48 protein-coding genes and 2 pseudogenes (2 of these 50 only partly in view) are annotated in these 57671 nt (G+C 71.1%); 24 read left to right on the top strand and 26 right to left on the bottom strand.

Annotation, left to right across the window (positions count from 1 at the left end):
* Positions 1-152: the 5' portion of an L-glyceraldehyde 3-phosphate reductase gene (mgrA, locus tag ACIQ9E_RS05755; protein ID WP_403702437.1), read on the bottom strand. 892 nt of this gene lie to the left of the window's left edge; only the first 152 of its 1044 coding nucleotides appear in the window; it begins with the start codon at positions 150-152; its stop codon lies off the left edge, out of view.
* Between the two features lie 245 nt (positions 153-397).
* On the opposite strand from mgrA, the gene ACIQ9E_RS05750 reads away from it, so the two are divergent.
* The 5 genes from ACIQ9E_RS05750 (at position 398) to ACIQ9E_RS05730 (ending at position 6539) form a co-directional block, all read left to right on the top strand.
* Positions 398-1159 carry an isoprenyl transferase gene (locus tag ACIQ9E_RS05750; RefSeq protein ID WP_403702434.1) on the top strand — a complete coding sequence of 254 codons (762 nt, stop codon included), beginning with the start codon at positions 398-400 and terminating at the stop codon, positions 1157-1159.
* 368 nt (positions 1160-1527) lie between these two features.
* Positions 1528-2853, top strand: coding sequence for a PhoH family protein (locus ACIQ9E_RS05745; protein WP_403702431.1), 1326 nt, complete (start codon positions 1528-1530; stop codon positions 2851-2853).
* 546 nt (positions 2854-3399) lie between these two features.
* Positions 3400-4092 (top strand): transglycosylase SLT domain-containing protein, encoded by a 693-nt coding sequence (locus ACIQ9E_RS05740; protein ID WP_403702428.1) that lies wholly within the window; start codon positions 3400-3402, stop codon positions 4090-4092.
* 144 nt (positions 4093-4236) lie between these two features.
* A complete protein-coding gene (locus ACIQ9E_RS05735; RefSeq protein ID WP_403702425.1) occupies positions 4237-5730 on the top strand; it encodes an AI-2E family transporter in 1494 nt (497 codons plus the stop codon).
* Positions 5727-6539 (top strand): hypothetical protein, encoded by an 813-nt coding sequence (locus tag ACIQ9E_RS05730; RefSeq protein WP_403702422.1) that lies wholly within the window; start codon positions 5727-5729, stop codon positions 6537-6539. Before ACIQ9E_RS05735 ends, ACIQ9E_RS05730 begins: the two co-directional genes overlap by 4 nt.
* A gap of 85 nt (positions 6540-6624) precedes the next feature.
* Here ACIQ9E_RS05730 and ACIQ9E_RS05725 read toward each other — a convergent pair whose 3' ends face one another.
* Together ACIQ9E_RS05725 and ACIQ9E_RS05720 are read right to left on the bottom strand one after the other, a co-directional pair.
* Positions 6625-7161, bottom strand: coding sequence for an alkyl hydroperoxide reductase (locus ACIQ9E_RS05725; protein WP_366254926.1), 537 nt, complete (start codon positions 7159-7161; stop codon positions 6625-6627).
* Between the two features lie 3 nt (positions 7162-7164).
* A complete protein-coding gene (locus tag ACIQ9E_RS05720) occupies positions 7165-7719 on the bottom strand; it encodes a peroxiredoxin (RefSeq protein WP_006346875.1) in 555 nt (184 codons plus the stop codon).
* A 266-nt stretch (positions 7720-7985) separates the two neighbouring features.
* Here ACIQ9E_RS05720 and ACIQ9E_RS05715 point away from each other — a divergent pair, with 266 nt between their 5' ends.
* Genes ACIQ9E_RS05715 through ACIQ9E_RS05705 form a run of 3 tightly spaced genes read left to right on the top strand, consistent with a single transcriptional unit; the run spans position 7986 to position 11550 of the window.
* Entirely contained in the window at positions 7986-8510 is a 525-nt protein-coding gene (locus ACIQ9E_RS05715; RefSeq protein ID WP_403702418.1) for a PadR family transcriptional regulator, read from the top strand.
* Positions 8507-9190, top strand: coding sequence for an ABC transporter ATP-binding protein (locus ACIQ9E_RS05710; RefSeq protein WP_403702415.1), 684 nt, complete (start codon positions 8507-8509; stop codon positions 9188-9190). The genes ACIQ9E_RS05715 and ACIQ9E_RS05710 overlap by 4 nt, the downstream gene beginning before the upstream one ends.
* A complete protein-coding gene (locus tag ACIQ9E_RS05705) occupies positions 9187-11550 on the top strand; it encodes an FtsX-like permease family protein (protein ID WP_403702412.1) in 2364 nt (787 codons plus the stop codon). The genes ACIQ9E_RS05710 and ACIQ9E_RS05705 overlap by 4 nt, the downstream gene beginning before the upstream one ends.
* An 18-nt stretch (positions 11551-11568) precedes the next feature.
* Here ACIQ9E_RS05705 and ACIQ9E_RS05700 read toward each other — a convergent pair whose 3' ends face one another.
* From ACIQ9E_RS05700 to ACIQ9E_RS05690, 3 genes are all read right to left on the bottom strand, one after another.
* Entirely contained in the window at positions 11569-12558 is a 990-nt protein-coding gene (locus tag ACIQ9E_RS05700; protein WP_403702409.1) for a LysR substrate-binding domain-containing protein, read from the bottom strand.
* 222 nt (positions 12559-12780) lie between these two features.
* Complete coding sequence (locus ACIQ9E_RS05695; RefSeq protein ID WP_403702406.1) at positions 12781-13050, bottom strand: hypothetical protein; 270 nt, start codon at positions 13048-13050, stop codon at positions 12781-12783.
* Positions 13047-13976: an SPFH domain-containing protein gene (locus ACIQ9E_RS05690; RefSeq protein WP_403702404.1), complete on the bottom strand. Its 930-nt coding sequence runs from the start codon at positions 13974-13976 to the stop codon at positions 13047-13049. The genes ACIQ9E_RS05695 and ACIQ9E_RS05690 overlap by 4 nt, the downstream gene beginning before the upstream one ends.
* 305 nt (positions 13977-14281) lie before the next feature.
* On the opposite strand from ACIQ9E_RS05690, the gene ACIQ9E_RS05685 reads away from it, so the two are divergent.
* Entirely contained in the window at positions 14282-16561 is a 2280-nt protein-coding gene (locus ACIQ9E_RS05685; RefSeq protein ID WP_403702401.1) for a transglycosylase domain-containing protein, read from the top strand.
* Between the two features lie 114 nt (positions 16562-16675).
* Here the strand turns inward: ACIQ9E_RS05685 and ACIQ9E_RS05680 are convergent, their stop codons facing one another.
* The 4 genes from ACIQ9E_RS05680 to ACIQ9E_RS05665 form a co-directional block, all read right to left on the bottom strand.
* Positions 16676-18151 carry a catalase gene (locus ACIQ9E_RS05680; protein WP_403702398.1) on the bottom strand — a complete coding sequence of 492 codons (1476 nt, stop codon included), beginning with the start codon at positions 18149-18151 and terminating at the stop codon, positions 16676-16678.
* A 414-nt stretch (positions 18152-18565) separates the two neighbouring features.
* On the bottom strand, positions 18566-20521 hold the full coding sequence (locus ACIQ9E_RS05675; protein WP_403702396.1) for a SpoIIE family protein phosphatase: 1956 nt from the start codon (positions 20519-20521) through the stop codon (positions 18566-18568).
* A gap of 587 nt (positions 20522-21108) precedes the next feature.
* Positions 21109-21834, bottom strand: a complete 726-nt coding sequence (locus tag ACIQ9E_RS05670) for a DUF402 domain-containing protein (protein ID WP_403702393.1) — start codon at positions 21832-21834, stop codon at positions 21109-21111.
* A gap of 277 nt (positions 21835-22111) precedes the next feature.
* The gene (locus ACIQ9E_RS05665) at positions 22112-23572 is read right to left on the bottom strand and encodes a class II fumarate hydratase (RefSeq protein WP_403702390.1); all 1461 of its coding nucleotides are present in this window, start codon (positions 23570-23572) and stop codon (positions 22112-22114) included.
* 127 nt (positions 23573-23699) lie between these two features.
* Between ACIQ9E_RS05665 and ACIQ9E_RS05660 the strand changes: the two genes are divergently transcribed.
* Complete coding sequence (locus tag ACIQ9E_RS05660) at positions 23700-25244, top strand: ricin-type beta-trefoil lectin domain protein (protein ID WP_403702389.1); 1545 nt, start codon at positions 23700-23702, stop codon at positions 25242-25244.
* A gap of 110 nt (positions 25245-25354) precedes the next feature.
* Here the strand turns inward: ACIQ9E_RS05660 and ACIQ9E_RS05655 are convergent, their stop codons facing one another.
* The gene (locus tag ACIQ9E_RS05655) at positions 25355-27022 is read right to left on the bottom strand and encodes a fumarate hydratase (RefSeq protein ID WP_403702386.1); all 1668 of its coding nucleotides are present in this window, start codon (positions 27020-27022) and stop codon (positions 25355-25357) included.
* Between the two features lie 433 nt (positions 27023-27455).
* On the opposite strand from ACIQ9E_RS05655, the gene ACIQ9E_RS05650 reads away from it, so the two are divergent.
* Both ACIQ9E_RS05650 and ACIQ9E_RS05645 read left to right on the top strand, forming a co-directional pair.
* The gene (locus tag ACIQ9E_RS05650) at positions 27456-28154 is read left to right on the top strand and encodes a DUF1707 domain-containing protein (protein WP_403702383.1); all 699 of its coding nucleotides are present in this window, start codon (positions 27456-27458) and stop codon (positions 28152-28154) included.
* Between the two features lie 166 nt (positions 28155-28320).
* Entirely contained in the window at positions 28321-28671 is a 351-nt protein-coding gene (locus ACIQ9E_RS05645; protein ID WP_006346859.1) for a WhiB family transcriptional regulator, read from the top strand.
* Positions 28672-28786: 115 nt separating this feature from the next.
* On the opposite strand, the gene glpX is transcribed toward ACIQ9E_RS05645, so the two are convergent.
* Positions 28787-29818: a class II fructose-bisphosphatase gene (gene glpX, locus ACIQ9E_RS05640; RefSeq protein ID WP_403702380.1), complete on the bottom strand. Its 1032-nt coding sequence runs from the start codon at positions 29816-29818 to the stop codon at positions 28787-28789.
* 115 nt (positions 29819-29933) lie between these two features.
* On the opposite strand from glpX, the gene ACIQ9E_RS05635 reads away from it, so the two are divergent.
* Positions 29934-30518, top strand: a complete 585-nt coding sequence (locus ACIQ9E_RS05635; protein WP_403702377.1) for a DUF4245 domain-containing protein — start codon at positions 29934-29936, stop codon at positions 30516-30518.
* A 98-nt stretch (positions 30519-30616) separates the two neighbouring features.
* Here ACIQ9E_RS05635 and ACIQ9E_RS05630 read toward each other — a convergent pair whose 3' ends face one another.
* The 4 genes from ACIQ9E_RS05630 to ACIQ9E_RS05615 form a co-directional block, all read right to left on the bottom strand.
* A complete protein-coding gene (locus ACIQ9E_RS05630; protein ID WP_403702374.1) occupies positions 30617-31207 on the bottom strand; it encodes a malonic semialdehyde reductase in 591 nt (196 codons plus the stop codon).
* A 193-nt stretch (positions 31208-31400) separates the two neighbouring features.
* A complete protein-coding gene (locus tag ACIQ9E_RS05625) occupies positions 31401-31700 on the bottom strand; it encodes an exodeoxyribonuclease VII small subunit (RefSeq protein WP_403702372.1) in 300 nt (99 codons plus the stop codon).
* Positions 31701-31809: 109 nt separating this feature from the next.
* Positions 31810-33015 (bottom strand): exodeoxyribonuclease VII large subunit, encoded by a 1206-nt coding sequence (gene xseA, locus ACIQ9E_RS05620; RefSeq protein ID WP_403702369.1) that lies wholly within the window; start codon positions 33013-33015, stop codon positions 31810-31812.
* A gap of 304 nt (positions 33016-33319) precedes the next feature.
* Positions 33320-34696, bottom strand: coding sequence for an APC family permease (locus ACIQ9E_RS05615; protein ID WP_403702366.1), 1377 nt, complete (start codon positions 34694-34696; stop codon positions 33320-33322).
* Between the two features lie 122 nt (positions 34697-34818).
* On the opposite strand from ACIQ9E_RS05615, the gene ACIQ9E_RS05610 reads away from it, so the two are divergent.
* Both ACIQ9E_RS05610 and ppgK read left to right on the top strand, forming a co-directional pair.
* On the top strand, positions 34819-35820 hold the full coding sequence (locus ACIQ9E_RS05610) for a 4-hydroxy-3-methylbut-2-enyl diphosphate reductase (protein ID WP_403702363.1): 1002 nt from the start codon (positions 34819-34821) through the stop codon (positions 35818-35820).
* A 30-nt stretch (positions 35821-35850) separates the two neighbouring features.
* Positions 35851-36606, top strand: coding sequence for a polyphosphate--glucose phosphotransferase (ppgK, locus tag ACIQ9E_RS05605; RefSeq protein WP_403702361.1), 756 nt, complete (start codon positions 35851-35853; stop codon positions 36604-36606).
* 64 nt (positions 36607-36670) lie between these two features.
* Here ppgK and ACIQ9E_RS05600 read toward each other — a convergent pair whose 3' ends face one another.
* The gene (locus ACIQ9E_RS05600) at positions 36671-37270 is read right to left on the bottom strand and encodes a DUF6542 domain-containing protein (RefSeq protein WP_403702358.1); all 600 of its coding nucleotides are present in this window, start codon (positions 37268-37270) and stop codon (positions 36671-36673) included.
* A 181-nt stretch (positions 37271-37451) separates the two neighbouring features.
* Between ACIQ9E_RS05600 and ACIQ9E_RS05595 the strand changes: the two genes are divergently transcribed.
* Both ACIQ9E_RS05595 and ychF read left to right on the top strand, forming a co-directional pair.
* Complete coding sequence (locus ACIQ9E_RS05595; RefSeq protein ID WP_403702355.1) at positions 37452-38111, top strand: hypothetical protein; 660 nt, start codon at positions 37452-37454, stop codon at positions 38109-38111.
* Positions 38112-38449: 338 nt separating this feature from the next.
* Positions 38450-39538 (top strand): redox-regulated ATPase YchF, encoded by a 1089-nt coding sequence (ychF, locus tag ACIQ9E_RS05590; protein WP_403702353.1) that lies wholly within the window; start codon positions 38450-38452, stop codon positions 39536-39538.
* Positions 39539-39677: 139 nt separating this feature from the next.
* Here the strand turns inward: ychF and ACIQ9E_RS05585 are convergent.
* Both ACIQ9E_RS05585 and ACIQ9E_RS05580 read right to left on the bottom strand, forming a co-directional pair.
* Positions 39678-39935: pseudogene (locus ACIQ9E_RS05585) on the bottom strand (type II toxin-antitoxin system RelE/ParE family toxin); the annotation flags it as partial.
* Between the two features lie 113 nt (positions 39936-40048).
* Positions 40049-40399, bottom strand: coding sequence for a DUF4326 domain-containing protein (locus tag ACIQ9E_RS05580; protein WP_403702350.1), 351 nt, complete (start codon positions 40397-40399; stop codon positions 40049-40051).
* Between the two features lie 277 nt (positions 40400-40676).
* Here ACIQ9E_RS05580 and ACIQ9E_RS05575 point away from each other — a divergent pair, with 277 nt between their 5' ends.
* Positions 40677-42077, top strand: a complete 1401-nt coding sequence (locus ACIQ9E_RS05575) for a DUF4190 domain-containing protein (protein WP_403702347.1) — start codon at positions 40677-40679, stop codon at positions 42075-42077.
* Positions 42078-42457: 380 nt separating this feature from the next.
* Here the strand turns inward: ACIQ9E_RS05575 and ACIQ9E_RS05570 are convergent, their stop codons facing one another.
* Positions 42458-43801: a glycoside hydrolase family 18 protein gene (locus ACIQ9E_RS05570; protein WP_403702344.1), complete on the bottom strand. Its 1344-nt coding sequence runs from the start codon at positions 43799-43801 to the stop codon at positions 42458-42460.
* Positions 43802-44095: 294 nt separating this feature from the next.
* Here ACIQ9E_RS05570 and ACIQ9E_RS05565 point away from each other — a divergent pair, with 294 nt between their 5' ends.
* The 5 genes from ACIQ9E_RS05565 to ACIQ9E_RS05545 all read left to right on the top strand — a co-directional run bounded on the left by ACIQ9E_RS05565 (position 44096) and on the right by ACIQ9E_RS05545 (position 49320).
* Entirely contained in the window at positions 44096-44848 is a 753-nt protein-coding gene (locus ACIQ9E_RS05565; RefSeq protein WP_403702342.1) for a GntR family transcriptional regulator, read from the top strand.
* A gap of 285 nt (positions 44849-45133) precedes the next feature.
* Positions 45134-45313, top strand: a complete 180-nt coding sequence (locus tag ACIQ9E_RS05560) for an SPOR domain-containing protein (protein ID WP_006346840.1) — start codon at positions 45134-45136, stop codon at positions 45311-45313.
* Between the two features lie 26 nt (positions 45314-45339).
* Positions 45340-45804, top strand: a complete 465-nt coding sequence (locus ACIQ9E_RS05555) for a (deoxy)nucleoside triphosphate pyrophosphohydrolase (RefSeq protein ID WP_403702337.1) — start codon at positions 45340-45342, stop codon at positions 45802-45804.
* Between the two features lie 135 nt (positions 45805-45939).
* Positions 45940-46356 (top strand): ATP-binding protein, encoded by a 417-nt coding sequence (locus ACIQ9E_RS05550; RefSeq protein WP_403702334.1) that lies wholly within the window; start codon positions 45940-45942, stop codon positions 46354-46356.
* Positions 46357-46503: 147 nt separating this feature from the next.
* Positions 46504-49320, top strand: coding sequence for a SpoIIE family protein phosphatase (locus tag ACIQ9E_RS05545; protein ID WP_403702332.1), 2817 nt, complete (start codon positions 46504-46506; stop codon positions 49318-49320).
* 111 nt (positions 49321-49431) lie between these two features.
* On the opposite strand, the pseudogene ACIQ9E_RS05540 reads toward ACIQ9E_RS05545, so the two are convergent.
* The 6 genes and pseudogenes from ACIQ9E_RS05540 to ACIQ9E_RS05515 form a co-directional block, all read right to left on the bottom strand.
* A pseudogene (locus ACIQ9E_RS05540) lies at positions 49432-49542 on the bottom strand (PspA/IM30 family protein); the annotation flags it as partial.
* A 120-nt stretch (positions 49543-49662) separates the two neighbouring features.
* Complete coding sequence (locus tag ACIQ9E_RS05535) at positions 49663-51933, bottom strand: TPM domain-containing protein (RefSeq protein ID WP_403702923.1); 2271 nt, start codon at positions 51931-51933, stop codon at positions 49663-49665.
* A 326-nt stretch (positions 51934-52259) separates the two neighbouring features.
* Positions 52260-53033 carry a succinate dehydrogenase/fumarate reductase iron-sulfur subunit gene (locus ACIQ9E_RS05530; protein WP_403702329.1) on the bottom strand — a complete coding sequence of 258 codons (774 nt, stop codon included), beginning with the start codon at positions 53031-53033 and terminating at the stop codon, positions 52260-52262.
* The gene (locus ACIQ9E_RS05525) at positions 53030-54994 is read right to left on the bottom strand and encodes a fumarate reductase/succinate dehydrogenase flavoprotein subunit (RefSeq protein WP_403702326.1); all 1965 of its coding nucleotides are present in this window, start codon (positions 54992-54994) and stop codon (positions 53030-53032) included. Before ACIQ9E_RS05525 ends, ACIQ9E_RS05530 begins: the two co-directional genes overlap by 4 nt.
* 1 nt (position 54995) lies before the next feature.
* On the bottom strand, positions 54996-55853 hold the full coding sequence (locus ACIQ9E_RS05520) for a hypothetical protein (protein WP_403702324.1): 858 nt from the start codon (positions 55851-55853) through the stop codon (positions 54996-54998).
* A gap of 10 nt (positions 55854-55863) precedes the next feature.
* Positions 55864-56124 carry a hypothetical protein gene (locus ACIQ9E_RS05515; protein WP_403702321.1) on the bottom strand — a complete coding sequence of 87 codons (261 nt, stop codon included), beginning with the start codon at positions 56122-56124 and terminating at the stop codon, positions 55864-55866.
* Between the two features lie 354 nt (positions 56125-56478).
* On the opposite strand from ACIQ9E_RS05515, the gene ACIQ9E_RS05510 reads away from it, so the two are divergent.
* Positions 56479-57671: the 5' end (the start) of an ABC transporter family substrate-binding protein gene (locus ACIQ9E_RS05510; RefSeq protein ID WP_403702319.1), read on the top strand. 1195 nt of this gene lie beyond the right edge of the window; only the first 1193 of its 2388 coding nucleotides appear in the window; it begins with the start codon at positions 56479-56481; its stop codon lies beyond the right edge, outside the window.

Genomic DNA, 57671 nt, shown 5'->3' with positions numbered 1-57671 from the left:
GCCCGCTGGGTGTCCAGCGCGCGGTCGTCGCCGAAGTTGTGCCACAGGCCCAGCGAGACGGCGGGCAGTTTCAGCCCGGAGCGGCCGGTACGGCGGTACTCCATGGCGTCGTAGCGGTCGGGGACGGCGAGGTAAGCGGAGGAATCAGTCACGTATCCCTCCTTATCACGGACTTGTGACAGACCGGGTTGGGCCCGGGTGGCCCGTGCGCAGTACTGTGGCGCCTTCAAGGGATTCGCCGCACGGCCCGGACGGTGTGCACCGTACGGGTGGGGACCGGGGCCGGTGCGCGTCGCCCGTACGGACCCGGGGCAGCCCCGCGGTCCCCCACACCCCCAGGTCCGCCGAGCCCCGGACCGGGGCGTCGTGAGCCCGATCGGACCGAGAGGTGGACTCTGTGAACTTGCGGGACCTGGTGTACAGGCTCTACGCACGCCGGGTGGAAGGCCGACTCGACCACGCCCAGGTGCCCAAACACATCGGAGTCATCCTCGACGGCAACCGCCGCTGGGCGAAGGCCTCCGGCGGCACCGCCGCCCAGGGCCACCAGGCGGGCGCCAGCAAGATCCTCGAACTGCTCGGCTGGTGCGCCGAGACCGATGTCGAGGTCGTCACCCTCTGGATGCTCTCCACCGACAACTTCGACCGGCCCGAGGAAGAGCTGACCCCGCTCCTCGGCATCATCGAGCAGTCCGTCCGCGATCTCGCGGCCGACGGCCGCTGGCGCGTCCACCACGTCGGCACCCTCGATCTGCTGCCCGGCCGTACCCAGACCGTGCTCAAGGAGGCCGAACAGGCCACCGCGGACCACACCGGCATACTCGTCAACGTCGCCGTCGGCTACGGCGGCCGCCAGGAGATCGCGGACGCGGTCCGCTCCCTGCTGCACGAGCACGCCGAGAAGGGCACCAGCTTCGAGGAGCTGGCGGAGATCGTCGATATCGACCTGATCTCCGAGCACCTCTACACCCGCGGCCAGCCCGACCCCGATCTGGTCATCCGCACCAGCGGCGAACAGCGGCTCTCCGGTTTCATGCTCTGGCAGAGCGCCCACTCGGAGTACTACTTCTGCGAGGTCTTCTGGCCCGCGTTCCGCAAGGTCGACTTCCTGCGCGCGCTGCGCGACTACGCGGCCCGCCACCGCCGCTACGGCGGCTGACCCCGCTCCTCCCGCCCGGGAGCTTTCCGCTTCCTTCACCCACTGTTCGGCCATCCGCCGCCCCCGGCCGGGGCATGGCCGCGCATGATCCAGGGCATATTCCCAGCAGGTCGGCGTCCGGTCCTCGGGCGCCGGACTCCGTGGGCGGCTCCGGCCGCCCGCCCGGGAGGCCCTTTGCACACGAAGGCACGCACCAGCGGTGCGGACCACGCGGAGGGCCGGAGCTCGGCCCGTGCACTGCGGCCCGCAGCCCGGCTCTTCTCCCCGCCTGACGGCGGGGCCGGTCCCCCGCCGTCAGTGGCGGGCGGATCCTGGCCCGCGACGGCACCGCTCCGTCGACCTCTTCCGAGGGGGTACGTCCTTCCGTGGTGAACAGCAACACTAAGCGCCGCATGCCCGACCGGCGCACGTACGTTCTCGACACCAGCGTCCTGCTGGCCGACCCGAACGCCCCGACCCGCTTCGAGGAACACGAAGTCGTGCTCCCGATCGTGGTCATCGCCGAGCTGGAGGCCAAACGGCACCATCCGGAGCTGGGCTACTTCGCCCGGCAGGCCCTGCGCCTGCTGGACGAGTTCCGCATCCGGTACGGCAGGCTCGACGCCCCGCTGCCGCTCGGCAGCCTCGGCGGCACCCTCAGGGTCGAGCTGAACCACTCCGACCCGGGAATCCTCCCGGCCGGCTACCGGCTGGGCGACAACGACTCCCGGATCCTCGCGGTGGCGAGAAACCTCCAGGCCGAGGGGTACGACGTCACCGTCGTCTCCAAGGATCTGCCCCTGCGGATCAAAGCGTCGTCGGTCGGGCTGCTCGCCGAGGAGTACCGCGCCGAACTCGCCATCACGGACTCCGGCTGGACCGGAATGGCCGAACTCTCCCTCCCCGCCGACCAGGTGGATCTGCTCTACGGGGGCGGGGAGAGCGTCCATGTCCCCGAGGCCGCCGAGCTGCCCGTCCACACCGGGCTGGTGCTCCAGTCCGAGCGCGGCCGGGCCCTGGGCCGGGTCACCCCCGAGGGGACCGTCCGGCTGGTCCGCGGCGACCGCGAGGCCTTCGGCATCCACGGCCGCAGCGCCGAACAGCGGATCGCCCTCGATCTGCTGCTCGACCCCGAGGTCGGCATCGTCTCCCTCGGCGGACGGGCGGGCACCGGCAAATCGGCGCTCGCGCTCTGCGCCGGCCTCGAAGCCGTCCTGGAGCGCCGGCAGCACCAGAAGGTGATGGTCTTCCGCCCGCTGTACGCGGTCGGCGGCCAGGAACTGGGCTATCTCCCCGGTACCGAGGCCGAGAAGATGAACCCCTGGGCCCAGGCCGTCTTCGACACACTGTCCGCGGTCGCCGGACGGGAGGTCATCGAGGAGGTCCTCGGCCGCGGGATGCTGGAGGTGCTGCCGCTCACCCATATCCGGGGCCGCTCCCTCCACGACGCCTTCGTCATCGTCGACGAGGCCCAGTCGCTGGAGCGGAACGTCCTGCTCACCGTGTTGTCCCGGATCGGCGCCAACTCCCGGGTGGTCCTCACCCACGATGTGGCCCAGCGGGACAATCTGCGGGTCGGCCGGTACGACGGAGTGGTCGCCGTGGTCGAGAAGCTGAAGGGCCATCCGCTCTTCGCCCATGTCACCCTCACCCGCTCGGAACGCTCCCAGATCGCCGCACTGGTGACCGAAATGCTGGAGGACGGACATATCTGACCCGCCGGCAGCCCCTGCCCTCCCTCGATGCCCGAATGAGGGCAGTCAAGGACCCTTGAGGAGAGTTGAGGAGGCTTAAGGGGCCTTCGGGATTCTCCATGACTCTTGAGGACTCTTGAGGACTTTTCCAGCTCTTCGATGGGCTTGGGGAGCTTTACGGTCCTTTACGGCGCCGTCCCGCCAAAGGCGCAAGAGCCTAGCGGGACGGCGCCGTTCCGTATCCGCGTTCGACCGAAAAACCGGCGCGTAGGCCATGTGAGCTTTCCCACGCAACCGGGAATTGCCTTGCGGTCCGGGTTCCGGCAGAGTCTTGCTTCCGTCAGGCCCCGCACACGACACCCATGGACACCTGTGGTGCCCCGCGCCACTCCCACAACTCCACAACCGACCGTCGTGTGCCGCCCGGAAAGCATCACCGGCCACTCCCACGACGGGAGTTGACCGCGGGCCAGCGCCTCCCGTGACCTGTATTTCAGTGGAGGCCAGCGCCAGGGGCACGATTCGCCCGCGGGGTCACCTGTGCGGGTGATGCTGGAAGGAAACCGTGTGAGCCGGATCTCGGTCCGGGGATTCGCGGTGGCGTCCGCCACCGCGGTCACCACCGTCGGAGCCGTTGTCGGCGTTGCCTCGGGCAACCCCCAGTCCTCGGACACCGTGGAGACGGCCGCGTCCGACGCGACGACCCTCCTCGCGGACGTCCCCTCGGGCGAACAGGCCCAGGTGCAGGCGGTCGTACTGGCCGAGCAGGCCGGCGCCCAGGCCGCCGCCGCCGAAACCACGGCCAGGAAGTCGGCCGAGGAGTCCGCGCGGATCGCCGCGGCCAAGGCCGCCAAGGACAAGAAGGCCGCCGCCGAAGCCAAGGCGAAGAAGGAGCGCGAGGAGGCCAAGGAGCGCGCCGAGCGCAGCAAGGCCCGCGACGCCTCCAGCTTCACGGCCAAGGCCTCGTACTCCATCGCCGAGGTCAAGGACATCGCCCGGCAGATGATGTCGGCCGGCGACTTCCAGTGCTTCAGCAGCATCGTGACGAAGGAGTCGGGCTGGCGCTACACCGCGACGAACCCGTCCTCGGGCGCGTACGGTCTGGTCCAGGCGTACCCCGCCACCAAGATGGCGACGGCCGGTGCCGACTGGCGCACCAACCCGGCCACCCAGATCAAATGGGGTCTGAACTATATGAACGACCGCTACGGCAGCCCGTGCGGAGCCTGGGGCTTCTGGCAGGAGAACCGCTGGTACTGAGGTCTGCCCGGGATCCCCGGTCCGCCGCTCAACTTCACGGAACCCCTCACCGTCCCTACGGTGAGGGGTTCCGTGTTGTTGTAGCGTCGTCGGTCCCGGAGCACCGGGCGACTGGGGGAGAGCATGGGGGGCAGGGGAAACGTCATGTCACGGTTTCCGGGGTGGCTGGCGGGTGCCGCGGCCGGGCTCGGCCGGGCCGCCGAACTGTTGCAGGAGCGGCGGGCCGCGGCCGACGACGAGGGGGGCCGGAGCGACAAGTCCTCCGGCGGGTACGGGAGTCCGGAGCGGTCCGCGGAGACCGCCGGACCTGCCGCGGCCTCCGGCGGCTCCGGCGAGGCGTCCGGGGGCGCGGTGACCGTGCCCCCGCCGCCCGTCTACGCCCCCGCCGCCGCGCCGAGGCCCGATCCGACGTCCGCCATCCCCTGGGGGATCCGGGTCGCCGCCGAGGCGGGCTGGCGGCTGCTGGTCCTCGCCGGGGTGTTCTGGGTGCTGATGAAGATCATCAGTGCGGTGCAGCTGGTGATGCTGTCCTTCGTCGCCTCCCTGCTGATCACGGCCCTCCTTCAGCCGACCGTCGCCCGGCTGAAGCGGTGGGGGATGCCGCGCGGTCTCGCCACCGCGGTCACCGTCGTCGTCGGCTTCGTCGTCATCAGCCTGGTCGGCTGGTTTGTCGTCTGGCAGGTGATGGAGAACCTCGACACCCTCTCCGAGAAGGTCAGGGACGGTATCGAGGAGGGGAAGCGCCGGCTGCTGGACAGCCCCTTCCATGTCACCGAGGGCCAGATCAACGATATCGCCGACAACTTCAGCCAGGCGATCGGGAACAACACGCAGGAGATCACCTCCGCCGGGCTCCAGGGGGTGACCGTGATGGTGGAGATCCTCACCGGCATTCTGCTGGCGATGTTCTCCACGCTCTTCCTGCTGTACGACGGGGACCGGATCTGGCGCTGGACACTGAAGCTGGTGCCGGCTCAGGCCAGGGAGGGCGTCGCCGGGGCCGGTCCGCGGGCCTGGCGGACCCTGACCGCCTATGTGCGGGGCACGGTGCTGGTGGCCCTGATCGACGCCATCTTCATCGGGCTCGGGATCTATGTCCTCGATGTGCCGATGGCCGTACCGCTCGCCGTGTTCATCTTCCTGTTCGCCTTCATCCCGCTCGTCGGCGCGGTCATCTCGGGGGCGCTGGCCGTGGTCGTGGCGCTGGTCACCCATGGGCCGCTGACCGCGCTGCTGGTGCTCGGCGTGGTGCTCACGGTCCAGCAGATCGAAGGCCATGTGCTCCAGCCGTTCATCCTGGGCCGTGCGGTACGGGTGCATCCGCTGGCCGTCGTCCTCTCGGTGGCGGTCGGCGGGCTCACGGCCGGAATCGGCGGCGCGGTGGTGGCGGTTCCGCTGGTGGCCGTGGGCAATACGGTCGTCGGCTATCTGCGGGCGTACGGCAAGGAGCAGCCGCCGGGCTGTACGGCCCCGCCGCCCGCCGGGACCGTCCCCGCCCCACGGCCGCTACCGGCCCCGAGGGCGGCGGAGCCCCCGACCGGGTCCGGTGCCGAGGCGTCCACCGGGGCCGGTGAGCCCGCGGCGGCACCAGGAATCGCCGCGGCGCCCGCCGCCGCCGAAGGAGGGGAGCAGGCGTGATATCCGAGCCCGAACTGGTCGGCGGCGACCATCCGGAGCGGGGCCCCGTACTGCCCGGACCGCCCGGGATCCCGGACCCCGCCCCGGACGAGCGGCCCGACGGCGGGGACGACGGCCGCGGCGAGCGGCTGGAGTCGGGCCGCGTGGAGCACCGGCTGCCGCTGAGGCCCTGGCAGTGGGGCGCCGCGGGAGCGGTGGCGGCTTCGCTGCTCTGGGCGGGGGGGCTGTTCGCGTACCAGGCCACGACCGGTGGGGACCCGGATCCCGGCCCGTACCGCGCGGTCGAGGATCTGTGCGCACCGGCCGTCATGAAGGAGCTGACCGCGGTCCTCGGCAAGGTGTCGTCGCGGGATCCCGAGAGGTTCGCGCACCCGGCGATGGACGAGGCGCAATGCAGCCTCACCCTCGGCCCGAATCCGGCGGTCGGCAGTGAACTGTCGTCCGTCGATCCGGCGACGGGAGCGGAGCGCAAGCTGAGCATCGCGGTCCGGATCAGCTACACGCTGCACCGCAAGACCGATCCGGGCCCCGAGTTCGACGCACGGATCCTGGTCCGGGCGAAGGGGATGCACATCGAGGCCGAGCCGGTGCCGGAGGTCGGTGAGCGTGCGTACCGTATGACCGAGGGCCAGAACGAGGTGCTCCATGTCCTCGACGGGCAGGCCGTACTGGAGCTGCAGGTCTACTCCTACTGGACGGGGGAGCAGGACGCGCCGCCGCCGTCCCTGCAGGGAGTCGAGGAGAGCCGGGGCGCCCTGGAGGCGGATGCGCGGGCGCTGCTGGAGAGCCTCCGCGGCGGCCGGGCCTGACTCCGCAGCACCGCGATGGCGCGGGGCACGGGAAAGGGCACGTACGACGGATGTCGTACGTGCCCTTCCGCGCGTTCCGGCGGGGTCAGCCCGCGAGCGCGGCCTCGGACTCCAGCGTGGTGCCCACGGCCTGGACGACGGAGGCGATCTTGAACGCCTCCTGGACCGTCTCGCGGTCCACGCCCGCCTTGCGGAGCACCTGCTCGTGCGAGTCGAGGCACTGGCCGCAGCCGTTGACGGCGGAGACGGCGAGCGACCACAGCTCGAAGTCGACCTTCTCCACGCCCGGGTTGCCGATGACGTTCATCCGCAGGCCGGCGCGGAGCGTGCCGTACTCCGGGTCGGAGAGCAGGTGCCGGGTGCGGTAGAAGACGTTGTTCATCGCCATGATCGCGGCGGCGGCCTTGGCGGCGTTGTACGCCTCCGGCGACAGCTGCGCCTTGGCCTCCGGCTCCAGCTCACGCAGGACGATCGGGCTGCGCGAGGCGATCGCGGTGGCCAGCACGGTGCCCCAGAGCTGCTGCTGGGTGAGCTTGTCGTTGTTGCCGATGACCGAGCCCAGATTGAGCTTCAGATCCTTGGCGTAGTCCGGTATGGCGGACTTCAGCGCGTCGAGCGACACGGGTCACTCACCGGCCAGCAGGGTGGCGGCGTCCAGGGTGTCCTCGCCCTTGGTCCAGTTGCACGGGCACAGCTCGTCCGTCTGGAGGGCGTCGAGGACCCGGAGGACCTCCTTCGGGTTACGGCCGACGGAGCCCGCGGTCACCATCGTGAACTGGATCTCGTTGTTCGGGTCGACGATGAAGACGGCGCGCTGGGCGAAACCGTCGGCGCCCTCGATGCCGAGGTCGCGCATCAGCTCGTGCTTGGAGTCGGCCAGCATCGGGAAGGGCAGGTCACGCAGGTCGGCGTGGTCCTTGCGCCAGGCGTGGTGGACGAACTCCGAGTCGCCGGAGAAGCCGAGGACCTGGGCGTCGCGGTCGGCGAACTCGTCGTTCAGCTTGCCGAAGGCGGCGATCTCGGTCGGGCAGACGAAGGTGAAGTCCTTCGGCCAGGCGAAGACGACCTTCCACTTGCCCTCGTAGGACTTGTGGTTGATGACCTCGAACTCCTTGCCGCTCTCAAGCGAGACGCAGGCCGTCAGTTCGAAGGTGGGGAACTGGTCGCCGACAGTGAGCACAGTGTCACTCCATGGTGCTGAGGGGTTGGACAAATCCACCCTGTCATACCCGCTACCGCCGGTGAAATTGATCAATCGGCTCAGTGTGATCCAATCCTTCAATCAATCGGAGGATGCCCTTCCGGGTCGGCGCTCCGGGCCGCCCGGACCGGGTGCGGCGGCGGTGCCGATTCTGCCAGGCGCCGCCCGCTGTCCGTCCGTTCGGCGGGCGCACCGCCCCCACCTGCGTATGCACTCCATGTATACCTCGTGTGTATAGTCGGATCATGTCCATCGGTCACGCCCTTCTCGGGCTCCTCGAATCCGGCCCTCGTCACGGCTACGACCTCAAACGTGCCTTCGACGAGAAGTTCGGCCACGACAAGCCCCTCCACTACGGGCAGGTCTACTCGACCATGTCCCGGCTCCTGAAGAACGGACTCGTCGAGGTCGACGGCGTCGAGCCCGGCGGCGGACCCGAGCGGAAGCGGTACGCGATCACCGACGCCGGGATCACCGACGTCGACGCGTGGCTCGCCCGGCCCGAGGCCCCGGAGCCGTACCTCCAGTCCGTGCTCTACACCAAGGTCGTCCTCGCCCTGCTCACCGGGCGCGGCGCCGCCGAACTGCTCGACATCCAGCGGTCCGAGCATCTGCGGCTGATGCGGGTCCTGACCGACCGCAAACGCCGGGGCGACCTCGCCGACCAGCTCATCTGCGACCACGCCCTGTTCCATCTGGAGGCCGATCTGCGCTGGCTCGAACTGACCGCGGCCCGGCTGGACCGGCTCGCCCGGGAGGTAGGAGCATGACCACCGACGCCCTGCTCGTCGCCGAGGACCTGCACAAGGCCTACGGACCCACCCCCGCCCTCGACGGCGCCCACTTCGCCATCCGCGCCGGTGAGGTCGTCGCCGTCATGGGCCCCTCCGGCTCCGGCAAGTCGACCCTGCTGCACTGCCTCGCGGGCATCGTGCGCCCCGACTCCGGATCCATCCGCTACCAGGGACGGGAGCTGGCCGGACTCTCCGACAAGGAGCGCAGTCTGCTGCGCCGGACCGAATTCGGCTTCGTCTTCCAGTTCGGCCAGCTGGTACCCGAGCTGACCTGCACCGAGAACGTCGCCCTGCCGCTGCGGCTCGCCGGGACCGCCCGCAAGCCGGCCGAAACCGCCGCCCGGCAGTGGATGGAACGGCTGGAAGTCGACTCCGTCGGACACAAGCGGCCCGGTGAGGTCTCCGGCGGGCAGGGGCAGCGGGTCGCCGTCGCCCGCTCCCTGGTCACCTCCCCCCGGGTCCTCTTCGCCGACGAACCCACCGGCGCCCTGGACTCCCTCAACGGCGAGCGGGTGATGGAACTCTTCACCGACGCCGCCCGGTCGTCCGGGTCCGCCGTCGTCCTGGTCACCCACGAACCCCGGGTCGCGGCCTACTCGGACCGCGAGGTCGTCGTCCGCGACGGAAAGACCCGGGGCCTGGAGTACGTCGTATGACCATCCGCGCCTGGGCCCGCGACCTCGCCCTCGGAATCCGCTTCGGCGCCTCCGGCGGCCGCGAGGGCTGGACCCGTACCCTCCTCACCGCACTCGGCGTCGGCCTCGGCGTCGCGATGCTCCTGCTGGCCTCCTCCGTCCCCGGCATGATCGAACAGCGCGACGACCGCGCCGACCACCGGACCCCGGTGGAGATCAAGCAGATCGGCTCGCCGGAGATCCCGCCCGGTGCCGGCACCGTGCTGTGGGACGGCGTCGAAACGACCTACCGCGACCGGGCCGTCAAGGGCACCCTGCTGCGGGCGGACGGCGCCGACCCCGTACGGCCGCCCGGCGTCGCCGTCTTTCCGGAACCCGGCGAGATGGTCGTCTCACCCGCACTCGGTGAACTCCTGCGCTCATCCGAGGGCAAGCTCCTCGGCGAGCGCTACGGCGGGAAGATCACCGGCACCATCGGCGACGAGGGCCTCCTCGGCTCCCGCGAGCTGTACTTCTACCTCGGCAGCGCGGACCTCGCCCAGGAGTCCGGCAGTACCCGGATCAGCCGCTTCGACGACGGTGCGCGAGTGTCCCCACCGCTCAACCCCGTCCTCGTCGTCCTCCTCGTACTGGTCTGCGTGGTGCTGCTGGTGCCGGTGGCCGTCTTCGTCGCCACCGCCGTCCGCTTCGGCGGCGAACGGCGCGACCGGCGGCTCGCCGCACTCCGCCTGGTCGGCGCCGACACCCGGACGGTCCGCCGGATCGCGGGCGGCGAGGCGCTCTTCGGCGCCCTGCTCGGACTGGCCTTCGGTATCGGCCTGTTCTTCGCGGTCCGGCCGCTCGCCGGGGGCATCGGGCTGTACGGCCTGAGCGCCTTCCCCTCCGATGTCAGACCCGTGCCGCTGCTCGGCGCGCTGATCGTGGTCGCCGTACCCGTCTCCGCCGTCGTGGTCACCCTCTTGGCCCTGCGTACGGTCGTGATCGAACCGCTGGGCGTGGTCCGGCACTCCGCCACCAGGCAGCGCCGTCTGTGGTGGCGGCTGCTGCTCCCCGCCCTCGGACTCGCCCTGCTGCTCACCGGCCGGCTCGGCTCCGGCGACGAGGACGTCGCGGTCTTCCCGATAGCCGCCGGGGCGATCCTGGTGCTCATCGGGCTCACGACCCTGCTGCCGTGGCTGGTCGACAAGGTCGTCGGACGGTTGCGCGGCGGTTCCGTCCCCTGGCAACTGGCGGTCCGGCGGCTGCAGCTGAGCAGCGATGCGGCCGCCCGCGCGGTCAGCGGGATCATGGTCGCCGTCGCCGGGGCGATCGCCCTCCAGATGCTGTTCTCCGCGGTCGAGGGGGACTTCGTCCGGGAGACCGAGCAGGACCTGGACCGGGCCCAGTTGAGCGTCACGGCGGACATCACCGGTGCCGGGTCCGCCGGCAGGGTGGTCACCGCCCTCCGGGGGACGGAAGGGGTCCGCACGGTCACCGGAGTAACCCAGACGCAGCTCTACACCCCGGCCCGCACCCCGGAGGAGGTGGCGGCCGGGTACGGCGAGATCATCACGCTGACCGTCGGCGACTGCTCCACCCTGGGCGAACTCGCCGCGCTCCCCTCCTGCAAGGACGGCGACGCCTTCGTCGTCGTCGGCACGGACACCGAAACGGGCGCGCTGATCAGGCAGTCCGCCGCCCTCGGCAAGCCGTATCTGACGGGAGCCCCCCGGGAGAGCGCCGCCGAAGGCAAGCCCGTCAGGACCTGGGACCTGCCGGAGGGCGCGCCGACCGTGACCGCACGGACCGACGCGGCGGACAACGAGCACCCCGGGATCTTCGCCACCCCGGGCGCCGTCGACCTCCGGGACTTCCCCGCCGCGAGCGCCGTGGCGATGGTCTCCGTCGACGAGCGGGTACCCGACGCGCGGGAGCACGTCCGCAACACCGTCGCCCGGATCGACCCCGGCGCCCATGTCTGGCAGCTGACCACCGTCGAGGAGGACGAGCAGTTCGCCAAAGTCCGTATCGCGCTGCTGATCGGCTCCCTTGCGACCATGGCGCTGATTGCTGCCTCCATGCTGGTGTCCCAGATCGAACAGCTGCGGGAGCGGCGCAAGCTGCTCTCGGTGCTCGTCGCCTTCGGCACCCGCCGCGCCACCATCGCCTGGTCGGTGCTGTGGCAGACCGCCGTCCCGGTGGCCATCGGCACCACCCTGGCGATCGCCGGCGGTCTCGGCCTCGGGCTGGTGATGCTCGAACTGGTCGGTGCGCGGGTGGCCGACTGGTGGGGCTTCCTGCCGGTCGCCGGGGCGGGCGTCGCGGTGATCGTGGTGGTGACGGTGCTCAGCCTGCCGCCGCTCTACCGGATGATGCGCCCGGACGGTCTGCGCACCGAATAGCGCCGCTCTGGCGGAGGCTCAGGCTCCGGGGGCGGGATCCCCGGGGTCCGTCACCGGAGCCGTGCCCTCGGTGCGCAGCCGTACCGGCAGGCCCCCCAGCGCGCCCCGCAGCGACCGCGCGAACTCCTCGAACTCGCCCTGGCGGGCCGCCCCGGTGCGGGTCGCCAGGGCGATCCGGCGCGCCGGGGCGGGGTCCGCGAAGCAGCCGGTGAGCAGCCCGCCCCGGCCGGTCTCCACTTCGACCGCGGTCCGCGGCAGCAGGGTCACCCCGAGGCCGCCCGCCACCAGCTGCACCAGCGTCGCAAGGCCCGCGGCGGTCGTCGTCACCGGAGCCCGCTCGTCGCGCCCCGCCTCCCGGCAGATGTCCAGTGCCTGGTCGCGCAGGCAGTGCCCCTCGTCGAGCAGGAGCAGCGGCAGTTCGCGCAGTACCTCGCGGGAGAGGTCGCGCCGTCCGCCGAGGGGATGGCCCTCCGGGGTCACCAGGACGAAGTCCTCGTCGAACAGCGGGATCTCGGTCACCCCCGGCACCCCCAGTGGCACCGCGAGCAGCAGCAGATCGAGCCGTCCGGCCGCCAGCCCGTCCAGCAGCGACGAGGTCTGCTCCTCGTGGACCTGGAGGTCGAGGTCGGGATAGGTGCCGTGGACCAGCCTCAGCACATCCGGCAGAAGATAGGGGGCGACGGTCGGGATCACCCCGAGCCGCAGCACACCGGTGAACGGGGCCCGGACCGCCGCCGCCTCCTCCAGCAGCTCCCCGACGGCGTCCAGGACCGCCTTGGCGCGGGCCGCGAGCCGCTCACCGGCGGGGGAGAGCAGCACCTTCCGGGTGGTCCGCTCCACGAGCTGCACCCCGAGGGTCTCCTCCAGCGCCGATACGGCCCCGGAGAGCGCGGGCTGACTCATGCCGATGGCCGCGGCGGCGTCCCGGAAGTGCAGATGCTCGGCCACCGCCGTGAACGCCCGCAGTTGCGAAAGGCTGGGCTGTTTGCCCCGATTTGCCGTAGCCATTGATTCCTTCTCCCGATCGTTCCCCTTGATGTTAATCGGCTGTTCCGTCGAGTCGGCGAGGGGTGCCGACGGCCGGTCCCGGCATCGGGGACAGCCGTGATCAACCGGAGTGAGGTGCTTCGGCCGGGCCGCCGGAGCGGCGGCGGCCCGGCCGTGCCGGGGGAGTGCCCGGGTGTCCGGGTCCGGTGGTACGGACGGCGGGGCCGCTTCGGCGGTACGGGTTCAGCCCGCCCCGCCGCCCGGGGTCTCCTGCGCGCCCGGCTCCCCGCCGCCGTCCGGCGCGGCCTTCGGCGGGCGGCCCCTCCGGCGGATCGGCGCGGCGGCGCCCGGCAGCCGCCCCGCCTCCGTCAGTGACCGTCGCAGCAGGAACTCGATCTGGGCGTTGGCGCTGCGCAGTTCGTCCGAGGCCCAGCGGGCCAGGGCGTCGTACACCGCGGGGTCCAGCCGGAGCAGGACCTGCTTGCGCGGCGGCGGGGGCGGCGGGGGTGTCACTGGTAGAGCGTGCCCGCGTTGACGACGGGCTGGGCGGAGCGGTCGCCGCAGAGTACGACCAGCATGTTCGAGACCATCGCGGCCTTCCGCTCGGAGTCCAGTTCGACGATTCCGTCTTCGCTGATCCGCGTCAGCGCGGCCTCGACCATACCGACCGCCCCGTCCACGATCTGCCGGCGTGCCGCCACCACCGCACCCGCCTGCTGGCGCTGGAGCATCGCCGAGGCGATCTCGGGGGCGTACGCGAGATGGGTGAAGCGCGATTCGATGATCCGGACCCCCGCCGCCTCGGCGCGGACCTGGAGTTCGACGCGGAGCTTCTCGGTGATCTCCTCGGCGTTGCCGCGCAGCGAGAGGGCGTCCTCGTCGTGGGCGTCGTAGGGGTACTCGATGGCGATCTGGCGGACCGCGGACTCGGTCTGGGTGGAGACGAACTCCAGGAAGTCGTCCACCTCGAACAGGGCCTGTGCGGTGTCCTCTACCCGCCAGACCACCACGGCGGCCAGTTCGATCGGATTGCCGTAGGCGTCGTTGACCTTCAGCACCGCGGTCTCGTGGTTGCGGACCCGGGTGGAGATCTCCTCGCGCGAGGTGAGCGGATTGACCCAGCGGAGGCCGTCGGTGCGGACCGTGCCCCGGTAGCGGCCGAAGAGCTGGACCACCCGGGCCTGGCCGGGCTCCACCATGTTCAGCCCGGCCATCGCGATGACCGAGGCGAGCGCCAGCAGAATGCCTCCGGTGATCAGGCCGGCCCGGGCCGCGGCCGCTCCGGCCACCGCTCCGGCCACGACGGCCGCCGCGCCTCCGGCGACGCCGGCCAGGCCGAGCAGCAGGGCCGACCCGCCGCCGATGCTGCGGGCCGGGAACTCCCGTACCCCGGACGGAACTCCGTCGTACGGGTCTCTTGCGGTGCCGGCGGTGGTCATGGGTCCCCCAGGGGTCAGGAACCACCGGTGGCGGAGTCCGGCACCGGCGGTTCGCTGCTAGCAATGTGATTACACATTAATAGATGCGGCAACCGTTTGGGCAACCGCCGAGTCGTCTTCTCTGGACGGGGTGCTGATTCTCACGTCCGGATTCGTCGTACTAGTCCGAATTTTTCAGGGCGAACGGTGTTAGCTTTCTAAGCTGCCTCGGTCGGTGGCGACCAGAACCGGCCGGAACCGACCGGAACCGGCCATGGCCGATCAGAAGAGAAGACCTTTCGGGGAAGAGCGGAGCGGGACGGGCGATGGGCCGAGCCGAGGAACGACGTGCCCGGCAGCGCGGTGCGCGCCGGGGCGGGAAGAGCGGGCGCGCGGGCATACGCCGCTTCTTCACCTGGAAGAAGATGCTCGGCACCTTCCTCGGCCTCTGCCTGCTCGGCATGGGCGCCTTCGCGGTGATCTACATGATGGTTCCGGTTCCGGCGGCGAACGCGCAGGCCGAGATGGAGTCCAACGTCTACAAGTACGCCGACGGCACCGTTCTGGCCCGGACCGGTGAGGTCAACCGCGAGATCATCGGCCTGGAGGAGCTGTCGGAGGACGTCCGCCAGACCTTCGTCGCCGCCGAGAACAAGAGCTTCTACAAGGACAACGGCATCGACTTCAAGGGCACCGCCCGGGGTCTGCTGAACACCGTCTCCGGCAAGGGCAAGCAGGGTGGTTCGACCATCACCCAGCAGTACGTCAAGAACTACTACCTCAACCAGGACCAGACGGTCAGCCGCAAGCTGAAGGAACTGGTGATCGCCCTCAAGGTCGACAGCGAGAAGTCCAAGGACCAGATCCTCGCCGGCTATATCAACACCAGCTACTACGGCCGCGGGGCCTACGGAATCCAGGCCGCCGCCCAGGCGTACTACGGCATCGACGCGGCGAAGCTGAACGTCGCCCAGGCCGCCTATCTCGCCGCCCTGCTCCAGGCCCCCCACCAGTACGACTGGGCCGTGGCCTCCCCGACCGGCAAGAAGCTGGTGTCCGACCGCTGGGCCTACGTGCTGAACAACATGGTCGAGATGGGCAAGCTCGAAGGGTCCGTGCGCGACGCCCAGAAGTTCCCCGTACCGAAGGCGCCGAAGGCCGCCCCCGGTATGGAGGGCCAGACCGGCTATCTCGTCGAGGCCGCCAACGCGGAACTCGCCCGCCAGGGCGTCGGCGAGGAGGACATCAAGGCCGGCGGCTGGACGATCACCCTCAATATCGACCGCACCCGGCAGCAGGAGCTGGAGGCGGCGGTCGACAAGGAGCTGGAGTCCCAGCTCGACCGGAAGAAGGACAAGAAGGCCGCGACCGTCCAGGCCGGGGCCACCTCCGTGGAGCCCGCGACCGGCAAGGTCGTCGCGCTGTACGGCGGAATCGGAGCCACCGAACACTGGCTGTCCAACGCCACCCGCCGCGACTACCAGCCCGCGTCCACCTTCAAACCGGTGGTGCTCGCCTCCGCCCTGGAGAACGAGGCGACGACCCAGGACGGCGACCCGATCAGCCTCAACTCGGTCTACGACGGGACCAGCAAACGGCCGGTCGTCGGCAGCGACACCCCGTTCAGCCCCGAGAACGAGGACGATCGGGACTACGGCAGGCAGATCACCGTCCAGCGGGCGACCAACCAGTCGGTCAACTCCGTCTATGCGCAGATGATCGTCGACGTCGGGCCCGGGAAGACCAAGAAGACCGCACTCGACCTCGGGATGCGCGACGGCGACGGCTGGCCCGAGCGCCCCGCCATGTCGCTGGGCACCATGGGGGCCTCGACCTGGGACATGGCCGGGGTGTACGCCGGGTTCGCGAACCACGGCAAGAAGGTGACCCCCTCCATCGTGGCGTCCGCCGAACACCGGGCCCGCAAGGTCGTGCTGAAGGACCCCGTCGGCGGCCAGGTGATCTCGCGCGGTACGGCCGATACCGTCACCGCCGCCATGCAGGGCGTCGTACAGGAGGGCTCCGGCCGCCGTGCCGCGGGCTCGTACGATGCGGCGGGCAAGACCGGCACCTCCGAGAACAACCGTTCCGCCTGGTTCGTCGGCTATACGCCCACCCTGGTCACCTCGGTCGCCCTGTTCGGCGAGCAGCCGGACGGCACCGGGCAGGTCACCCTCACCGACACCATCAACCAGGGCCGGGCCAACGGCGGTGGCGTGCCGGCCCGGATCTGGAAGGCGTACACCTCCGACGCGGTGAGCGCGGCCGACGCCCGCAAGCGGTTCGACCTGGAGGTCGAGGAGCCCGCCCGCGGCGAGCCGTCCGCCTCCCCGTCCGACTCCGCCGAGCCGTCCCCCAGCCCGAGCGAGCAGCGGCGCGAGGAGGAGACGGAGGAGCCGCGGCCGTCGAACACCACGTCCCGGCCGCCGGTGATCGACCCGCCCGCCTCGCAGAGCACCCGGCCCACCATCCGCCCCTCGCCGTCCCAGAGCCAGACCGACGGCACCGGACCGGGCGGTCCCGGCGGCGAACCCGGGAACCCGGGTACGGGCGATCCGAACAACCCCCGGCCGCAACTCCGGCCGCCCGGCTCCCAGGGCCCCTGAGCCCGGAGTCCACGGCCGATATGCCGGTACGGCGGTGCCCGCGGCGCGCTCCCTCCGGGGGAAGCGCCGCGGGCACCGCCGTATCCGGCCGCCGTACCGCCCGGTGCTCCGGGCTCAGCCGCCGTTGACCTCCTTGGCGATCCGGTCACCGACCGTCTTGTCGATATTGCGCCAGTACTGGACCGCCCGGTCGAGCACCGGCCGGGACACCCCGTCCTTCAGATGCCCGGACACGTTCGACACCAGCCGGTCGCGGGCGGCGTCGTCGAGGACCTTCCGCACCAGGGTGCCCGCCTGCCCCCAGTCGTCGTCCTCCCGGTGCAGCGCGTACGCCTCCCGGACCATCTCGCCCGCGCTCGCCCAGCCCGCGATCTCACCGAACCGCGCGGTGTCCGCCGCCGGCCCGCCGTAGGAGTTGGGCGCATAGGGCCGCGCCGTGTTGGCCGGCTCGTACCGCATCGGCCCGTCCTTGGCGTACGAGGCGAGCACCGAGTGCGGCCGGTTCGGCGGCAGCTGGGCGTAGTTCGGGCCGATCCGGTACCGATGGGTGTCCGGGTACGAGAACAGCCGCCCGAGGAGCATCTTGTCCGGCGACGGCCCGATGCCCGGCACCAGGTTCGACGGCTCGAACGCGGCCTGTTCGATATGGACGAAGTAGTCCTCCGGATTGCGGTCCAGCACCATCCGGCCGACTTCGATCAGCGGATAGTCGCCGTGCGGCCACACCTTCGTCAGGTCGAAGGGGTTGAAGCGGTAGTCCGGCGCATCGTCGAACGGCATGATCTGCATGTACAGCGTCCAGCTCGGGGCGTTCCCGGACTCGATCGACTCGTACAGGTCCCGGCGGTGCCGGTCCGCGTCCGAACCGGCCAGTTCGTCCGCCTCCGCCTGGGTGAGGAAGTCCACGCCCTGGTCGGTCTTGAAGTGGTACTTCACCCAGAACCGCTCGCCGCCGCGGTTGACCCACATATAGGTGTGGGAGCTGTACCCGTTCATGAAGCGGTACGACTTCGGGATGCCGCGGTCGCCCATCAGCCAGGTCACCTGGTGCGCCGTCTCGGGGGAGAGGGTCCAGAAGTCCCACTGCATGTCGTTGTTGCGCAGCCCGGTCGCCGGATGGCGCTTCTGCGAGCGGATGAAGTCCTGGAACTTCTGCGCGTCCCGGACGAAGAAGACCGGCGTGTTGTTGCCGACCATGTCGTAGTTGCCGTGTTCGGTGTAGAACTTCAGCGCGAAGCCGCGCGGGTCGCGCCAGGTGTCGGGCGAGCCCTGCTCGCCCGCGACCGTGGAGAAGCGGGCCAGCATCTCGGTGCGCTTCCCGGGCTGGAAGAGGTCGGCCTTGGTGAACTGGCTGACGTCGTTCGTCACCTCGAAGAAGCCGTACGCGCCGGAACCCTTGGCGTGCACCACCCGCTCGGGGACCCGTTCTCGGTTGAACTGGGCCATCTTCTCGATCAGGTAGTGGTCCTGGAGGAGGACCGGGCCGTCGGGCCCGACGGAGAGGGAGTGCTCGTCGCTCTCCACCGGAATGCCGGCGTTGTTGGTGGTGTAGGGGGTATCGGACACGAGCGTCCTCCCGCGGGGAGACATGGTTGGGTCGCTACCGGCGCCGTGGTGTCCAGTCAACGCCGCCGACACTCCGTCGGCAACTGCTCGCCACTCCGCTGCGGCCGGTCGGGCGTACGGCGGGGCGGCGCGGGCGCCCACCACCTCACGGCGGCGCCTCCACCGGGCCGGGTTCCCGGGCCCGGTGAGCCGTGGTGACGGGGCGCGGCGTGTGTGCGGCTCGGACGGTGGCGCGGTCCGGGTGCGCGGGCGCACCCCGTGAGCCGTGGTGACGGGTCGCGGCCGGTGGGGCGCCGCGGACGCCGGCCGCGGTGTCCCGGGCGGTGCCGCGCCCCGGCCCGCGGCAGCGCGGAGGGCCGGTACGGGTCTCCCCGTACCGGCCCTCCGTCCTCCGCTTCGGCCTGCCCGGCCTGCCCGGTCTGCTCGGCGCGCCGGGCCCTACGGCCTCGTCGGCAGCTCGAACCAGACGACCTTGCCGCTGGAGAGCCGGGTCGCGCCCCAGCGCCGGGCCAGCCGGTTCACCAGGAAGAGTCCGCGTCCGCCTTCGTCGGTCTCCCGCGCCTTGCGCTGGCGGGGGAGCTGCGGGGAGTCGTCGCCGACCTCGCAGCGCAGTACGTCCGTCCGCAGCAGCCGCAGGGTGACCGGCCGCTCCGCGTACCGCACGGCATTGGTCACCACCTCGCTGACCAGCAGCTCCACCGCGTCGGACAGATCCTCCAGACCCCAGCGGGAGAGCGCCCGCCGGGCGAGGCGCCGGGCCCGGCCCGGGGCCGCGTCCTCCGGTTCCAGGAACCAGTAGGCGACGTCACTGGGCGCGATCCCGTCGAAACGGGCCGCGAGCAGCGCGATGTCGTCGTCCCGGTCGCCCGGCCCCAGCATGTCGAGGACGTCGTCGCAGAGCGCCTCCAGCGGCGGGGCGTGGTCGGGGCCGGTGAGCTGGGCCGTGGCGTGCAGCCGCTCCCGCAACTGCTCGATACCGGTCCAGACGTCCCGCAGCCGCGACTCCACCAGACCGTCCGTGTAGAGCAGCAGGGTGGCCCCGGCGGGGGCGTCCAGCTCCACGGCCTCGAAGTCGACCCCGCCGACGCCGATGGGCGCGCCCGACGGTACCCGCAGCACCTCGGCCCGGCCGCCCAGATGGAGCAGGATGGGCGGCGGATGACCGGCGTTGGCGATGGTGATCCGGTGCGAGACCGGGTCGTACACCGCGTACATACAGGTCGCCATCCGGTCGGTGCCCAGCCGCTGGGCCTGCTCGTCGAGGTGGTGCAGCACCTCCTGCGGCGGCAGGTCGAGACCGGCCAGCGTCTGGGCCGTGGTCCGCAGCTGGCCCATGATCGCGGCCGAGGTCATGGAGTGGCCCATGACATCACCGACGACGAGTGCGACCCGGCTGCCGGGCAGCGGGATCGCGTCGTACCAGTCGCCGCCGACCCGGGCGGTCTCGGCCGCCGGGAGATAGCGGGAGGCGAGCTTGACGCCGGTGGGCTGGGGCAGCGAATCGGGCAGCATGGTGCGCTGCAGCTCGTCCGCGATATACGCCTCCCGGCCGTACAGCACCGCCTTGTCGATACCCAGCGCCGTATGCGTGGCGAGCTGGGCGGCGACGAGCAGATCGTTGGGCTCGAAGGCGGGCCGGTCGGGGCGGCGCAGGAAGACGGCAGCACCGATCACCCGGCGCCGTCCGCGCAGCGGGGCCAGGATCGCCCGGTGGCCGTTGGGTACGGTCCGGTCCGCGCCCAGCAGTTCGGGCAGCGCGGCGCGGGCCGCCGCCGAATCGCCGAAGACGGGCCGCACCCCGCGCAGCACCTCGGAGAGCGCGCCGCCGGAGCGGACCTCGCACTGCTCGGCCGCCGGGGTGAGTTCGTTGTGCTGGTCGATGACGGGCAGCAGGCCCGTACCACCGAAGTCGGCACCGTCTTCTGCTAAACGCAGCCGGTCCGTGCGGCGCAGCCGGAGCAGGAACGGGGAGACCGGACGTTCGTCGCCGACCGGCAGCGGATCGCGGAGATAGACCAGGATCGCGTCCGAGAACGTCGGCACCGTGGCCCGGCAGAGGCCGAGGACGATCTCGTCGAGGTCTATACCGCGGGCGATACGGCGGGTCGCGGCGCCCACGAAACGCAGCCGGTCGCCCTCCCGGCGGGCGGCGCCCGCGGGGTCGGGTGTGCCGGGCGGCAGACCGGGGCCGCCGGGGCCCGAGGGCGGTCCGGGAGGTTGTGCCACGCCTCCGCCGACCGGGCCGTTCGGCGCCGGGACGGACGAGGAGAGCGCAGCGGCTGCCGCGACGGTGTCCGCTGTGGCGGCGGCCGCGTCCGCCCGGGGCCGGGTGCGTTCCTGCGACCGGGCAGCCAAGGGCTGCCGGCCTTCATGGGAGGTGGGCTGCTCCGTCACGCGTGGGATTCCGTCCATCTGGGCCGGGTGTGCGATGCATGGGCCTCAGGGGGCCGTATACCCGCTCTGCGGGCGAGGCCGGCAAGGTGGCAGGCATCCCGCACGGCTCCACCCCCTCGTAGTGACCTGTCTCGTGCTGGCGTACTGGCGAACTGAATGTCTTGAGCAGATGTATTGAACACGAACCGCTCGCCGCCGCTTCGGCTGGCTGCCGGCGACGGCGATGACTCACGGTCAGGTTCTGCGCTGGGATCCATGGTTACCGAACGGTCCCCGAACGGCGAGCCTTGTGGACGACGATCCTACGTTTGCCCCCTGGGGGCGCATCAAGAGTCTCACGACGTCCTCTGCGCCGGAGGGCGTTCTCGGACCGGAGTCGGACAGATTAAGGACAGTTCCACGCCGCGATCTCGGTCACATCTGGGCAAGAAGCCGCACATCTGCGGCACCCCGGGGAGGTTTGTCCGCCTTTCGGGTCCCGGCCCGCTCTCCGGGCCGGGGCCGGGGGCAGGGGTCGCTGCCGCCCCCGGCGGGTGCCGGGGCGGTGCTCGGACCTCTCCGGGAGCGCCGGGGCCGCCGCGGCGCGCTCAGGGACCGGTATGCGCGGGCGTGCGCCCCCAGTCGGCGGGCAACGGAGGGACCGGCCAGACGGGATCGGGCCGCCAGTGTTCCCAGTGGTCCCGGAACGGCGCGCCCCAGGCGCGGATCGCCGCCACCGCCGCACGCCCCGCCTGCCGGATCCGGGCGGCCTCCACCGGTCCGATCAGCCCGACGCGCCGGGCCTCGGCGAACTCGTCCTCGTCCCGCCAGAGCCAGCTCCGGTCGGGAAATACCGAGATGTCCAGAAAATGATCCTGGGAATCGATTCCCGCACTCCAACGGGTGTGCGGCTGTTCCAGGTTGACGTACCAGCTCCGGAACTCCCAGTCCTCGTCCCAGAACAGCCATACCGACCACGGCTCGCCGGGCCGGGCGAGCTTGAGCACGCCCGCGCCGTGCCACTGGTCGTGGACGGCCGTCCGGGGCACGGTGTAGCGGGTCGCCAGCGGCTGTTCGTGCAGCGGGGAGCCGTCGGCAAGGGCCGGCCTGACGCACTCCGTGCCCGGTGCCAGCCAGACGGCGAGCAGTTCGGGGGTGTCGCGGACGACGGTCACGGGGCGGCAGACGGCGAACCCCGGATCGCCGGGTGGTCTGCCGGGGCCGCCGTGGTCGAGGTAGCGCCAGAGGATGTGCTCACCGGCCCGCCAGCGGCGAGCCGTTCCGCCCGCCCGCTCCGACCCTTCCGTCTGCTCCGTCTGCTCCGTGCCTGTCATGAGCAGATCTTAGGAGGCGCCTGTCCCGGCGGTCCCCGGCCCCGGCGCAGTGCACCGGAACAGCGCCCCGGGCGCGTCGGATCACCACCACCGCGCCGGCGCGAGCCGCCCGCGGGTCGGGTCGGGGCCGTACGGGGGAGGGGAGGTGTTCCCTTCCGGATCCGGGGAGGGGCGGCCCGTGCCCGCACCGCATCAACCGTGGAGCGGACGGTACCGCGCCCCGGCCCGCCGCTTCCGGACAGCGCCCGCACCGCTCGGGGCACGGCGCGGCCGACCGTCAGGGGCGGGTCATCCGGAGCACGTCCAAGGCCTCGTCCAGCTCCGCCACGGTCAGCGCACCGCGCTCCACATAGCCCCCTTCCAGGACCACCTGCCGGATCGTCTTCCGCTCCGCCAGCGACCTCTTCGCGACCTTCGCCGCCTCCTCGTAGCCCAGGTACCTGTTGAGCGGTGTCACCACGGACGGCGACGACTCCGCGTACTCCCGCGCCCGCTCGGCATTGGCCGTGATGCCGTCGACCGTGCGGTCGGCCAGCAGCCGGGACGCCGCGGCCAGCAGCCGTACCGACTCCAGCAGGTTCTTCGCCATCACCGGCAGCATCACGTTGAGTTCGAAGTTGCCCGCGGCCCCCGCCACGGCGACCGTGGTGTCGTTCCCGGTCACCTGCGCCGCGACCATCAGCACCGCCTCCGGGACGACCGGATTGACCTTGCCCGGCATGATCGACGAGCCGGGCTGGAGGTCGGGCAGGTTGATCTCGGCGAGCCCGGTCCGCGGACCGCTTGCCATCCAGCGGAGATCGTTCGCGATCTTCGTCAGCGAGACCGCGATCGTCCGCAGCTGGCCCGAGGTCTCCACCAGCCCGTCCCGGGCGCCCTGCGCCTCGAAGTGGTCGCGCGCCTCCGTCAGCGGCAGTCCGGTGGCCGCCGCGACCTCGGCGATGACGGCGGCCGGGAAACCGGGCGGGGTGTTGATACCGGTGCCCACCGCCGTACCGCCCAGCGGCAGCTCGGCGAGCCGGGGCAGCGAGGACCGCAGCCGCTCCACCCCGTACCGCACCTGGGCCGCGTAACCGCCGAACTCCTGGCCGAGCGTGACGGGTGTGGCGTCCATCAGATGCGTCCGGCCCGACTTGACCACCGGGGCGAACTCGCCGGCCTTCCGCTCCAGCGACTCCGCGAGATGCTCCAGCGCCGGGATCAGCTCGCCGGTGACCGCGGCCGTGGCGGCGATATGGATGGAGGACGGGAAGACGTCGTTCGACGACTGGGACGCGTTCACCTGGTCGTTGGGATGGACCGGCCGCCCCAGCCGCTCCTCGGCCAGGGTTGCCAGCACCTCGTTCATGTTCATGTTCGACGAGGTGCCGGAGCCGGTCTGGAAGACGTCCACCGGGAACTGGTCGTCCCAGCGTCCGGCGGCCACCTCCGCGGCGGCCGCCGCGATCGCCCCGGCGACGTCGTCCTCCAGCACCCCCAGCCGGGCGTTGACCACGGCCGCCGCGGCCTTGACCCGGGCCAGCGCGGCGATATGGGAGCGTTCGAGCCGCTGCCCCGACACCGGGAAGTTGGCCACCGCCCGCTGGGTCTGGGCCCGCCACTTGGCGTCGGCGGGGACCCGGACCTCGCCCATCGAGTCGTGTTCGACGCGGTAGCGGCCGTCCTCGCCCGCACCTGCGCCCCCGGTCGTGGCGGGGGTGGTCGTACCGGTTCCGTCGGTCCCGTCGGCTGCGGACATGGTCGGGTCCCTCCTGAAGGCTCCTGCAAGGCTCCTGAAAAGGTGAGCACTTGTCTTGTTCTTGCTATTCCCCTGCGGGCTACCTGCCAGTAGAACCCGGGGTAACCACAGACCCGGGGAGGCACACATGACGCATGGAAAACGCACCACCCGCCGAAGGCTGCGATGTACGGTGGCCGCCGCGGCCGCCCTGGCGGCCGGACTGGTCGGCCTGGCCTCGCCCACGGCCGGAGCGGACCAGAGCCGTACGGCGCGGGCCGCGGCCGCCTCCGTACCGCTCCCGCCCGCACTGGAGACGATCCGCGCCGCGGAGGCCGTGAAGCTCTACGGCAGCCCCGCCGAACGCCCCCTCGCCGAACGCAAGACCGGACTCATCTCCCTCGGCGACAGCGAGATCTCCGGCGAGGGCATCGGCTCGTACGAGCCCGGCACCGACGGCCCGTCCAACTGGTGCCACCGCTCGCCCGACGCCGCGATCCACCGCACCGGAATCGCCGCCGACGTCACCTTCAACGTCGCCTGCTCCGGCGCGTACACCGGCAATATCCGCATCGGCGGCACCAAGCAGTACGCCGACGAGCTGGTCCAGAGCGACAATCTGGCCATCAAGGCGCGCAATACCCGCATCAAGATGGTCCTGCTCGTCGCCGGGGCCAACGACGACCTCCAGTTCGGCCCGGTGATGACCGACTGCGTGGTGCGGTACGTGACCCTCCAGGGCCCCTGCGCCCCCAAGTACGGCCCCGGCTGGCAGGCCCGGGTCGACGCCCTCGTCCCCAAGGTCGAGGCGACGGTCGCCGATCTGCGGACCGTGATGCGCGGCGCGGGATACACGGACGGCGACTACAAGCTCGTCGTCATGGGCTACCCCGGTCCCATCGGACCCGACTTCCGCGACAACCCGAACTTCCCCGGCAAGCTGATCTGCGGCGGGATGGGGTACGACGCCGACACCGTCTGGGGCCGCAACACCGCCGTACCCCTCTTCGAACGCGGTATGCGCAAGGCCGCCGCCGCGAGCGGTGCCGTCTACCTCGACAACTCCCGTCTCTTCCACGGGCACGAGGTCTGTATGGAGGACACCTGGGCCCGGGGCCTCCACCTCGAACTCTCCAACCCCTTCCCGCCGGACGAGAACACCGCCCGGCAGTCCTTCCACCCCAACTACCGGGGCCACGGGGCCTTCGCGTCCTGTCTGACCCAGATGTACAGCGCGAACGTCCGGGAGGCGAGCTGCGCCGAGACCAACTCCGACGGCCGGCCCGTACTGCGCACCCTGGCCTGGGACGACGTCTACAAACCGCTGAGGAACGAGGCGACCGGGCAGTGCCTCGACGTCACCGGCTCGGTGACGGCCAACGGCACCGGAGTCGTCGGCTGGGGCTGCCACGGCGGCCGTAACCAGGGCTGGTGGCAGGATCCGGCGGCCGGTTCCGTCCACACCGAACTCACCCAGGACCGGTGCCTCGACGTCCCCGGGGCGAACTACCGGTCGGGCGCGGAACTGATCGTATGGAACTGCTCAGGGGCGGCGAACCAGCGCTTCGTACGGGTGGACGGCACCCTGCGCCCCGCGGCGGCCACGTCCCTGTGCGCGACGCACGAAACGTCGCAGGCACCGGTCCGGCTCCGGCCCTGCGCGGCGGGCGCGGCGAACCAGCGCTTCGTCTGACCCGCCCGGCCCCGGGCCCTCGGCACCGAGGGAGGGCCCGGTACACCGCGCCCGCTTCCCGTACGGCCTGGTACGGCCCTGGTACGGGAAGCGGGCGCGGCAGCGGGCGGTCAGCCCAGACCGGGCCCGCGGACCGGGATCGACGTGAACGTCGGCGCGGGAGCCGGCTCGGTGAAGAAGTCGTTCCCCTTGTCGTCGACGACGACGAAGGCGGGGAAGTCCTCGACCTCGATGCGCCAGACCGCCTCCATCCCCAGCTCCTCGTACTCCACGACCTCCACCTTCTTGATGCAGTCCTGGGCCAGCCGGGCCGCGGGGCCGCCGATGGAGCCCAGGTAGAAGCCGCCGTGCGCGGCACAGGCGTCCGTGACCTGCTTGCTGCGGTTGCCCTTGGCGAGCATCACCTTGGAGCCGCCCGCCGCTTGGAACTGCTCGACGTACGAGTCCATCCGGCCCGCCGTCGTCGGACCGAAGGACCCGGAGGCATAGCCCTCGGGGGTCTTCGCCGGGCCGGCGTAGTAGACGGGGTGGTCCTTCAGGTACGAGGGCATCTCCTCGCCCGCGTCCAGCCGCTCCTTGATCTTGGCGTGGGCGATATCGCGCGCCACGACCAGCGGCCCGGTGAGGGAGAGCCGGGTCTTGACGGGGTACTTGGTCAGCTCGGCCAGTACCTCGTCCATGGGCCGGTTGAGGTCGATGCGCACCACGTCGCCCGAGGTGTCGAGGTGCTCGTCGGTGGTGTCGGGCAGGAACCGTGCCGGGTCGGTCTCCAGCTGCTCCAGGAACACGCCCTCGGCGGTGATCTTCGCGACCGCCTGGCGGTCGGCGGAGCAGGAGACGGCGATGGCGACGGGCAGGGACGCGCCGTGCCGCGGCAGCCGGACCACGCGCACGTCGTGGCAGAAGTACTTGCCGCCGAACTGGGCGCCGATACCGATCCGCTGGGTCAGCTCGAAGACCTTCTCCTCCAGCTCCTGGTCCCGGAAGCCGTGCCCGGCGGGCGAACCCTCCGTGGGCAGCTCGTCGAGGTAGTGCGCGGAGGCGTACTTCGCGGTCTTCAGGGCGTACTCGGCGGAGGTGCCGCCGACCACGATCGCCAGATGGTACGGCGGACAGGCGGCCGTGCCCAGGGAGCGGATCTTCTCCTCCAGGAACCGCATCATCGCGGTCTCGTTGAGGACCGCCTTGGTCTCCTGGTAGAGGAACGACTTGTTCGCCGAGCCGCCGCCCTTGGCCATGAAGAGGAACTTGTAGGCGCCGCCGTCGGTGGCGTACAGCTCGATCTGCGCGGGCAGGTTGGAGCCCGTGTTCTTCTCCTCCCACATGGTCAGCGGCGCCATCTGGGAGTAGCGGAGGTTGAGCTTGGTGTAGGCGTCGTAGACGCCGCGCGAGAGCGCCTCCTCGTCCCGGCCGGAGGTCAGCACGTTCTGGCCGCGCTTGCCCATCACGATCGCCGTCCCGGTGTCCTGGCACATGGGCAGCACGCCCGCGGCGGCGATGTTGGCGTTCTTGAGCAGGTCGAGCGCGACGAACTTGTCGTTGGACGACGCCTCCGGATCGTCGACGATCCGCCGGAGCTGGGTGAGGTGCGCGGGGCGCAGATAGTGCGAGATATCGTGCATCGCCTCGGCCGCGAGCCGCCGCAGCGCCTCCGGCTCGACCTTGAGGAAGGTACGTCCGCTGGCCTCGAAGGTGGAGACGCCCTCGGAGGTCACCAGACGGTAGGGGGTGGTGTCCTCCCCCAGGGGGAGCAGATCGGAGTACACGAATTCCGGCATGGCGGCCATTCCTCACACAGCGGGCAAAAACGTACGACATCGACGGGCGACGGTGCGCCCCCCAGCGTAGAGCGCGTCCGGCGGGGTGAGCTTGTGAGGTAAGGCTCAGTACGCGGGCCGCGGGCGCGTGCAGTGCCGGGGCGGGCGGCGGTCGGCGCGGGGCCGGTGCGCCGGGGGCGCCTGCGGGTGCCCGCCCGGGGTCCGGCGCCGGGGCCGGTGTCCGGCGAAGGCGGCTGCCGGCTGCCGGTCGCTCGTCGGACGCGTACCAACCGCTCGTCGGGCAGGTGCCGGCCGGTCGTCGGACGCGTACCGGCCGGTCATCGGCCCCGGCGCCGTACGCTCCGTCCACTAAGGGTCGAGCCCGCCTCGACCCGGGTCCTTCCAGGGGTGTTGCCCCTAGTTGCGGTCTATCGCGTTTCGCTACCCTGGCTCTGTGGACCTCGAAAAGCACCACCCCCAGCAGCCCGCCGCTCCCACGGCGCCCGGGCCCGCCCCCGCCGCCGGGGCCGGCTCCTCCGACGCGATCCGCGCGTCGGACGCCGACCGGGACCGGATCGCCGACATCCTCCGGGAGGCGCTGGCCGAGGGCCGGCTGGACGCGGAGGAACACTCCGAGCGCATCGAGGCCGTCTACCGGGCCAAGACCCTGGGCGAGTTGCAGCCCATCGTGCGCGATCTGCCCGCGGCGGCCCAGACCAAGCCCGCCGGATCGGCCCCCTATGCGTACGGCCCCGAAGCGGGCACGGCCCCGCCGGACAACGTGATCGCCGTCTTCTCCGGCGCGACCCGCAAGGGCCGCTGGAACATCGGCAGACGGACGAACGCCTTCTCCCTCTTCGGTGCCGTCGAGCTCGACCTCACCCAGGCGCTGTTCCAGCAGCGGGTCACGGTGATCAACGCGACCTCGGTCTTCGGCAGCGTCGAGGTCCGCGTCCCCGAGAACGTCACCCTGCGGGGCAACGGCAGCGGTGTCTTCGGCAGTTTCGAGATCAGCGGACAGGAGGCCGCCGACCCCGAGGCCCCCGTGGTGGTCATCAGCGGATTCGCGGTTTTCGGCAGCGTCGAGGCGCGGCCCAAACGCGGCCGCCGGGTCGCCGATCTCCACAACCGCCTGCGGAAACACCTGAGCTGAGCGCCGCCGCGCCCCCATGGCCAGGGGGGCGGTTTTCGGCCGTGTGCTCCCCGTGCGCTGTGCCGTGCGCCGGAACCGGGTGCCACTCAGTGCATAGGCGTGCGTACAGCGGGTAGGGACTGCTGCGTCGTCTCTCGCTCGCGAAGCCGTCGTCAGGAGTAGACCCGTGCTGCAACTGCCGTACCAGTCCTTGCAGGTGGCCGCCGTGCCTTCCCAGCGGGCACCCGCCAGGGAAGACCAGGACGGGCCCTGGCACGCGGAAGCCGTCTGCCGCAGGGACGAGGCCGGTCTGTTCTTCGCCCCCTCCAAGGAGCCCACGGCCGCCCGGCTGTCGCGAGAGGAAGCCGCGAAGCGGGTCTGCGCGCGCTGCCCCGTCATGGTGGAGTGCCGCGACCACGCCCTGCTCCAGCCCGAGCCGTACGGGGTCTGGGGCGGACTGACGGCGGCGGAGCGCCGGGTGCTGCTGGCCCGCAGGCGTCGCCGGGCCGCCGAGGAGAAGAAGACCGCGGCCGCCTGACGCGCCGGTGCGGCCCGGGCCCCGTGGAATCCACCGGGGCCCGAGCCGGAGCGGCGCTGCCGGCGGCCCGTCCCGGGCGCCGGTTCCCGGGCGCCCGGACCGTCTCTCCCCGCCGCTACTGCGCGCGGTCGAAGTCGATCTGGCTGTAGGCGCGGAGCTTCGACAGCCGGTGCGTGGAGTCGATCTGCCGGATCGTGCCGGACTTGGAGCGCATCACCAGTGACTGGGTGGTCGCCGTCTCGGCGCGGTAGCGCACCCCGCGCAGCAGCTCCCCGTCGGTGATCCCGGTGGCGACGAAGAACACGTTGTCCCCGCTGACCAGGTCGTCCGTGGTGAGGACCCGGCCGAGATCGTGGCCCGCGTCCAGCGCGCGCTGCCGCTCGGCCTCGTCCTTGGGCCACAGCTTGCCCTGGATGGTGCCGCCCAGGCATTTGATGGCACAGGCGGTGATGATGCCCTCGGGGGTGCCGCCGATGCCCATCAGCAGGTCGACGCCGGTGCCTTCGCGTACCGCCATGATCGCCCCGGCGACATCGCCGTCGGAGATGAACTTGATCCGGGCGCCGGTCTCCCGGATCTCCTTGACGATGCCTTCGTGGCGCGGCCGGTCCAGGACGACGACCGTGACGTCCTCGGGCGTACCGCCCTTCGCCCGCGCGACCCGGCGGATATTGACCGATACGGGCGCGTTGATATCGACGAAGTCGGCGGCCTCGGGGCCGGTGACGAGCTTGTCCATGTAGAAGACGGCGGACGGATCGAACATCGCGCCCCGGTCGGCGGCCGCGAGGACGGCGATGGCGTTCGGCATGCCCTTGGCGGCCAGCGTCGTACCGTCGATCGGGTCGACCGCGATATCGCACTCCGCGCCGGTGCCGTCGCCGATCCGCTCCCCGTTGAAGAGCATCGGCGCTTCGTCCTTCTCGCCTTCGCCGATGACGACGACGCCGTTCATGGAGACGGTGTGGACCAGGGTGCGCATGGCTTTGACCGCCGCGCCGTCCGCGCCGTTCTTGTCGCCGCGGCCGGCCCAGCGGCCGGCCGCCATCGCGGCGGCCTCGGTGACCCTGACGAGTTCGAGGGCCAGATTGCGGTCGGGGGCCTCGGGCGAGACCTCCAGATGGGGCGGCAGATTGTGCTCGGTCATCGGAGCGCACCTTTCTGTACGGCGACGGCCGGAAGTGAGGGTGCTTCGACTCTATCCCCAGGCCGACAGAATGAGCAGTGGGGCCCACGTTTGAGCGCGCAACCGTCATGCAACCATGAGGGGCGTGGCAGGTATGCGAGGCAAACAGACGGTGCGGGACATGGTGCTGTCGATGGCGGTCATCGGGGCCGTCGTCGCGGTGATCTATCTCTTCCTCCCGCACGACGACACGGACCGGACGAAGCCGGTCGACTACCGGATCGAGCTGGTGACGGCGCAGCGGGCGGCGCCGTATCCCGTGATGGCGCCCGAGGGGCTGCCGAAGGGCTGGAAGCCGACGTCCGTGCGGTACGACCGCGATGCGGGCGCCGCCTGGCATCTGGGATTCCTCGACCCGGACCGCGAGTACGTGGCGATTGAGCAGTCCACGCAGGCGTACGGCAAGTACGTGCCGAAGGTCACGCTCAAGGCGGCGAACACCGGCAGGACCCACCTGGTGAACGGGGTGGCCTGGGAGCGCTGGACGGGCAAGAAGTACGACGCCCTGGTGCTCCGGGACAAGGGCGTGACCACCGTGGTCACCGGTACGGCTCCGCTGGCGCGGCTGACGGAGATGGCCGAGGCGCTCAAGGGCGGCTCCACCATCCCCAGCGCGGCGCCGTCGTGGCCCGCGGCCGGTACGGCCGCCCCGCGGTCCTGACGGGACCGGTTCCGCCGCAGGTGATACGGCAGGGCCGCCGCACCCGCTCGGGTGCGGCGGCCCTGCCGTGTATCCGGGCCGGTAGGCCGACCGGTGGGTCAGACGGAGCTGACCACCGCGTCATAGCCGAGCCGCGGGGAGCGCGGGAAACCGGACTCCGGGCCGGGGCGGCCGATGTTGACGACCATCAGCGGGGTGTGGTCGTCGTCGAGGAACTCCTTCTGGACGCCCGCGTGGTCGAAGCCGGTCATCGGCCCGGCCGCGAGACCGGCGGCCCGGACCCCGACGATGAAGTACGCGGCCTGGAGTGCGGCGTTCATGCCCGCCGACTGCTCACGGACCGGACGCTCGGCGAAGAAGAGGTCCTTGGCCTGCGGGAAGTGCGGGAGCAGTCCGGGCAGCTCCTCGTGGAACTCGTTGTCGGCGGCGAGGATCGCCACCAGCGGGGCCGCTCCGGTCTTCTCGCGGTTGCCTTCGGACATATGCGGCAGCAGTCTGGCGCGGGCCTCGTCCGAGCGGACGAGGACGATCCGCAGCGGGGTCTGGTTGAAGGCGGTGGGCCCGAACTTGACCAGGTCGTAGATCTCCTGGAGCAGCTCGTCGCTCACCGGCTCCCCGGTGAACGCGTTGGCGGTGCGGGCCTCGCGGAAGAGCAGGTCCTGGGCGGTGCGGTCGAGGGCGAGGGGCATGCGGGGGGAACCTTCCGATGTGATCCGTGGGGGAAGTACGGAGGGTTCAACCGTAGCGCAGTAGATTAAATTTCAACCAAATGCCGAAGCGGAAAGGAATGTGATCGTCCGCATACTCCGCGGCAGCCCCGGCCCCGGGCCCGTACGGCGGCCCGCCCGCCGACCGACCCTCGGACCGACCCCGCCGACCAGGTCATTCACCCGCAGGCGGCTCCCCGTCCTCGGCTGCCAGGGCCGCGTCCAGCCGGGCCCGGGCGCCCTCCAGCCAGTGCCGGCAGACCTTCGCCAGCTCCTCGCCGCGCTCCCAGAGCGCCAGCGACTCCTCCAGCGTCGTACCGCCCGCCTCCAGCCGGCGGACGACGTCGATCAGCTCGTCGCGCGCCTGCTCGTAGCCGAGGGCAGCCCGCTCCGACGCCGCCACCTCCGACGCCTTCGCCGCAGCCGTCCCACCGGCCCCGCCGACCTCTTCGGTCCCGTCCGTCTTCGCGGCCATGAATTCCTCGCGTTCCTCGTCGTCCTGGTCCTTGTTGAAACGGTCCTGCTGTCCCGCCGGCTCGGTGACCCTGCGCCCCGGCCCCGCGGCCGGTGAGCCCCGGGACCGGCTACACGACCCGTACCGACAGCTCGCCCTCGGCCACCCGGGCCCGCAGCTCGTCGCCCCCGGACACCTCGTCCGGCGACCGCACCACGGCACCGTCCGGCGACTGGAGCACCGCGTACCCCCGCTCCAGGGTCGCGGCGGGGGAGAGCGACACCACCCGGGCCCAGGTATGCGACAGCTCCGAATCGGCCCGGTCCAGCAGATGGCCGAGCACCCGCCGGGAGCGCGCGGTCAGCGCGTCCAGCTCGGCCGCGCGGTCGTCCACCATCCGGTGGGGACGCTCCATCGACGGACGCCCCAGGGTGTGCGCCAGTCCGCGCTCCTCCCGGTCGAGCAGCCCCCGAACCGTACGGAGCGCACGGCTCCGCAACTGCCGCACCCGCTCCAGCTCCTCACCGACGTCCGGTACGACCTTCTTCGCCGCGTCCGTCGGCGTCGACGCCCGAAGATCGGCGACCAGATCGAGCAGCGGGGAATCCGGCTCATGGCCGATGGCCGACACCACCGGCGTACGGCAGTCGGCGACCGCGCGGACCAGTCGCTCGTCCGAGAACGGCAGCAGATCCTCCACGCTGCCGCCGCCGCGGGCCACCACGATCACATCGACCTCCGGATGACCGTCCAGCTCCTTGACCGCCTGGACGACCTGCGGCACCGCGTGCACCCCCTGCACGGCCGCGTTGCGCACCTCGAAGCGGACCGCCGGCCACCGTCTGCGGGCCACCTCCAGCACATCCCGCTCCGCCGCCGAGGCCCGGCCGCAGACCAGGCCCACCCGGTGCGGAAGGAACGGGAGGGGCTTCTTCCGCCCCGGCGCGAACAGCCCCTCAGCGGCCAGGGACCGTTTGAGCTGCTCCAGCTTCACCAGCAGCTCGCCCATGCCCACCGGCCGTATCTCCGTGGCCCGCAGCGAAAGCTGCCCCCGGGGCGCGTACCACTCCGGCTTGGCGTGCACCACGACCCGCGCGCCCTCCGACACCACATCGGCGACCGTGTCGAAGACCTGGCGGTAACAGGTGACGCCGACGGAGATGTCGTGCGCGGGATCGCGCAGGGTCAGAAAGACGACGCCCTGACCGGGGCGCCGGGACAGCTGGGTGATCTGCCCCTCCACCCACACCGCGCCGAGCCGGTCGATCCAGCCCCCGATCAGCCGCGAGACCTGGCCCACCGGCAGGGGTGCCTCAGGGGATGTGTTGAGAGCCATACGGGGGAGCGTAACGGCCGGGTGTGACAGCGGGCGCCCGTGACAGCACCGCGCTGCGCGACGCCGGTCCCGTCATGCCTCCGTCCGGTACGCCCCGCCCTCTACGGCTCCCTCCCGTACGACGCCCTCCCGTACGACGCCGTCCGGTACGCCCCCGTCCCGTACGACGCCGTCCGTCCCGTACACCCCACCGGCTCCACCAGCCCCCACCGCCCGCACCCACCCGCCGCACTGCTCCTGCCCCTGGGGCCTCGCCGTCCCCCGCCCGGACGGACACCACCTCCGTTCCACCGGACCGGACGGGTCACAGAGCCCCCGGCCGCTCCCAGCGCACCGCCAGCACCACCAGCCCCACACCCAGCCACACCACACCCACCACCTGCGCCGCGGTGGCCGCCTCCACCATCACCGCGATCAGGATCGCCGCCCCCACCACGGGCACCACGAGATGCCGCAGCCGGTCCGGCGGCCCCTCCATCCGGCGGACCACGAACCAGCCGACCACGCTCGCGTGCAGCAGCACGAACGCCGTCAGCGCCCCGATGTCCACGACCGAGACCAAATGCTCCAGACCGTTCGGCCTGCGCGCCGCCCACACCGCGGCGACCAGCGAGATCACCGCCGCCACCAGCAGCGCCACCCGCGGCGTCCCCGCGCCCGTCCGGGCCAGACCGCGCGGCAGCCGCCGCTCACGGGCCATCGCGAAGAGCAGCCGCCCCGCCGCCGCCTGCGCCGCCAGCGCCGCGAAGGCCGCGCCGATCGCCTTGCTGACCGCGATCAGATCGTGCAGCCAGGCCCCTACGGACGCGTCCACGGCGTCGTAGAAGGCCGTCCCCTGTTTCTGCGGCGCCGCCGCCAGCTCGGCCGACGACAGGGGCTCCAGCAGCGCCACCAGATACGTCTGCACGAAGAACAGCACACCGGCCAGCGCCAGACAGAACAGCACCGCTCGCGCCACCTGCCGGGAGCCGCCGGTGACCTCCTCCGCGAAGGAGGCGATCGCGTCGAAGCCCAGATACGACAGCACCGCCACGGACACCGCGCTCAACACCGCCGTCAGCGAGAACGCCAGATCGCCCGTGATCGGCGAGAGCCAGCCGCGCTCCGCTCCGTCCCGTACCAGCACCACCACCGCCGACACCACGAACACCAGCAGCACCACGATCTCCAGCACGAGGACCGCGAAGCCGACCCGCGCCGCGGGCCGTACCCCCCACAGATTCAGGGCCGTGGTCACCAGCACCGCCAGCACCGTCCAGATCCACCGGTCCACCGACGGAACCAGCGCCTCCATCGCGATGCCCGAGAAGAGGTAGGCCACCGCCGGGATCAGCAGATAGTCCAGCATCGCCATCCAGCCGGCGATGAAACCCGGGCCCGGTCCGAGCCCCTTGGTCGCGTACGTGAACACCGAACCGGCGCGGGGCGCGACCCGTACCATCTGCGCGTAGCTGACGGCCGTGAAGGCCATCGCGATCGTCGCCACCACGTAGACGAGGGCCACCGCGCCGTGCGAACGGGCGTCGAGGGCGCCGTAGACGCCGACCGGCGCCATCGGGGCGATGAACAGCAGACCGTAGACGACCAGGTCCCGGAACCCGAGAGTCCGCCGCAGTTCGCCGCCGCCCTCCGCACCGGCTTGCGGTTCCGGAACGTCCGCACCGCTCGCACCGTTCGCCATCGGCCCTCCGTCCTCCCGCGCCCCGCCCCCGCACGGCCGTGGCACCGCCGACGCACGATCGGGAACAGTCTTCCCCCATGCGGTGATCCTCCGCCTGTTCTGCTCCGCCTTACGATGGGGGCATGACTGCTACGCCTCCAGCCCGTCGCGTCCTCCTCGCCGCCCCCCGTGGCTACTGCGCGGGCGTGGACCGTGCCGTGATCGCCGTCGAGAAGGCCATCGAGCAGTACGGCTCGCCGATCTACGTCCGCCACGAGATCGTCCACAACAAGTACGTCGTCCAGACCCTGGAGCGGAAGGGCGCGATCTTCGTCGACGCGACCGCAGAGGTGCCCGAGGGCTCCATCGTGATGTTCTCGGCGCACGGCGTCGCCCCCGTCGTCCACCAGGAAGCCGCCGAGCGCAGGCTCGCGACCATCGACGCGACCTGCCCGCTGGTGACCAAGGTCCACAAGGAAGCCGTCCGGTTCGCCAACGAGGACTACGACATCCTCCTCATCGGCCACGAGGGCCACGAGGAGGTCATCGGCACCTCCGGCGAGGCCCCCGACCACATCACCCTGGTCGACGGTCCGGAGGATGTGGCGAACGTGACCGTGCGCGACGAGTCGAAGGTCGTCTGGCTCTCCCAGACCACCCTCTCCGTCGACGAGACCATGGAGACGGTCGACAAGCTGAAGGAGAAGTTCCCGCAGCTCATCTCGCCGCCGAGCGACGATATCTGCTACGCCACGCAGAACCGCCAGATCGCGGTCAAGCAGATGGGCGCCGACGCCGACCTGGTGATCGTCGTCGGCTCCAAGAACTCCTCGAACTCGGTCCGGCTGGTCGAGGTCGCCCTGGGCGCCGGCGCCCGCGACGCCCATCTGGTCGACTTCGCCGAGGAGATCGACGAGGCGTGGCTGGAGGGCGTGTCGACGGTCGGCCTCACCTCCGGCGCCTCCGTGCCCGACATCCTGGTCGAGGGTGTGCTGGAGTGGCTTGCGCAGCGCGGATTCGAGGACGTGGAGCTGGTGAAGTCGGCGGAGGAGTCGATCACCTTCTCGCTGCCCAAGGAGCTTCGCAAGGACCTCCGGGCCGAAGCGGCGGAGCTGATGGCCCGGGGCGGTGCCGCCGCCGGGTGACGTACTGCCACTGCCCGTAACGTGGTCCCCATGAACGTCTTCGGAGTGGACATCGGTGGATCCGGCATCAAGGGCGCGCCCGTCGACCTCGACCGCGGGGACCTGGCGCAGGAGCGCCACAAGGTACTGACCCCGCAACCGGCGACGCCCGACGCGGTCGCGGACGGCGTCGCCGAGGTGGTGCGGCACTTCGGCTGGACGGGGCCGGTCGGGATCACCTTCCCCGGTGTGGTCACCGGCGGAATCACCCGTACCGCCGCCAATGTCGACAAGGGCTGGATCGGTACGGACGCGGCCGCGCTGCTCGGCTCCCGGCTCGGCGGCAGCGCGGTCACCGTGCTCAACGACGCCGACGCCGCCGGGGTCGCCGAGATGACCTTCGGCGCGGGCAAGGGCCGGAGCGGCACGGTGATGATGCTGACCTTCGGTACGGGGATCGGCTCCGCCCTCTTCGTCGACGGGCGGCTGGTCCCCAACACCGAACTGGGCCATCTGGAGCTGCACGGCAGGGACGCCGAGACCCATGCCTCCACCAAGGCCAAGGAGGACGAGGACCTCACCTGGGCGCACTGGGCGCGGCGGGTCCAGAAGTATCTGGCGCATGTGGAGATGCTGTTCTCACCCGGGCTGTTCATCATCGGGGGCGGGGTCAGCCGGAAGGCGGAGAAGTTCCTGCCGCTGATCGAAGGCGTACGGGCGGAGATCGTCCCCGCGCAGCTCCAGAACAACGCGGGCATCGTGGGCGCGGCGATGGCCTGCTCGGCGACGGCCGCGGCCACTCGCTGACCCACCGGGCCTCTGCCCGGTCCTCTTCCGCCGCCGGTCCCGCCGCCGCCGGTCCTCCTGTCCGCTACCGGCGGCCGGCCGGGGGTGCCCCGGCCGCCGCCGCGGCAGCCGCACGGATCCGGCGTTTGCGGCGGCTCATCTGCCGCACCTTGCGTACGGAGGTGATGACGCCCGCGACCAGGGTGCCGCCGTACAGCCAGCCCGCGTGCACCGCCAAGGCGGTCACCACGGCCATCACCTGGCCGCCGATCCCGCCCTCGCCGCCCGCGATGGGGACGATGCCGGCGGCGAACGCGATCGGCACACCGATCGGGGCGGTCACCAGATCGGCCTCGCGGACCCAGAGCGCGGTCAGGGCGCAGACGGGCAGGAAGAGCACCCCGTAGACCACGGCGGACCCGTCGAACAGCAGCCAGTCGACGAATCCGATCAGCACCATGGCGACCAGTGCGAAGAGCCCGGCGCCCAGCCCCGTGAGGCGGGGTGCGGGCAGTCTGCGCAGCAGCTGGGCGAACGGCGGCGCGGGGCGCGCCGGGGGCGCGGGCCGTACTCCGTACAGGACGGGACGGTCGGCGAGGGCGCTCTGCGGGGAGAGCGGACCCTGGGAAGGGGGGGCCTGCGGCCGCTGGCGGCGCTGGGGGTGACTCGTCCTTGGCTGCTCCACCCGAACAACGTAGGTCGGGAGTGGGGAGGAAGTCGGCACAGGACACGCCCTTTGGGTGACCTTGGCGAAGAGTTCGACCCCACCAGCCGCCCCAGGAGGTATGTCCTTCCGCCGCCACCGCCCCGGCCCTGCCCGCACGGAGCCACAATGGGGCTGCTGAGACAGACGAGGGGGAGGAACCGTGTCCGACAGTTTTATGGTGGCTGCTCGTATACCCATGTCCCGGGAGGGCTTCGAGGCCTGGCTGAGCACCCCGGCGGCTGTTCCGGGCCCGATCGTGAACCCGGACGGGATGTTCGACGGGTGGTTCTGGAGCGGGCGCCGCGCGGATACGGAATGGGACTCGGTGGCGCTCGGGGTGACGCCGCGGGAGTTCTTCGCCGAGCAGACCGATGCGTCCTGCCGCGGAGAGTCGCCGACGGGCGTTCTGGTGCACCGGGACGGGGCGCTGGAGGCGTACGTCTTCCACCTCGGGTACCAGGAGGAGAGCATTCATACGGCCCTGCTCATGCTCGCGGCGGCCGGGGCGCACAAGTCCGGGCCCGAGGAGGACACCGTGCTGTTCTGGGCGGAGACCTCGGCCCGGCTGTGGCCCGCCGATGCCACCGGCTGGCTTGCGGTGCTGTCCGTCGGCAGGGAGCGGGCGCGGTTCGTCGGGACACGGGACCTCACCGCCGTGGTGGCCGGACTGCGGCCGGCCGAGGGCCTGTTCTTCGACCTCGTCGCGCGGATGGCCGAGGACGAGGAGAACCGGGACTCCGGACGGCCCTTCCGCACGGACGCGCCCCGCGATCCGGCCTTCACGGATCCGGCCGTACTGGACCGGCCGGGGGGTCGCTGAAACGCCCCGGCCCGGGACCGGCCCCGGCCTCGACCCCGGCCGCGCCGGGGAGCCCCTGCCGTGCCGGGGCCCGGAGCGCTGCGGTGCGGGGCCCGGCGCCTTGCCGTGCCGGGCCCGGCGTCTTTGTGCGACGGGCTGCGGGTGAGGCCGGAAGGGGTTCCGCGACCGGCCGCGGGCCCGTCGGTGCCCGGGCCCCGGGGCTTGCGCCGACCCGGTCCGCGGTCCGCCGCGGGCTCGTCACGGCACAGATCGGCCGGACCGTAGACTGGGGGATCAGCCGTACCCGGAGCACGACCTCGGCCGGCCCCTCCCGCTCACCCACCCAGGAAGTCGTCACCGTGTCGCTCACGATCGGAATCGTCGGTCTGCCGAATGTCGGCAAGTCGACCCTGTTCAACGCCCTGACCAAGAACGACGTGCTGGCGGCCAACTACCCGTTCGCCACCATCGAGCCGAACGTCGGTGTGGTCGGGGTCCCGGACGCCCGGCTGGCCAAGCTGGCGGAGATCTTCGGCTCCCAGCGCGTCCTCCCGGCGACGGTCGACTTCGTCGATATCGCGGGCATCGTCCGGGGCGCGAGCGAGGGCGAGGGCCTGGGCAACAAGTTCCTGGCGAACATCCGTGAATCCGACGCGATCTGCCAGGTCATCCGGGCCTTCAAGGACGAGAACGTCGTCCATGTCGACGGCAAGGTCTCGCCCGCCGACGATATCGAGACGATCAACACCGAGCTGATCCTGGCCGACCTCCAGTCCGTCGAGAAGGCGGTGCCCCGGCTGACGAAGGAGGCCCGCCTCCAGAAGGAGAAGGCCGCGGTCCTCGCCGCCGTCGAGTCGGCGCAGAAGATCCTCGAAGAGGGCCGGACCCTGTTCTCCGCGGGCATCACCAAGGGCACCGAACAGGGCGACCTCCTCCACGAGCTGCACCTCCTGACCACCAAGCCCTTCCTCTATGTCTTCAACGTCGACGAGGACGAGCTGGTCGACGAGGACTTCAAGAACGAGCAGCGCGCCTTGGTCGCCCCCGCCGAGGCGATCTTCCTCAACGCCAAGATCGAGTCCGAGCTGATCGAACTCGACGACGACGAGGCCCTCGAACTCCTCCAGTCCATGGGCCAGGAGGAGCCCGGCCTCGCCACCCTCGGCCGCGTCGGCTTCGACACCCTGGGCCTCCAGACCTACCTGACGGCAGGCCCCAAGGAGTCCCGCGCCTGGACCATCAAGAAGGGTGCCACCGCCCCCGAGGCTGCGGGAGTCATCCACACCGACTTCCAGAAGGGCTTCATCAAGGCCGAGGTCATCTCCTTCGCCGACCTCGTCGAAACGGGCTCGGTCACCGAGGCCCGCGCCAAGGGCAAGGCCCGCATGGAGGGCAAGGAGTACGTGATGCAGGACGGCGACGTCGTGGAGTTCCGCTTCAACGTGTAGCCGTGCACTTACTGCACGTTAGGTGCTGGGTCAAAGGTGCACGTCAGAAGGGGTCGGACTCCGCCGAGTCCGGCCTCTTCGTCGTCCCCGTGCTGGATGGGTGCTGGATATTCTGACGTGTGGTCAGCGGTAGTCGGATGTCGTAGACGGTGGACCGGTGCCCTGCGTGAACGACCCAGACCACCAGTTCCCCGTTGTCGATCGTGTAGACGACGCGGTGGTCGCCGACCCGCAGCCGCCGGCGGTCCGGCTGGGACACGAGTGCGGTGGCGCTGAAGCCGAACGGATCGGTCTCCGGCTCGGTCGGCTCGGCCAGGATGCACAGCGCCATGTCGCAAGGAATCGCCCGGAGTTCGGCCTGCGCCTCGGGCCGGAAAATGGTTCGGTACTCACTCACCGCGGGCCAGGGTCTCCCTCATGATGTCCTCGATCGGGACGCCGGAAGCCGAGTTGGCCATGCGTTCGTCCGGCCCCCCGGGACGGCCTGCTGCGGTGCGAGGCCGGGCGGGGTCAGTCCGAGGGGTCCCGCGGCGTTCCGCCGTACCCCGCGTCGGCCAATTCCGCGATGACCTCCGCATGGCACTTCTCGGGGATGCACCAGCAGCCGAGGCGGTGGCCCCGCAGAGAGGGGAGGAGGGCGAGGAGGTCCGGGCGGGAGAGGAGATGGGTGCGGTAGGCGGTCATCACCTCCTCGCGGCTGCCGTCGGGGCCGGGGCGGAAGGGGCTCGCGAGGGGTGAGCCCGGCAGATGCCAGCCGCCGCGGTTCATCGGGCGGCCCACATAGACGACGTCCGCGTACTCCGGGTCGTCGCGATGGCCCTTCAGATTGACCACGGTGGTCTTCGGGCGGGGGCGGTTCATGCACAGGATCCTCCGTGAGGACGGGACGGAGCGCCACACGAGCGGCAGGTCCGGGGCGGTGAACGCCACGGGCGGGAGCGGTTCCGGCCCGTTGCCGTACCCGGGCCGTAAGGGAATCGTGCCCGGTCGCCGCCCATCACGCCCCGATGTATCCACAACCCCGGGATGTTTGTACGATTTCAGACTTCCGCGCTCGATTCCCGTATCCCCCGGTCTGGCCCGTGCCGGAAACCGAACGGGGCCGGCGCGCACCCCTGACGAGGAGAGCAGCACTTCCGTGGACCCATCGCAGCAGCAGCCAGGACCGGAGCGACAGCCGGGCGACCGGACCCCGGAGTCGGAGCCGGGCCACGGGCAGGCGTCCGGCCGGTCCGGTGAACCGGCCGCGGCCGAGAACCCCTTCGCCCGGCCCGGCCCGTTCGGGCGGGAGCGGACCGATCGTGCTGCGGGGTCCTCCGAGCCGTCCGGGAGTACGGAGCCGACCGGGCCCGCCCAGGAGCAGCAGCCGGCCCGCCCCGGGCAGCCGGTGCCGCAGGGGCAGCCGGCGCAGCCCGGACCGTTCGTCCCGTTCGGGCAGCCGTACCCGGCGCAGACCGCTCAGCACCCCGCGTACCACCCGTACCAGCAGTTCCCCGGCTACCCTGCGCCGCCCGCGCCGCCGACGACCAACGGGTTCTCCGTCGCGTCGCTCGTCTCCGGCATCGTCTGCTGTATGCCTCCGCTGGGCATGATCCTCGGTGTGGTCGCGCTCCGGCAGATCCGACGCAGGGGTCAGCGCGGCAAGGGCATGGCGATCACGGGCATCGCGCTCTCCGCCGTCTCCACCCTTCTCATCGCGCTGTTCTTCGCCACCGGTGCAGCAAACGACTTCTGGAAAGAGGTCGAGGAGGCCGCCGACGAGGCGGCGTCCTACCAGACGGTCGGCGACCTGAGGAAGGGCGACTGCTACAACCTCCCCGGCGGAGGAAGCAGCGACGGCACGGAGGTCTCGGAGATACAGGTCGTCGACTGCGCGAAGCCGCACGAGGCCGAGATCACCGGCGGCTTCAAGATCACCGGCTTTGGGAAGTTCCCGGGGGAGAGCGTCCTCGAACCCATCGCCGAGCGCCGCTGCGACGATATCGACACCGCGTACGCGATGGACGCCTGGGCGATCCCGGCCGTCATGAGCGGGTACTACTACATTCCGACCAAGGACAGCTGGAACAACGGTGACCGCCGGGTCAGCTGCGGCTTTGCCACCGAGGGCAGCCGGAAGACGACCGGGTCCATCCGGCGGGACGCCGGCAACCTCAACACGGACCAGGCCGGCTATCTGACGGCCGAGAACAAGCTGATGAAGGCCGCCTACGAGGAGCCCGAGAAGGACTTCCCGCAGGCCGTCCCCGGACATCTCGCCTGGGCCAAGGTGACCTCGTCCGCCATGGGCGAGGCCGCCGCGGCGCTGCGCGGCCGCACCTGGCCGGGGGTGGTGGCAGCCGCCGTGGAGAAGCGGGCCGCCGAATTCGACAAGGCGCGTGCCGCCTGGGGCAAGGCCGCGACGGCGAAGGACGAGGACACCTTCTGGGAGCACGTGTTCGAGGCGGAAGCCGCGTTGGACGTGAAGACCGAGAAGACCATCCGCCAGGGGCTGGAGCTGTCGACGGCGGAGCCCGTCCAGGACGAGGAACGCGCCTGACCTACTGGTCGGCGGACCCGGTCGCGCCCCTGCATCCCCGGGTGTGCGCGGCCGCGGCGGACCGGGTGCCCGGGGCCCGCCCAGCCGTGCTTCCGGGCCGTCCCGCCCTGAACCCGGCGTGCCCCGCCACCGTGCTCCGCGGGGAATCCCCGCTCCCGTGAACGCAGGCGCCCCCGTTTCCGCCGGAAACGGGGGCGCTTCGTCCGTGTGTCTGCGCGTCTGTTCAGCTGTGCGGTGCCGGGCCGGAAGACCGGTCCGGACCAGCGGAGAGCCGGATGGGGAAAAGGGGAGGAGACCGGTGCCGAGAGCCACCGACAGCCCCGGACACCGGTCTCCTCCAAGGACGCTTCCCGGCCCCTGCCCGGTCCGCGCCCCGTCCGTCAGCGGCGCGGCAGCCCTCGGGCGACCGTCCGCATCAGCTCGCCGTCCGCGGTGTCCCCGTCGAGGGACCAGAACATCGCGCCGCCCAGGCCCTTGTCACGGATGTACTCGGTCTTGGCCCGCAGCACCGTGGGGTCGTCGTACGTCCACAGGGTGCTGCCGTCGAAGAGCCACGCCTGGCCGTACTTTCGGTAGACCTTGTACTGGCCGGACTCGGCCAGCTTCTTCAGCTCCTTGTAATCCTCGAAGCCCGCCTGGAACTTGGCCGGGGCGGGCTTCTCGGCGGGCTGCCCCATACCGTCGCCGCCACCCTGCACACCCGTCCAGCCCTGACCGTACGCGGGCAGGCCGACCACGAGCTTGTGGGCGGGCGCGCCCCGGCGCAGCCAGTCGTTCACGGTCTGGTCGACGCTGAAATCGTTTTTGGCGTAGAGCGCCGACTGCTGGGCCGTGGTCTTCTCGCCGGACACATGGAAGTCGTAGCCCTGGAGGTTGACGAAGTCGAAGTCCTTCATCAGCTTGCGGACCTCGAAGCCGGCGTCGATCTTCGCGGGAGCGGTCGGCACGAACGCGGAAAGCTCGTAGTGCTTCCGCTTGCCGTCCTGCTGCCGCGGTTGGCTCTTGGCGTAGTCGTCGAGCTGCTCGCGGAACTCCCGTACCACCGCGGTGAAGTTCTTCTTGTCCTCCGGGCGGTAGACCGTGTCGTCCTCGCCCGACGAACCGGGCCACTCCCAGTCGAGGTCGACCCCGTCGAAGACGCCTGCGGCCGCCCCCGCGCCGCCGCGCGCGCCGTCCACGGGCAGATTGCCCTTGATGTAGATATCGATGCACGAACGGACGAAGGCCTCGCGCTTCTCCTTCGTGAGCACCGCGTCGGAGAAGTGCGTGGACCAGCTCCAGCCGCCGAGGGAGATCATCACCTTGAGACCGGGGTGCTTGGCCTTGAGTTCCTTCAGCTCGTTGAAGTTGCCCGCCAGCTTCTGGTCCGGTGCGTCGGTGACACCGTCCACCGAGTCGGCCGCGGGCACGGGGCGCTGGTAGTCGGCCCACGGATCGGCCTCGCCCGCCGGCCCCTGGATCATGCATGTGCCGTCGGGGCTGACGTTCCCGAAGGCATAGTTGATATGGCTCAGCCTGGCTGCCTGACCGCTGGTGTCCAGGTCCTTGACCTGGAAGTCGCGGCCGTAGATACCCCACTGGGTGAAGTATCCGATGCGCTTGTAGGAGCGACGGTCGTCGTCACCGTCGCGGTCGCCATGCGCCACAGCGGCGGGTGCGAACGTTGCGAGAAGTGAGAGGGATGCGGCCGCAACAGCCGTCCGGACAAGGTTTCTTCGACGCATGGGAGCTCATTCCTGTGCGTTGTCCCGGAGCCGGTGGCGCGCAGGGGCGCACACCTGTCCGGGCTCTTCCGTGAACGGGCGTCGTGCAGCACAGGACGCTATTGGTCTGGACCATTAAGGTCAATGGTTTCCTGCGAAACGCTGGTACAGAGGGAAATCGGCCTCCTTCTCCTCGTTGATTCCTTGCTCAGGGTGAAGCTCTGGCCCTTGGTTGCGGTCAACAACCCGCCGTTGTCAGGCTGTTGCCGTCTGTCGCTGTCTGTCCATCTGTGCGGGTGCGGTTGGGAGTGGTTCGTGGCCATCGGTGAGCAGCCGGCCTACCTTCGCGTGGCGAGCGACCTGCGCCGCAAGATCGTCGACGGCACGATGCCGCCGCATACCCGTCTCCCTTCCCAGGCCCGGATCCGGAAGGAGTACGGAGTCTCCGACACCGTGGCGCTGGAGGCGCGCAAGGTGCTCATGGCCGAGGGGCTGGTGGAGGGGCGGTCCGGCTCGGGTACCTATGTGCGGGAGCGGCCCGTGCCGCGCCGGATCTCCCGCTCCGGCTTCCGGCTGCCCTCCGGTGCCAATCCCTTCCGCCAGGAGCAGACCGCCGTCGGCGCCCAGGGCACCTGGGAGTCCCGCAGTGAGCAGGAAGGGGCGAACGTCGATACCGCGGCCCGGCTCGGGGTCCCGGTCGGCGCCCGGGTGATGCGCACCCGCTATGTCTTCCGGGAGCAGGGGGAGGCGATGATGCTCTCCACCTCCTGGGAGCCGCTCGACGTCACCGGCCGGACACCCGTCATGCTGCCGGAGGAGGGGCCGCTGGGCGGCTGCGGGGTGGTGGAGCGGATGGCCGCCATCGACATCGTCGTCGACAATATGAGCGAGGAGGTCGGCGCCAGGCCGGGGCTGGCCGACGAACTGCTGACGCTGGGAGGTGTGCCGGGTCATGTCGTCATGGTGGTGGCCCGGACCTACTACGCGTCGGGCCGCCCTGTGGAAACTGCGGATATTGTCGTACCGGCGGATCGTTTCAGGGTCGCGTACCACCTGCCCGTGAGGTGACGGTCGTGCTCGCACCCGCCCCGTCCGGGCCGAGGTGCCCGCGCTCGGCGCGGTTACCCGCGGTGCGAAGCGGGCATGGGGATCCTGCGGGATGCGGACGGGGGCGCCGCGCCCTGGGTGCAGCACCCGGCGGCCGGGGGCGACCGAGCCTCTTTCCTATCTCTTTGTGAAAATTCGTATGCGCTGAGTGAAGGTCAGGCGTAGGCTCCGGCATATGCATAATGAGCTTTCCCGGGGACCTTCTCGAACCTCTCGGCCCAGCGGACCCATCGGGGGAGGGGTGCGATGAGCGACGGCAACGCCGCGCTCTCCTGGCTCGTCATACGCCAGGACGACAACGGCAATCGCTACCGCGTCGGACGGTACGCCACCGAGGACGAGGCCCGGAAGATGGTCGACAAGCTCGACGCCAAGGGGCACCGTCAGCTCTATTCGGTGGAGCGTGCCGAGGGCTCCGTGCTCTGACGGCCGACGGAGGTACGCTCCGGCCCATGACGGATCGTGATCGTGTCGTGGTCGCCGGAGCGCTGCTCGACCGGGGGCGGCTGCTGGCCGCGCGCCGCAGCGCCCCCGAGGAGGTCGCCGGACGCTGGGAACTGCCCGGAGGCAAGGTCGAACCGGGCGAGCGGCCCGAGGACGCCCTGGTACGCGAATTGCGCGAAGAGCTGGGCGTACTGGCGGAACCCCTGGCCCGCATTCCCGGCGAGTGGCCGCTCAAGCGCGGGTACGTGCTGCGGGTATGGACCGCCAGATTGCTGTCCGGCGAACCCCGTCCGCTGGAAGACCACGACGAGCTGCGATGGCTCGGACCCGACGAGACCGATGCCGTGGACTGGCTGGACCAGGACCGCCCGGCGGTCGCCGAGGCCGTACGCCTCCTGCGCGAACACCCGTTCCCCGGCCCGGCCGCCGGGACACCCGACGCCTCGCACCCGCACCCGCACGGACATCACTGAGCCGTTCGCATCAAGGGTGCTCTTATAAGTTGATAAATCATCCCCAACCTCGCGAAAAGTGATATCTCCGGCCAGGATTCGGGTATGTGGTGGTTAGCCACCCGAATGGGACGTGGATCTGCTGCGGGTCCGGGAGTGAGCGGCGTGATCGACATCGACGGCGCCTGCGCCGAATGGACCTTTCCGGCCGAGCCGGACGCCGTGCGCTCCGCTCGGCACGCCGTCCGGGACACCCTCCGCGACTGGGGGCTGGACCACGGCGTCAGCGATGTGACCGTACTCCTGGTCAGTGAACTGGTCACCAACTCCCTGCGCTACGCCTCCGGCCCCATCGGAGTCCGTCTCGTCTGCCGCGAACCGGACGAGAACTCCCCGGCCCTCCGTGTGGAGGTCTCCGACCCACTGCCCGATCCGCCTGTTGCCCGGACCGCCGCACCGGACGACGAGACCGGACGCGGGCTGCAACTCGTCGCCGGAACCGCCCGCCGCTGGGGTACCAAACGCGGATCGACCGGCAAGACTGTGTGGTTCGAGCTGCCACTTGCTGGTTAAAAGTGTGAAGGGACAACGATCACGGCTCGGACGGCGCAAAATGAACGAGACCGTGCTGTGATCGTGAACGCCGTGTGCGTCGGAGCCGTAGTGCTGAATACTGCGGTCATGGCCGGTCCGGTGCGGTGAGCTGGAGGGGACGGTCGCGTGAGCGAGATATCCGGGACGACGGGCGATGTCGTATGGCAGAGCAGCCCGCCTGGCTCGATATACGACTACATCAGGGCTGCCTCCTTCTCGATAGGCCCCGACGGGCTGGTGGACCAGTGGAGCCGCCGCGCCGTCGACCTCTTCGGTATCACCGCGTCCGAAGTCCGCGGCAAGGACCCGATAGAGGTCTTCCTCCCGGCTGGACTGCGCCCACGCGGACACCGGCAGGTCAAGGAGATACTCGACGGCAAGGAATGGACGGGCCTGGTGCCCTTCCGCACCCCCGGCAGCCCCCGCACTCCCGAGGGCGTCCGGGCCGACGGCCTCGCCGAGGTCTATGTGATGCCCAGCGAGACGGAGACCGGGGAACGGGCCGCGCTCTGTATCGTCGTCGACGTCCGGGCGCTCCGCCGGATCGAGACCGGCCTCGCCGCTACCGAGGCGATATTCGGCCAATCGCCGTTCGGCTTCCTCCTCTTCGGTACCGATCTGCGCGTCCAACGCGCCAATCAGCGCTTCGCGACCGTCTTCGGCGGCACCGCCGACGACCACCGCGGCCGTACCGTCCACGACTACCTCTCCCGCCCCGAGGCCGACCGGATGACCGCATCCCTGCGCAGGGTCCTCCGGACCGGGGAGCCCGCAATCGACCTCCAGCTCGTCGGCGCACCGCCCCACAGCCCCGAGCGCCGGCAGTGGTCCATCAACCTCTACCGCGTGCACAGCGGAACGGGCCGGACCATCGGAGTGGCCGGAATCGGCACGGATGTCACCCGCCGCCACGTGGCCGCCCGCGAAGCAGCCAGCGCCCGCCGCAACCTCGCCCTGCTCAACGAGGCCAGTGTCCGCATCGGCAACTCCCTCGACCTGGAAACCACCGCCCGCGAACTGCTCGGCGTCGCCGTCCCCGGCTTCTGCGACCTCGCCTCCGTCGACCTCTACCAGTCGCTGCTCAGCGGGGCCGACGAGGCCCCCGGCCCCTGGGACTCCTCCGGAGCCGACGGTTCGGGAGGCGCCCTCCGCCGGGTCGCCTTCGCCAGCGCGGTCTCCGACGCTCCGCTGATCACGACCCCGGGCTGCGGTGCCCGCGGTGACACCCCCACCGAGGTCGGCGAGGTCCACCGCTACAGCGCGAACTCGCCCTGCGCCGGTGCCCTGCGCACGGCCCGGGTCCAGCACATCCCCGGCAAGGACGGCAGCCTCGTCCGGTCCACCCTCGCCGTGCCGCTGGTGGCCCATGACTCCGTCGTCGGGCTCGTCCAGTTCTCCCGTACCAAGGGCAGTGAGCCCTTCGGCGAACGGGACCGGGCACTCGCCGTCGAACTCGCCGCCCGGGCCGCGGTCTGCATCGACAACGCCCGCCTCTACCGGCGCGAGCACGAGCGGGCCCTCATCCTCCAGCGCAGCCTCCTCCCCCCGGGCGACCCCGAGGCCGCCGGACTCGACATCGCCTGCCGCTATCTGCCGGGCAACACCGCCACCGAGGTCGGCGGCGACTGGTTCGACGTCATCGAACTCCCCGGACACCGCACCGCCCTCGTCGTCGGCGATGTCATGGGCCGCGGGCTGCGGGCCGCCGTTGCCATGGGCGAACTGCGCACCGCGGTCCGCACCCTGGCACTGCTCGACCTCGAACCCGCCGAGGTGCTCTCCGCCCTCGACGAAATCGCCCGGGGGCTCGGCGGTCCCAGCGGCACCCAGCAGGGCGCCCGGGTGGCCCACAAATCCCGCGAGGCCGACCTCTCCGAGGTCTATCTGGCGACCTGTGTCTACGCCGTCTACGACCCCGTCACCCGACGCTGCACCTTCGCCAACGCCGGACATCTGCCGCCCGTCCTCGTCGAACCCGGCGAGGAGGCGCTGCTGCTCGACGTTCCGCCGGGAATGCCCCTCGGCGTCGGCGGCGAACCCTTCGAGGAAGTCGAGGTCGAACTCCCGGAAGGCGCACTCCTCGCCCTCTACACCGACGGGCTCGTCGAATCCCGCGACCACCACCTCGACGAGGGGCTGACCGCCTTCCGCGCCGCCCTGACCGGTCCCACCCTCCTCATGGGCCCCACCAGCCCCACCGGCCCCACCGCGCCTCCCAGCCCTCCCGCCTCTCCCACTCCTTCCGGCCCTGCCTCCCCCTCCGGCCCCGCCTTCCCGGGCATACCCGGCCCCGCTCTCCCCGTCACGCGCCCCCTGCCCTCCCGCAGGCCCGCCGCTCCGGGCCCGGGCCGTCCCGTCACACCCGCCGAGCCGCGCCCCGCCCCGGAACCAATCGCCCCGACGGTGCGCGCCGGGCTGCCCCGGTCGCTGGAGGACATCTGTGACCACGTACTGAATACGCTCGACACCCGCCACGGGGAGGACGACATCGCCCTCCTCATGGCACGGGTCCAGGGGCTGCCCGCCGACGCCGTCGGCGACTGGCAGCTGCCACGCGAGCCCCGATCGGTGGGCCGCGCCCGCGAACTGGCCCGCGACCAACTGGACTCCTGGGGCCTCGGCGCACTTGTGGACACCGTGGAGCTGCTGGTCAGCGAGCTGGTCACCAACGCGCTGCGCTACGGCGAGGGCGAGATCCGGCTCCGGCTGCTCCGCGACCGCACCCTGGTCTGCGAGGTCTGGGACGGCGGACTCGTCCAGCCCCGCCGCCGCCGGGCCCGGGACACCGACGAGGGGGGCCGCGGCCTTCAGCTCGTGGGCCTGCTCAGCGCCGCCTGGGGTTCCCGCCGCACCCCCCGGGGCAAGACCGTCTGGTTCGAACTGGCCCTTCCGGGAGAGGGAACCGCCGAACCCACGGTGGAACAGTTGCTGAGCATGTACTGACCCCACGACCCACGCGGCGCCGCACACCCGAGACCCCTGAGGAGCCGCCCCGCCGGCCCGAGGACTCTCAGGAGGCGGCTTTCAGCGCGGCCGGCCGAGCCTCCACCTCCGCCGTATCAGCTGGTCGAGCATCTTCTCGGGATCCTCGGCCTGGTCGAGCAGGGCATTGATATTCGCCTTGGCGAGCTGGGTGACCCGGCCGAGGACGGTCTGCTTGGTCATCGCGCTTCTCCTTGTCGGAGCCGAAGCGGTCCGAGGAGCCGAAAGAGCTGAAGGGATGAAGGGCCGAAGGGGCTTGAGGGATACGGGGAAGGGGCAGGGGCGGCGGCCCGGCCGGACGACTCAGAAGCGACCACCGCCCATCCGGCCCCGGGTGCTCCCACCGCCGAAGCTGCCCGGCCTTCCTTCGTACCCACCGCCGAATCCACCGCTCCCGAATCCACCGCTCCCGAACCCACCGCCGGAGCCATGGCCCCCGCTCCTTCCCCCGCCGAACAGCCCGCCGAGGAGAATCCCGCCGAGCACCGCTCCGCCGAGACCGCCTCCCGCACTTCCTGCCCCTGATACACCGCCCGCGCCGAACGGGTTCCCGAATCCGCGGACATCCTCCTCCGCGAGACGCTGAGCCTCGCGCGCCAGCGCATCCGCCCGCTGCGCCTCGGCCAGCGCGGCCGGCGCGTCGGCCCGCCCCGTACCCTCGCCTCCGCCGGTTCCGGGCGCCTCGGATGCCAGTTGCGCCGGCGTGAGCCCCGTACCCTCGCCTCCGCCCGTTCCCGGCGCTTCCGCCGCCAGTTGCGCGGAGAGCGTGAGCCGCCGCTGTGCCTCCGTCAGCCTGGTCCGTGCCGGGCTGCCGACCGCGCCGCGATGCGTGGTGATGTAGTCGGCCGCGGCCTCGACGGCCGCCCGGGCACCGAGCGTCGCCCGACCGAGGAGCGACCACGCCCGCCGCGCCGAGTCCTCGTCGGCCCGCACCCCCGCCAGCGCCTCGTCCAGTGCGGCATCCGCCTCCTCCACCCGCCGCAGCGCGTCTATGGGGTCGTAGTGCCCGGTCTCCATCTCGTGCCGCACCTCGGCCGCCACAGTCCTGGCCCGTGCCGTCCGCCCCCGCAGCCCGGCCGCCGGCTCCCCGGGCGCCGTACCTTCGAGCACGCCCTGCGCCTCGGCCAGGTCGCTGTCCGTCTCCGCCAGCGCGCCCGGCAGCGCGCCGACCGCCTCCGCCAGTTCCCGGGCGCGCCGGTCCACCGCCCCGATCAGCCGGTCCGCCTGCGCGAGCGCGCCTTCCGCGGCCCGGATCTGTACGGCGGCCGTGGCATTCTCGCCTGCGGTGAGCGCGGTCCGGGCCCGGTCGACGGCGGTCTTGGCGAACACCAGCCGGTCCCCGGCCGCCGCCGCGTCGCCCGCTACGGGGGCCGATGCGGAGGGTGCGTACCGCTCCCGCATCACCGACAGTGCCGCCTCCGTCGAAAGGAGCCGCCCGTTCAGTTCGGCGAAACGTTCCTCGGCGGTCCGCAGCGCCTCCGGAGCATTGCGTTCCAGATCGCGCAGCCGGTCGAAGTCCTCCGACTCCGAGTCCAGCCTCCGGTCGGCGTCCGCGCAGCGACGGAGAATCTCCTCCAGCATCCGGCGCCGGGTGGCCTCGTCCTCGGGGTGCGCGTCGTCGAGCTGCTGCCGTATCCGGAACGCCGCGGTCAGCTCGCTTCGGGCATATGCGACGGCGGTGGCGAAAGGTTCCGCCGCGGCCTCGCCGAACTGGGCCGTGGCGAAGCCCAGCTCCTCCTGGCTGGTGCGCAGCGCGTCGTCGGTCTCCACGAGCACCTGCCGGGCCCGCGCGTCCAGTTCGGCGGTCGGGGGGCCGGCCGCCGTATCGGGGCCGCTGCCCCATCCGGCCCTGCCGCCCTGGGGGGTGGTACGGGTGGCGGTACGGTGCCTGCGGCGGGCGGCGGCGTACGCGGCGGTTCCGCCGACGGCGATCGCGACTCCCACCGGCAGTACCAGGTCACCGGCGCCCGTCCCGGCGGGTGCGGTGCCCGGATCGGGGTCGCCCGGGGCGATCGTGGGCGTCGGTACGGGCTGCCCCGCGAGGACCGCTGTACAGCCGTCCGCGGCGCCGACTGCGGCGCCGGCCCAGTCGTGTTCCCGCAGCGGCGGCGCGATCGCGGTCCGGGCGGCCTCTGCCGGCCGGGCATCGGTCAGCGGTGAAGCGGCCGCTGCCCAGTAGGCGTACTGGCGGTCGTGCGGGGCGTCGGTGAGGAGGAGGTCGTCGGTGCCGAGTCCGTTGCGGCGGGCGGTGGCATCGGCCCATTCCCGGGCGGCACGGCCGGAGAAGTCGCGGACATAGACGACAAAAAGCTGAATGCGTTCGGCGGCATACAGCCGGTCGAGTGCCCGGACCACTTGGGCGCGGCGGTCGCCCAGCGCGCCGACCCGGTCGGTGATCTGTCCGTCGTGGGCCAGGGTGACGGGGTCCTCGGCCGGGGGCGCGGGCAGGGTGGGCCGGGCTGCCGTGCTCCGGGCCTCGTGGTGAGGGGCGGCCGTCGCGGAGTGTGCGAGCGGCGGGCTCGCCCAAGCGGCCGCCAGCAGCACGGCGAGGGCGGGCCCGACGAGTATTCGCATCACATGGGGAGGTTATGTCCCTATATTTTCTGGCGCGACCTGGCGAGAACTCGCCAGAGGGGTGTCACGGAGAGTAATTGGGGGGCATTCTTTCGGTACGAGGCCGGGCTGTCCGATCTTCACCGCCGGACGGGCCGGTGCCCGTGCCGCGTGCCGCACCTTGATATCTGCACAGAGAGACCCGAGACCCCCGGAGCGGGCCGGGGGCCCGGCGGGATGCGGGTTCGCGAGGCGGTGCGCCCAGGCGCCGGGCCACCGCTTCGCGAACCCGGCCCGGTGGTACGGAGCCGGGGCGCCGCTGCCTGCTGGACAGGCCCATGGACGAGCTAGGAGTCCTCTCTGCGCCGGATCTTGTTGCCGAGCCACACCAGCGGGTCGTATTTGCGGTCGACGGCGCGTTCTTTCAGCGGGATCAGGGCGTTGTCCGTGATCCGGATGCCCTCGGGGCAGACTTCCGTACAGCATTTGGTGATGTTGCAGTAGCCCAGTCCGTGCTCGTCCTGGGCGGCCTTCTTTCGGTCGAGGCCCGTCTCCTCGGCCGAGTCCAGCGGGTGCATGTCCAGTTCGGCGACCCGCATCAGGAAACGCGGCCCGGCGAACGCCGTCTTGTTCTCCTCGTGGTCACGGACCACATGACAGGTGTCCTGGCAGAGGAAGCACTCGATGCACTTGCGGAACTCCTGCGAGCGGTCCACATCGACCTGCTGCATCCGGTACTCACCCGGGGCGACCCCTCGTGGTGGTACGAAGGACGGCACCTCCCGCGCCTTGGCGTAGTTGAAGGAGACGTCGGTCACCAGATCGCGCGTCACGGGAAAGGCCCGCAGCGGCGTGACGGTGATCGTCTCGTCGCGCGAGAAGACCGACATCCGGGTCATGCACATCAGCCGGGGGCGGCCGTTGATCTCCGCACTGCACGAGCCGCACTTTCCGGCCTTGCAGTTCCAGCGGACCGCGAGATCGGGTGCCTGGGTCGCTTGCAGGCGGTGGACGATGTCGAGGACGACCTCGCCGTCGTGGACCTCCACGGAGTAGTCCCGCAGTTCGCCGCCTTCCTGGTCGCCCCGCCACACCCTGAAGCTGGCCTGGTACGCACTCACTCGTGGAGCTCCTCTTCGGTGAGGTACTTGACCAGCTCCTCCTTCTCGAACAGGGCGAGCAGGTCGGGTCGGATGGGGTCCGTCGCCGTACGCTGAAGGCCGATCCGGCCGGCGGCGGTGCCGTCGACCGTGCGGGAGCCGGTTTCCGCTGCGGTGTCCGCATCTCCTTCGGCACCCGCGGAGTCGGTCAGTCGGCAGAGCAGATTGATACGGCGCCACTCGCGCTCCATCGCGGGGCGGTCCTCGCGGGTGTGGCCGCCGCGGCTCTCGGTGCGTTCCAGGGCGGCGCGGGCGATGCACTCACTGACGAGGAGCATGTTCCGCAAGTCGAGGGCGAGGTGCCAGCCGGGGTTGAACTGCCGGTGGCCCTCGACGCCGACCCGGTCGGCCCGTTTACGGAGCCGGGCCAGCTGCTCCAGCGCCTGCTTCATCTCGCCTTCCCGGCGGATGATGCCGACCAGGTCGTTCATGGTCTGCTGGAGTTCCTGGTGGAGGGTGTACGGATTCTCCGGCGGACCGCCGTCGGGAGCCTCCGGGGCACCGAAGGGACGCAGCGCTTCCGCCGCTGCGGCGTCGACCCGGGAATCGTCCACGGCGGGCAGCGGGTCGCTCTCCCGGGAGTAGCGGGCCGCGTGGAGTCCCGCCCGACGGCCGAAGACGAGGAGGTCGGAGAGGGAGTTGCCGCCGAGCCGGTTGGAGCCGTGCATTCCGCCCGCGACCTCACCGGCGGCGAAGAGCCCGGGTACCCCTACCGCGGCCGCCGTGTCGGAGTCGACGGCCACGCCGCCCATCACATAGTGGCAGGTGGGCCCGACTTCCATCGGTTCGGCGGTGATGTCGACATCCGCCAGCTCCTTGAACTGGTGGTACATCGACGGCAGCCTTCGGCGGATGACCTCGGCGGGCATCCGGGTGGAGACGTCGAGGAAGACGCCCCCGGCGGGCGACCCCCGGCCCGCCTTGACCTCGGCATTGATGGCGCGGGCAACCTCGTCGCGGGGGAGCAGCTCGGGTGGCCGGCGGTTGTGGTCGGGGTCGTCGTACCAGCGGTCGGCCTCGTCCTCCGACTTGGCGTACTTCTCCTTGAAGACCTCAGGGATGTAGTCGAACATGAACCGCTTGCCCTCGGAGTTGCGCAGTACCCCGCCGTCGCCGCGGACGGATTCGGTGACCAGGATGCCCTTGACCGAGGGCGGCCAGACCATTCCCGTCGGATGGAACTGGATGAACTCCATATTGAGCAGGGGTGCGCCCGCGAGGAGGGCGAGGGCGTGTCCGTCCCCGGTGTACTCCCACGAGTTGGAGGTGACCTTGAAGGACTTGCCGACACCGCCGGTGGCGAGGACGACCGAGGGCGCTTCGATCACGAAGAACCGGCCCGACTCCCGTTCGTAGCAGAAGACCCCCGCGACCCGGTCGCCGTCCTTGAGGATGCGGGTGACCGTGCACTCCTGGAAGATCTTCAATCGGGATTCGTAGTCGCCGGTGGCGGCCTCGTCCTCCTGCTGGAGCGAGACGATCTTCTGCTGGAGGGTGCGGATCAGCTCCAGCCCGGTCCGGTCGCCGACATGGGCCAGCCGGGGGTATTCGTGGCCGCCGAAGTTGCGCTGGGAGATCCGGCCGTCGGCGGTCCGGTCGAAAAGGGCCCCCCAGGTCTCCAGCTCCCAGACCCGGGCCGGTGCCTCCTGGGCGTGCAGCTCCGCCATCCGCCACTGGTTGAGGAACTTTCCGCCCCGCATGGTGTCCCGGAAGTGCACCTGCCAGTTGTCCCCGGCGTTGACATTGCCCATCGAGGCGGCGATACCGCCCTCCGCCATCACCGTATGGGCCTTGCCGAAGAGCGACTTGCAGATCACCGCGGTGCGGGCGCCGCGTTCCCGGGCCTCTACGGCGGCGCGCAGACCGGCACCCCCCGCACCGATGACGACGACGTCCCACTGCTGGCGTTCGAGTTGCGTCATGTCAGAAGAACCTCGGATCGTCGAAGGCACCGGAGGCGACCAGATAGACGTAGAAGTCGGCGGCCGCGACGCTGATCAGCGATGCCCACGCCAGTTGCATATGGCGCTCGTTCAGCCTGCCCACCCAGCCCCACAGGCGGTAGCGCACGGGATGCTTCGAGAAGTGCTTGAGCCGGCCGCCGACGATATGCCGGCACGAATGGCACGACAGGGTGTAGGCCCAGATGAGTGCGATGTTGATCAGGAAGACGACCGTGCCCAGGCCCATATGGCCCCAGGAGTAGTCCTCACCGCGGAAGGCGAGCACGGTGTCGTAGGTGAGGATCCCCGCGACGCCGATCGCCAGATAGAAGAAGTACCGGTGGACGTTCTGGAGGATCAGCGGGAAACGGGTCTCGCCGGAGTACTTGCGGTGGGGCTCGGCGACCGCGCAGGCCGGCGGAGATGCCCAGAAGCCCCGGTAGTACGCCTTGCGGTAGTAGTAGCAGGTCAGCCGGAAGCCCAGCGGGAAGATCAGAATCAGCAGCGCGGGGGACAGCCCCCACCAGCTGCCGACGATTCCCCAGTCGGGGCCGCCCTGCATGGGAACGCAGTTCTCCGCCAGACAGGGCGAGTAGAAGGGGGACACATAGGGGGCGGCGTAGTAGTCGGCGTTGGCGAAGGCACGCCATGTCGAGTAGGCGATGAAGGCGAGCAGCCCCGCGGCGGTGAGTGCCGGCGAGAGCCACCAGCGGTCCGTCCGCAGATGGCGGGGGCCGATGGCGGCGCGGGTCGGGCCGCGCACCCCCGTTCCCGCGCCGTGCGCAGGGCCGGACGACCCGCTCTTGTGGACGTGTGGTGGTTCGGTACCAGTGGCCAAGGAAGGTCTCCTAGGGAGCGTGCCGGTCTCGGACGCCCAGCCCCTCGTCGTCGGAGTCCGTCCACAGCGCGTGGTTGTACGGCGTATCGGGGATGCCGACGAGGTCCTCGCCCGATCCGGGGCGTTGACCGGCCGGTACACTGGGGCCGGTGCCGCGGGGGCGCCCTGCCGTGCCGCCGGGCTGGCCGACGGTGTGCTCCAGTTCCTCGACTCGCCGAGCCAGATCGTCGAGGCGGCGCTGCATCGTGGTCAGGTCTTCCTGCTGGGACATGACGTGCCCTCACTTCCGCGGGGTGCGGTGGCGTCGCTCATGCGCCTGCGAGTGTCGCGCGTCACATCCCTGGTTGTGAAGGGATCTGCCGGGACTTCCCGCGCAGGAGTGGCGAGTGCGCCCCTGGTTGTCCGGATCTCACTGCTTCCATTCTCATCACCTTCCTGGTGATACGGGAGCTTCATCCGATATTCCGCTGGTCTGCTCGGGTGACCTTCGTAAGCCTTCGCGCCGTGTCGGCGCCGCCCCCCGGGTTCCGTCCCCTTCAGTGGACCGGAATAGGTGTGATCATCAAAAGATTTCCTCGTTCTCCGCATTCGCACCGCGGAGCCATCAGGATGAAGAGGTGGACCCATGGCCCAGGCCCGGACCTCCCAGACCCTCCGGTCCCGGACACTCCGCTCCGTGGCGCTGCTCACCGGTGGGATGCTCGCGATCCCCGCGCTCGCGGGATGCGGCGCCGACGAGTCCGAGGTGACCGGTCAGGCCTCCGCGCAGGACATCGCGGCCACCCAGCGGCAGCAGGTCGGCGACGGCGGCACCCTGCGCTGGGCCGCCGACTCCGTGCCCACCACGCTCAATACCTTCCAGGCCGACGCGGACACCACCACCGCCCGGATCGCCCAGGCCGTGCTGCCTGCGCTCTTCACCCTCGACACCAACGGCCGCCCCCAGCGGAATCCGGACTATGTGGAATCCGCCGAGATCGTCGAGCGGGAGCCCAAGCAGGTGGTGCTCTACAAGCTCAACCAGAAGGCGGTCTGGAGCGACGGCCGGGAGATCGGCGCCCCCGACTTCGTCGCCCAGTGGCGCGCCCTCAACGGTCGGAACACCGCCTACTGGACCGCCCGCAACGCCGGGTACGACCGCATCGAGGAGATCCAGAAGGGCGCCAACGACCTCGAAGTCAAGATCACCTTCAAGAAGCCCTACGCCGACTGGCAGTCCCTCTTCACCCCGCTCTATCCGAAGGACGTCACCGGCGCCCCCAAGGCCTTCAACGACGGCGCGCGCAATACGCTCAAGGCCACGGCGGGGCCGTTCCGGATCGGCGCCGTGGACCGCAAGAAGAAGGACGTCACCCTGGTGCGCAACCCCCGCTGGTGGGGTGACCAGCCCAAACTGGACGCGCTGGTCCTGACCGCGGTGCCGCGCGACAAGCGGGCCGGCGCGCTGGCCGCCGGAAAGGTGGACATCGCCGAGATCGACCGGGGCACCGCCGACCGGATCGCCCTGGCCGTACGGAACAAGTCCACCGGCGGCCAGCAGCCGGGCCACGGCCCCCAGGCCGCCCTCACACCCGCCAAGGCCCTGCGGCTGTGGGCACTGGCCAACGGCTCCGACGAGGAAGCGGCCGAGATCGCACAGGCCACCAGGGAGAAGACCGCCGAGGCCATCCGGACCTACGCGGTCGAGCAGGCCGGATTGCGCGGCATCGCCGTCCGCCGGACCCTCGAACCCGCCTACACCCAGCTGGCACTCAACGGAGAGTCCGGCCCCCTCGCCGACGACCGGGTCCGCCGGGCCGTCGCCCGCGCCCTCGACCG

The sequence above is a fragment of the Streptomyces sp. NPDC094448 genome, assembly GCF_044763775.1.
Lineage (GTDB): Bacteria > Actinomycetota > Actinomycetes > Streptomycetales > Streptomycetaceae > Streptomyces.
The sequence above is the reverse complement of the archived record's forward strand: the minus strand, read 5'-3'. Positions and strand labels throughout refer to the sequence as shown.

Coding starts and splice junctions, on each gene's coding strand:
- ACIQ9E_RS05735 (WP_403702425.1), top strand. CDS start 4,237: ATGTCACGGTTTCCGGGGTGGCTGGCGGGTGCCGCGGCCGGGCTCGGC.
- ACIQ9E_RS05715 (WP_403702418.1), top strand. CDS start 7,986: ATGTCCATCGGTCACGCCCTTCTCGGGCTCCTCGAATCCGGCCCTCGT.
- ACIQ9E_RS05710 (WP_403702415.1), top strand. CDS start 8,507: ATGACCACCGACGCCCTGCTCGTCGCCGAGGACCTGCACAAGGCCTAC.
- ACIQ9E_RS05705 (WP_403702412.1), top strand. CDS start 9,187: ATGACCATCCGCGCCTGGGCCCGCGACCTCGCCCTCGGAATCCGCTTC.
- ACIQ9E_RS05700 (WP_403702409.1), bottom strand. CDS start 12,558: ATGGCTACGGCAAATCGGGGCAAACAGCCCAGCCTTTCGCAACTGCGG.
- ACIQ9E_RS05690 (WP_403702404.1), bottom strand. CDS start 13,976: ATGACCACCGCCGGCACCGCAAGAGACCCGTACGACGGAGTTCCGTCC.
- ACIQ9E_RS05685 (WP_403702401.1), top strand. CDS start 14,282: ATGGGCCGAGCCGAGGAACGACGTGCCCGGCAGCGCGGTGCGCGCCGG.
- ACIQ9E_RS05680 (WP_403702398.1), bottom strand. CDS start 18,151: ATGTCTCCCCGCGGGAGGACGCTCGTGTCCGATACCCCCTACACCACC.
- ACIQ9E_RS05670 (WP_403702393.1), bottom strand. CDS start 21,834: ATGACAGGCACGGAGCAGACGGAGCAGACGGAAGGGTCGGAGCGGGCG.
- ACIQ9E_RS05665 (WP_403702390.1), bottom strand. CDS start 23,572: ATGTCCGCAGCCGACGGGACCGACGGAACCGGTACGACCACCCCCGCC.
- ACIQ9E_RS05660 (WP_403702389.1), top strand. CDS start 23,700: ATGACGCATGGAAAACGCACCACCCGCCGAAGGCTGCGATGTACGGTG.
- ACIQ9E_RS05655 (WP_403702386.1), bottom strand. CDS start 27,022: ATGCCGGAATTCGTGTACTCCGATCTGCTCCCCCTGGGGGAGGACACC.
- glpX (WP_403702380.1), bottom strand. CDS start 29,818: ATGACCGAGCACAATCTGCCGCCCCATCTGGAGGTCTCGCCCGAGGCC.
- ACIQ9E_RS05635 (WP_403702377.1), top strand. CDS start 29,934: ATGAGGGGCGTGGCAGGTATGCGAGGCAAACAGACGGTGCGGGACATG.
- ACIQ9E_RS05630 (WP_403702374.1), bottom strand. CDS start 31,207: ATGCCCCTCGCCCTCGACCGCACCGCCCAGGACCTGCTCTTCCGCGAG.
- ACIQ9E_RS05625 (WP_403702372.1), bottom strand. CDS start 31,700: ATGGCCGCGAAGACGGACGGGACCGAAGAGGTCGGCGGGGCCGGTGGG.
- xseA (WP_403702369.1), bottom strand. CDS start 33,015: ATGGCTCTCAACACATCCCCTGAGGCACCCCTGCCGGTGGGCCAGGTC.
- ACIQ9E_RS05615 (WP_403702366.1), bottom strand. CDS start 34,696: ATGGCGAACGGTGCGAGCGGTGCGGACGTTCCGGAACCGCAAGCCGGT.
- ACIQ9E_RS05610 (WP_403702363.1), top strand. CDS start 34,819: ATGACTGCTACGCCTCCAGCCCGTCGCGTCCTCCTCGCCGCCCCCCGT.
- ppgK (WP_403702361.1), top strand. CDS start 35,851: ATGAACGTCTTCGGAGTGGACATCGGTGGATCCGGCATCAAGGGCGCG.
- ACIQ9E_RS05580 (WP_403702350.1), bottom strand. CDS start 40,399: ATGAACCGCCCCCGCCCGAAGACCACCGTGGTCAATCTGAAGGGCCAT.
- ACIQ9E_RS05570 (WP_403702344.1), bottom strand. CDS start 43,801: ATGCGTCGAAGAAACCTTGTCCGGACGGCTGTTGCGGCCGCATCCCTC.
- ACIQ9E_RS05560 (WP_006346840.1), top strand. CDS start 45,134: ATGAGCGACGGCAACGCCGCGCTCTCCTGGCTCGTCATACGCCAGGAC.
- ACIQ9E_RS05555 (WP_403702337.1), top strand. CDS start 45,340: ATGACGGATCGTGATCGTGTCGTGGTCGCCGGAGCGCTGCTCGACCGG.
- ACIQ9E_RS05535 (WP_403702923.1), bottom strand. CDS start 51,933: ATGCGAATACTCGTCGGGCCCGCCCTCGCCGTGCTGCTGGCGGCCGCT.
- ACIQ9E_RS05525 (WP_403702326.1), bottom strand. CDS start 54,994: ATGACGCAACTCGAACGCCAGCAGTGGGACGTCGTCGTCATCGGTGCG.
- ACIQ9E_RS05515 (WP_403702321.1), bottom strand. CDS start 56,124: ATGTCCCAGCAGGAAGACCTGACCACGATGCAGCGCCGCCTCGACGAT.